Annotated in this window: 54 protein-coding genes, 1 tRNA gene and 1 riboswitch; of the genes, 39 read left to right on the forward strand and 16 right to left on the reverse strand. The window is 73.5% G+C overall.

From position 1 onward, the window contains the following. Positions 1-90 precede the first annotated feature (90 nt). The 5 genes from yajC to ACQZ2A_RS00025 are packed head-to-tail and all read left to right on the forward strand — an operon-like array spanning position 91 to position 6246. A complete protein-coding gene (gene yajC / locus ACQZ2A_RS00005; RefSeq protein ID WP_430206433.1) occupies positions 91-369 on the forward strand; it encodes a preprotein translocase subunit YajC in 279 nt (92 codons plus the stop codon). After that, positions 369-2180 (forward strand): protein translocase subunit SecD, encoded by a 1812-nt coding sequence (gene secD, locus ACQZ2A_RS00010; RefSeq protein WP_430206434.1) that lies wholly within the window; start codon positions 369-371, stop codon positions 2178-2180. The genes yajC and secD overlap by 1 nt, the downstream gene beginning before the upstream one ends. Further along, complete coding sequence (secF, locus tag ACQZ2A_RS00015; RefSeq protein WP_430206435.1) at positions 2177-3349, forward strand: protein translocase subunit SecF; 1173 nt, start codon at positions 2177-2179, stop codon at positions 3347-3349. Before secD ends, secF begins: the two co-directional genes overlap by 4 nt. Before the next feature lie 3 nt (positions 3350-3352). Next, positions 3353-3892, forward strand: coding sequence for an adenine phosphoribosyltransferase (locus ACQZ2A_RS00020; protein ID WP_430206436.1), 540 nt, complete (start codon positions 3353-3355; stop codon positions 3890-3892). A gap of 20 nt (positions 3893-3912) precedes the next feature. Then, the gene (locus ACQZ2A_RS00025; RefSeq protein WP_430206437.1) at positions 3913-6246 is read left to right on the forward strand and encodes a RelA/SpoT family protein; all 2334 of its coding nucleotides are present in this window, start codon (positions 3913-3915) and stop codon (positions 6244-6246) included. A gap of 20 nt (positions 6247-6266) precedes the next feature. Here the strand turns inward: ACQZ2A_RS00025 and ACQZ2A_RS00030 are convergent, their stop codons facing one another. The 3 genes from ACQZ2A_RS00030 to ACQZ2A_RS00040 form a co-directional block, all read right to left on the reverse strand. Next, complete coding sequence (locus tag ACQZ2A_RS00030) at positions 6267-7877, reverse strand: substrate-binding domain-containing protein (protein WP_430206438.1); 1611 nt, start codon at positions 7875-7877, stop codon at positions 6267-6269. A 92-nt stretch (positions 7878-7969) separates the two neighbouring features. After that, positions 7970-9328, reverse strand: coding sequence for a DUF349 domain-containing protein (locus tag ACQZ2A_RS00035; protein ID WP_430206439.1), 1359 nt, complete (start codon positions 9326-9328; stop codon positions 7970-7972). Between the two features lie 2 nt (positions 9329-9330). Continuing rightward, positions 9331-10140, reverse strand: a complete 810-nt coding sequence (locus ACQZ2A_RS00040; protein ID WP_430206440.1) for a peptidylprolyl isomerase — start codon at positions 10138-10140, stop codon at positions 9331-9333. A 77-nt stretch (positions 10141-10217) separates the two neighbouring features. Between ACQZ2A_RS00040 and ACQZ2A_RS00045 the strand changes: the two genes are divergently transcribed. Together ACQZ2A_RS00045 and hisS are read left to right on the forward strand one after the other, a co-directional pair. Then, on the forward strand, positions 10218-10919 hold the full coding sequence (locus ACQZ2A_RS00045) for an MBL fold metallo-hydrolase (protein ID WP_430206441.1): 702 nt from the start codon (positions 10218-10220) through the stop codon (positions 10917-10919). Next, on the forward strand, positions 10916-12265 hold the full coding sequence (hisS, locus tag ACQZ2A_RS00050; protein ID WP_430206442.1) for a histidine--tRNA ligase: 1350 nt from the start codon (positions 10916-10918) through the stop codon (positions 12263-12265). Before ACQZ2A_RS00045 ends, hisS begins: the two co-directional genes overlap by 4 nt. 81 nt (positions 12266-12346) lie before the next feature. Here the strand turns inward: hisS and ACQZ2A_RS00055 are convergent, their stop codons facing one another. Then, positions 12347-12955: a hypothetical protein gene (locus ACQZ2A_RS00055; protein WP_430206443.1), complete on the reverse strand. Its 609-nt coding sequence runs from the start codon at positions 12953-12955 to the stop codon at positions 12347-12349. Positions 12956-13077: 122 nt separating this feature from the next. On the opposite strand from ACQZ2A_RS00055, the gene ald reads away from it, so the two are divergent. The 12 genes from ald to ACQZ2A_RS00115 all read left to right on the forward strand — a co-directional run bounded on the left by ald (position 13078) and on the right by ACQZ2A_RS00115 (position 23904). Next, a complete protein-coding gene (ald, locus tag ACQZ2A_RS00060) occupies positions 13078-14193 on the forward strand; it encodes an alanine dehydrogenase (protein ID WP_430206444.1) in 1116 nt (371 codons plus the stop codon). A 38-nt stretch (positions 14194-14231) separates the two neighbouring features. Beyond that, the gene (gene xerD, locus ACQZ2A_RS00065; protein ID WP_430206445.1) at positions 14232-15143 is read left to right on the forward strand and encodes a site-specific tyrosine recombinase XerD; all 912 of its coding nucleotides are present in this window, start codon (positions 14232-14234) and stop codon (positions 15141-15143) included. 87 nt (positions 15144-15230) lie between these two features. Then, positions 15231-16112, forward strand: a complete 882-nt coding sequence (locus ACQZ2A_RS00070; RefSeq protein ID WP_430206446.1) for a ParA family protein — start codon at positions 15231-15233, stop codon at positions 16110-16112. Between the two features lie 5 nt (positions 16113-16117). After that, on the forward strand, positions 16118-17047 hold the full coding sequence (locus ACQZ2A_RS00075; RefSeq protein WP_430206447.1) for a segregation and condensation protein A: 930 nt from the start codon (positions 16118-16120) through the stop codon (positions 17045-17047). Further along, positions 17040-17675: an SMC-Scp complex subunit ScpB gene (gene scpB / locus ACQZ2A_RS00080; protein WP_430206448.1), complete on the forward strand. Its 636-nt coding sequence runs from the start codon at positions 17040-17042 to the stop codon at positions 17673-17675. Before ACQZ2A_RS00075 ends, scpB begins: the two co-directional genes overlap by 8 nt. Next, the gene (locus ACQZ2A_RS00085; protein ID WP_430206449.1) at positions 17672-18583 is read left to right on the forward strand and encodes a pseudouridine synthase; all 912 of its coding nucleotides are present in this window, start codon (positions 17672-17674) and stop codon (positions 18581-18583) included. The genes scpB and ACQZ2A_RS00085 overlap by 4 nt, the downstream gene beginning before the upstream one ends. Further along, the gene (locus tag ACQZ2A_RS00090) at positions 18583-19665 is read left to right on the forward strand and encodes a prephenate dehydrogenase (RefSeq protein WP_430206450.1); all 1083 of its coding nucleotides are present in this window, start codon (positions 18583-18585) and stop codon (positions 19663-19665) included. Before ACQZ2A_RS00085 ends, ACQZ2A_RS00090 begins: the two co-directional genes overlap by 1 nt. Before the next feature lie 4 nt (positions 19666-19669). Beyond that, on the forward strand, positions 19670-20506 hold the full coding sequence (locus ACQZ2A_RS00095) for a serine hydrolase (protein ID WP_430206451.1): 837 nt from the start codon (positions 19670-19672) through the stop codon (positions 20504-20506). An 11-nt stretch (positions 20507-20517) separates the two neighbouring features. Beyond that, positions 20518-21213 (forward strand): (d)CMP kinase, encoded by a 696-nt coding sequence (gene cmk, locus ACQZ2A_RS00100; RefSeq protein ID WP_430206452.1) that lies wholly within the window; start codon positions 20518-20520, stop codon positions 21211-21213. Positions 21214-21279: 66 nt separating this feature from the next. Continuing rightward, positions 21280-22749: a ribosome biogenesis GTPase Der gene (der, locus tag ACQZ2A_RS00105; protein WP_430206453.1), complete on the forward strand. Its 1470-nt coding sequence runs from the start codon at positions 21280-21282 to the stop codon at positions 22747-22749. 87 nt (positions 22750-22836) lie between these two features. Beyond that, positions 22837-22910: transfer RNA gene (locus ACQZ2A_RS00110), tRNA-Pro, on the forward strand. 310 nt (positions 22911-23220) lie between these two features. After that, positions 23221-23904: a class I SAM-dependent methyltransferase gene (locus tag ACQZ2A_RS00115; protein ID WP_430206454.1), complete on the forward strand. Its 684-nt coding sequence runs from the start codon at positions 23221-23223 to the stop codon at positions 23902-23904. On the opposite strand, the gene ACQZ2A_RS00120 is transcribed toward ACQZ2A_RS00115, so the two are convergent. Beyond that, a complete protein-coding gene (locus ACQZ2A_RS00120) occupies positions 23901-25052 on the reverse strand; it encodes a MalY/PatB family protein (RefSeq protein WP_430206455.1) in 1152 nt (383 codons plus the stop codon). The two genes, ACQZ2A_RS00115 and ACQZ2A_RS00120, sit on opposite strands and share 4 nt — an antisense overlap. A gap of 33 nt (positions 25053-25085) precedes the next feature. Here ACQZ2A_RS00120 and ACQZ2A_RS00125 point away from each other — a divergent pair, with 33 nt between their 5' ends. From ACQZ2A_RS00125 to gcvP, 10 genes are all read left to right on the forward strand, one after another. Then, positions 25086-25682, forward strand: coding sequence for a CDP-alcohol phosphatidyltransferase family protein (locus tag ACQZ2A_RS00125; protein ID WP_430206456.1), 597 nt, complete (start codon positions 25086-25088; stop codon positions 25680-25682). Continuing rightward, positions 25679-26572 carry a DUF881 domain-containing protein gene (locus ACQZ2A_RS00130; protein WP_430206457.1) on the forward strand — a complete coding sequence of 298 codons (894 nt, stop codon included), beginning with the start codon at positions 25679-25681 and terminating at the stop codon, positions 26570-26572. The genes ACQZ2A_RS00125 and ACQZ2A_RS00130 overlap by 4 nt, the downstream gene beginning before the upstream one ends. Next, the gene (locus ACQZ2A_RS00135) at positions 26569-26901 is read left to right on the forward strand and encodes a small basic family protein (protein ID WP_430206458.1); all 333 of its coding nucleotides are present in this window, start codon (positions 26569-26571) and stop codon (positions 26899-26901) included. Before ACQZ2A_RS00130 ends, ACQZ2A_RS00135 begins: the two co-directional genes overlap by 4 nt. Beyond that, a complete protein-coding gene (locus ACQZ2A_RS00140) occupies positions 26898-27662 on the forward strand; it encodes a DUF881 domain-containing protein (protein ID WP_430206459.1) in 765 nt (254 codons plus the stop codon). The genes ACQZ2A_RS00135 and ACQZ2A_RS00140 overlap by 4 nt, the downstream gene beginning before the upstream one ends. Before the next feature lie 29 nt (positions 27663-27691). Continuing rightward, positions 27692-28078, forward strand: a complete 387-nt coding sequence (gene gcvH, locus ACQZ2A_RS00145; RefSeq protein WP_430206460.1) for a glycine cleavage system protein GcvH — start codon at positions 27692-27694, stop codon at positions 28076-28078. A 101-nt stretch (positions 28079-28179) separates the two neighbouring features. Then, a complete protein-coding gene (locus ACQZ2A_RS00150; RefSeq protein ID WP_430206461.1) occupies positions 28180-28641 on the forward strand; it encodes an FHA domain-containing protein in 462 nt (153 codons plus the stop codon). Between the two features lie 10 nt (positions 28642-28651). Then, positions 28652-29332, forward strand: a complete 681-nt coding sequence (locus ACQZ2A_RS00155; protein WP_430206462.1) for a MerR family transcriptional regulator — start codon at positions 28652-28654, stop codon at positions 29330-29332. A 41-nt stretch (positions 29333-29373) separates the two neighbouring features. Next, complete coding sequence (locus tag ACQZ2A_RS00160) at positions 29374-29865, forward strand: bifunctional nuclease family protein (protein WP_430206463.1); 492 nt, start codon at positions 29374-29376, stop codon at positions 29863-29865. A gap of 188 nt (positions 29866-30053) precedes the next feature. After that, on the forward strand, positions 30054-30641 hold the full coding sequence (locus ACQZ2A_RS00165; protein ID WP_430206464.1) for a MerR family transcriptional regulator: 588 nt from the start codon (positions 30054-30056) through the stop codon (positions 30639-30641). Between the two features lie 52 nt (positions 30642-30693). Continuing rightward, a riboswitch (glycine riboswitch) is annotated at positions 30694-30788 on the forward strand. Between the two features lie 68 nt (positions 30789-30856). Continuing rightward, positions 30857-33733 (forward strand): aminomethyl-transferring glycine dehydrogenase, encoded by a 2877-nt coding sequence (gene gcvP / locus ACQZ2A_RS00170; RefSeq protein WP_430206465.1) that lies wholly within the window; start codon positions 30857-30859, stop codon positions 33731-33733. 46 nt (positions 33734-33779) lie between these two features. On the opposite strand, the gene ACQZ2A_RS00175 is transcribed toward gcvP, so the two are convergent. Further along, positions 33780-36806 carry an AAA family ATPase gene (locus ACQZ2A_RS00175; protein WP_430206466.1) on the reverse strand — a complete coding sequence of 1009 codons (3027 nt, stop codon included), beginning with the start codon at positions 36804-36806 and terminating at the stop codon, positions 33780-33782. Beyond that, positions 36803-37975, reverse strand: coding sequence for an exonuclease SbcCD subunit D (locus ACQZ2A_RS00180; protein WP_430206467.1), 1173 nt, complete (start codon positions 37973-37975; stop codon positions 36803-36805). The genes ACQZ2A_RS00175 and ACQZ2A_RS00180 overlap by 4 nt, the downstream gene beginning before the upstream one ends. Positions 37976-38067: 92 nt before the next feature. On the opposite strand from ACQZ2A_RS00180, the gene ACQZ2A_RS00185 reads away from it, so the two are divergent. Then, on the forward strand, positions 38068-39549 hold the full coding sequence (locus ACQZ2A_RS00185; RefSeq protein ID WP_430206468.1) for a glutamate-cysteine ligase family protein: 1482 nt from the start codon (positions 38068-38070) through the stop codon (positions 39547-39549). A gap of 3 nt (positions 39550-39552) precedes the next feature. Here ACQZ2A_RS00185 and ACQZ2A_RS00190 read toward each other — a convergent pair whose 3' ends face one another. Further along, positions 39553-40149, reverse strand: a complete 597-nt coding sequence (locus ACQZ2A_RS00190) for a histidine phosphatase family protein (protein WP_430206469.1) — start codon at positions 40147-40149, stop codon at positions 39553-39555. Between the two features lie 38 nt (positions 40150-40187). Between ACQZ2A_RS00190 and ACQZ2A_RS00195 the strand changes: the two genes are divergently transcribed. The 3 genes from ACQZ2A_RS00195 to ACQZ2A_RS00205 all read left to right on the forward strand — a co-directional run bounded on the left by ACQZ2A_RS00195 (position 40188) and on the right by ACQZ2A_RS00205 (position 42236). Beyond that, complete coding sequence (locus ACQZ2A_RS00195) at positions 40188-40649, forward strand: OsmC family protein (protein ID WP_430206470.1); 462 nt, start codon at positions 40188-40190, stop codon at positions 40647-40649. A 68-nt stretch (positions 40650-40717) separates the two neighbouring features. Next, positions 40718-41569, forward strand: a complete 852-nt coding sequence (locus ACQZ2A_RS00200) for a hypothetical protein (protein WP_430206471.1) — start codon at positions 40718-40720, stop codon at positions 41567-41569. A 46-nt stretch (positions 41570-41615) separates the two neighbouring features. Beyond that, entirely contained in the window at positions 41616-42236 is a 621-nt protein-coding gene (locus tag ACQZ2A_RS00205) for an L-threonylcarbamoyladenylate synthase (protein ID WP_430206472.1), read from the forward strand. Between the two features lie 273 nt (positions 42237-42509). Here ACQZ2A_RS00205 and ACQZ2A_RS00210 read toward each other — a convergent pair whose 3' ends face one another. Beyond that, the gene (locus tag ACQZ2A_RS00210; RefSeq protein WP_430206473.1) at positions 42510-43331 is read right to left on the reverse strand and encodes a DUF1028 domain-containing protein; all 822 of its coding nucleotides are present in this window, start codon (positions 43329-43331) and stop codon (positions 42510-42512) included. A 22-nt stretch (positions 43332-43353) separates the two neighbouring features. Next, positions 43354-44499, reverse strand: a complete 1146-nt coding sequence (locus ACQZ2A_RS00215; RefSeq protein WP_430206474.1) for a methyltransferase domain-containing protein — start codon at positions 44497-44499, stop codon at positions 43354-43356. 106 nt (positions 44500-44605) lie between these two features. Between ACQZ2A_RS00215 and ACQZ2A_RS00220 the strand changes: the two genes are divergently transcribed. The 3 genes from ACQZ2A_RS00220 to ACQZ2A_RS00230 are packed head-to-tail and all read left to right on the forward strand — an operon-like array spanning position 44606 to position 46994. Next, positions 44606-45400: a transporter substrate-binding domain-containing protein gene (locus ACQZ2A_RS00220; RefSeq protein ID WP_430206475.1), complete on the forward strand. Its 795-nt coding sequence runs from the start codon at positions 44606-44608 to the stop codon at positions 45398-45400. 44 nt (positions 45401-45444) lie between these two features. After that, a complete protein-coding gene (locus ACQZ2A_RS00225; RefSeq protein WP_430206476.1) occupies positions 45445-46239 on the forward strand; it encodes an amino acid ABC transporter permease in 795 nt (264 codons plus the stop codon). Beyond that, the gene (locus ACQZ2A_RS00230; protein WP_430206477.1) at positions 46239-46994 is read left to right on the forward strand and encodes an amino acid ABC transporter ATP-binding protein; all 756 of its coding nucleotides are present in this window, start codon (positions 46239-46241) and stop codon (positions 46992-46994) included. The genes ACQZ2A_RS00225 and ACQZ2A_RS00230 overlap by 1 nt, the downstream gene beginning before the upstream one ends. 183 nt (positions 46995-47177) lie before the next feature. Here the strand turns inward: ACQZ2A_RS00230 and ACQZ2A_RS00235 are convergent, their stop codons facing one another. Then, positions 47178-47912 (reverse strand): SGNH/GDSL hydrolase family protein, encoded by a 735-nt coding sequence (locus tag ACQZ2A_RS00235; protein WP_430206478.1) that lies wholly within the window; start codon positions 47910-47912, stop codon positions 47178-47180. A 50-nt stretch (positions 47913-47962) separates the two neighbouring features. Between ACQZ2A_RS00235 and ACQZ2A_RS00240 the strand changes: the two genes are divergently transcribed. Then, a complete protein-coding gene (locus tag ACQZ2A_RS00240) occupies positions 47963-49480 on the forward strand; it encodes an SDR family NAD(P)-dependent oxidoreductase (RefSeq protein ID WP_430206479.1) in 1518 nt (505 codons plus the stop codon). A gap of 485 nt (positions 49481-49965) precedes the next feature. Next, the gene (locus ACQZ2A_RS00245) at positions 49966-50799 is read left to right on the forward strand and encodes a hypothetical protein (protein ID WP_430206480.1); all 834 of its coding nucleotides are present in this window, start codon (positions 49966-49968) and stop codon (positions 50797-50799) included. Between the two features lie 75 nt (positions 50800-50874). Here the strand turns inward: ACQZ2A_RS00245 and ACQZ2A_RS00250 are convergent, their stop codons facing one another. The 4 genes from ACQZ2A_RS00250 to ACQZ2A_RS00265 are packed head-to-tail and all read right to left on the reverse strand — an operon-like array spanning position 50875 to position 54307. Then, complete coding sequence (locus ACQZ2A_RS00250; protein ID WP_430206481.1) at positions 50875-51018, reverse strand: hypothetical protein; 144 nt, start codon at positions 51016-51018, stop codon at positions 50875-50877. A 36-nt stretch (positions 51019-51054) separates the two neighbouring features. Then, positions 51055-53418 carry an ATP-binding cassette domain-containing protein gene (locus ACQZ2A_RS00255; protein ID WP_430206482.1) on the reverse strand — a complete coding sequence of 788 codons (2364 nt, stop codon included), beginning with the start codon at positions 53416-53418 and terminating at the stop codon, positions 51055-51057. Further along, positions 53415-53912 (reverse strand): pyridoxamine 5'-phosphate oxidase family protein, encoded by a 498-nt coding sequence (locus ACQZ2A_RS00260; protein WP_430206483.1) that lies wholly within the window; start codon positions 53910-53912, stop codon positions 53415-53417. Before ACQZ2A_RS00260 ends, ACQZ2A_RS00255 begins: the two co-directional genes overlap by 4 nt. Before the next feature lie 5 nt (positions 53913-53917). Then, positions 53918-54307 carry a single-stranded DNA-binding protein gene (locus tag ACQZ2A_RS00265; RefSeq protein WP_430206484.1) on the reverse strand — a complete coding sequence of 130 codons (390 nt, stop codon included), beginning with the start codon at positions 54305-54307 and terminating at the stop codon, positions 53918-53920. A 299-nt stretch (positions 54308-54606) separates the two neighbouring features. On the opposite strand from ACQZ2A_RS00265, the gene ACQZ2A_RS00270 reads away from it, so the two are divergent. Then, the gene (locus ACQZ2A_RS00270) at positions 54607-56001 is read left to right on the forward strand and encodes a D-alanyl-D-alanine carboxypeptidase family protein (protein WP_430206485.1); all 1395 of its coding nucleotides are present in this window, start codon (positions 54607-54609) and stop codon (positions 55999-56001) included. Positions 56002-56023: 22 nt separating this feature from the next. Here ACQZ2A_RS00270 and ACQZ2A_RS00275 read toward each other — a convergent pair whose 3' ends face one another. After that, positions 56024-56251 (reverse strand): hypothetical protein, encoded by a 228-nt coding sequence (locus ACQZ2A_RS00275; protein WP_430206486.1) that lies wholly within the window; start codon positions 56249-56251, stop codon positions 56024-56026. Between the last annotated feature and the right edge of the window lies 1 nt (position 56252).

Consider the following 56252-nt stretch of genomic DNA (forward strand, 5'->3'; position numbering starts at 1 on the left):
TGACATTTGGGGGGGCCGCGCCCCGCCCGCCCCCGGGCCGATCCACTGTTCACCTGTGCGGGGGACCCCCGCGTCGAAGGACCTACACCGATGTCTTCTGGCTCCGGCTCCGGCCTCGCCTACTTCCTGATCCTGGGACTGCCGTTCCTGCTCCTCCTCTGGATGTTCTTCACCCAGCGGAAGCGGGGGCAGCAGGTGCAGGCCCTCCAGGGCTCGCTCGCCGTCGGTGACGAGGTGGTCACCACCTCGGGTCTCTACGGCACCATCACCGCCCTCGACGAGAAGGTCGCGACCCTCGACGTCGGGAACGGCACGGTCCTGCGCTTCGACCGCCGGGCGATCGGCATGCGCGCGGGAGAGGTCTCCTGATGGCCGCCACCGCACCGCGCACCGCCGCGCGCCGCGCCCTGATCGGCCTGACGGCCCTGTGCGTGGCGCTCGGTGCCGTCCTCACCAGCTCGATCATCTGGAGCACCGGCCAGGCCACCCCGAAGCTCGGCCTCGACCTCGAGGGCGGGACGCAGATCATCCTGCAGCCGCGCAGCACCACCGGGCAGAAGCCCAGCGCCGCGCAGCTCGCGCAGGCCCGCGACATCATCGTCCAGCGCGTCGACTCCAACGGCGTCTCCGGCGCCGAGGTGACCACGCAGGGCGACGAGAACATCGTCGTGAGCATCCCCGAGATCCCGACCCAGGCCGTCCGCGACGCGATCAGCAAGTCCTCGCAGATGCAGTTCCGCCCGGTCCTGGCCGTCGGCCCCGGCAGCCCGCAGGCCGTCCCGACGCCGAGCGCGTCGCCGTCCGGCAGCCCCTCGCCGTCCGCGTCGCCCTCGGCCTCGCCGTCGGCGTCCTCCTCGGCAGGGTCGGCGAGCCCGTCCCCGAGCGCGACCTCCACGAGCAACGGCGCCGTCAACGACGCGCTGACCGCCGTCACCCCGACGCCCACCCCGACCGGGTCCGCCGCCGCCACGCCGAGCCCGAGCCCCAGCCCGAGCGCCTCCGGTGGCACGGGCACCACGCCCACCAAGGCCACCGACCTCGCGTGGATCACGCCCGAGATCCAGAAGGCCTACGACGACCTCAACTGCGCCACCCCCGAGTCGCGCGAGAACATCCAGGACGTCGACACCCAGCCCCTCGTCACGTGCGGTGTCGACGACGGCTTCAAGTACATCCTCGGCCCGGTCGTCGTCTCCGGTGACAAGATCAGCAACGCGACCGCCGGCTACAAGACCAACCAGCAGGGCGTCGCGACCAGCCAGGTCGAGATCGCGCTGTCCTTCAACGGCGAGGGGAGCAGCCAGTACGCGGCGATCAGCCGCGAGATGGTCACGCTGCCCTCGCCGCAGAACCAGCTGGCCGCGACCCTGGACTCCCAGGTCATCGTCGCGCCGCAGTTCAACGAGGCGATCCCCAACGGCCAGGCGAGCATCACCGGCAACTTCACCCTCGAGTCGGCCCGCTCCCTCGCCGACCAGCTGAAGTTCGGTGCGCTGCCGATCTCGTTCCAGGAGGCCTCGAGCGTCGACATCAGCCCGACCCTCGGGAGCGAGCAGCTGCGCTTCGGCTTCCTCGCGGGCCTGGTCGGCCTCGTCCTCGTCGTCGCCTACTCGATGGTCCAGTACCGGATGCTCGGGCTGGTGACGGTCAGCTCGATCGTCGTCGCGGGCCTGCTCACCTACCTGACCATCACGGTGCTCGGCTGGGCGCAGAACTACCGCCTCGACATGGCCGGTGTCACCGGCCTCATCGTGGCCATCGGGTTCACCGCCGACAGCTTCATCGTCTACTTCGAGCGGGTCCGCGACGAGCTGCGCGAGGGCCGGTCCCTCGCCAGCGCGGTCGAGACCGGGTGGAACCGCGCCAAGCGCACGGTCCTCATCGCCGACGGCGTCAACTTCCTCGCCGCGATCGTGCTCTACCTGCTGGCCAGCTCCAGCGTGCGCGGCTTCGCCTTCACCCTGGGCCTGACGACGCTCATCGACCTGCTCGTCGTCTTCTGGTTCACCCACCCGCTGCTCACGCTGCTCACCCGGGTGCCGTTCTTCCGCGACGGGCACCGCCTCTCCGGGCTCGACCCGCAGAAGTTGGGCGCCAAGACACGCACCTACGCGGGCCGGGGCCGGTGGAAGCCCGTCGCCCCGACCGCCACCCCCGAGACCGAAGGGAGCCGGGCATGAGCGTGGACTTCGCCGCCTTCGGCAACGACCTCTACACCGGCAAGCGGTCAGTGCCGGTGATCGCCCGCCGTCGCCGGTTCTACGCCGTCTCGATCGCCCTGATGCTCCTCGCCGGGCTGGCCCTCGCGGTCCAGCAGCTCAACCTGGGACTCGAGTTCCGGGGCGGCTCGGAGTTCCGGGTCGCCACCTCCTCGGCACCCTCGGACTACGAGCGGATCGCCCGCGACGCCGTCGGCGCCGCCGAGGACGAGAGCGGCGTCAACGTCACGCTCGTCGGCAACGGCACGGTGCGCGTGCAGACCGAGCGGCTGTCCGACGCCGAGAGCCAGGACGTCCGCGGCGACCTCGCCCGGGCCTTCGGGGTCCCGGAGCAGGACGTCAGCGGCACGTTCATCGGCCCGTCGTGGGGTGCCTCGGTCAGCGAGCAGGCCCTGCGGGCGCTCGTCATCTTCCTCATCGCCGTCGCGCTCGTGCTGAGCATCTACTTCCGGAACTGGAAGATGGCGCTCTCGGCGCTCATCACCCTCGTCCACGACCTCGTCATCACCATCGGCGTCTACGCGCTGTCCGGCTTCGAGGTCTCACCGGCGACGATGATCGGCTTCCTCACCGTCCTCGGCTACAGCCTCTACGACACCGTCGTCGTGTTCGACAAGGTCCGCGAGAACACCACCGAGGCGTTCGCCAACGGGCGGATGACCTACGGGCAGGCGGCCAACCTCGCCGTCAACCAGACGATGGTCCGCTCGATCAACACGACCGTCATCGGGCTCCTGCCCATCCTGGCCGTGCTCGTCGTCGGTGCGCTCTTCCTCGGCCCCGGCGTCCTGCTCGACCTCTCGCTCGTGCTCTTCGTCGGCATCTTCATCGGGGCCTACTCCTCGATCTTCATCGCGACCCCGCTCCTCGTGTCGCTGCGGAGCAAGGACCCCCGGGTCATCGAGCTCGAGAAGAAGGCCACGCGCCACCAGGCCCGCGTGGCCAAGGACGCCCGCGCCTCCGAGCCGGTGCCGGGCGAGGACGGCGCGGCCCCGGTCCCCGCGGGCTCGGTGCCGGGCGCTGCCGCCGACCGCGAGGAGGGCGCCACGCTCACCGGACGTGCGGTGCACCAGTACGCCCGCTCCGGCCCGCGCAACCAGCCGAAGCGCCCGCCGAAGTCCAAGCGGTAGCCGGTGGCCCCCACGCTCCCGAGCGTCGACCAGGTCGTCGCCGCCTCGCTGCGCGACGTCCCCGACTTCCCGCAGCCGGGTGTCGTCTTCAAGGACATCACCCCGCTGCTCGCCGACCCGGTGGCCTTCGCCCGGGTCGTCGAGGGGCTGGCCGAGGGCCGGCGCGGCGAGGTCGACCTCGTGGCGGGCGTCGAGGCCCGCGGGTTCGTCGTCGGGGCCGCGCTGGCCCACGCGATGGGCGTCGGCTTCGTCCCGGTGCGCAAGGCCGGCAAGCTGCCCGGCGACACCGTGAGCGCCACCTACGACCTCGAGTACGGGAGCGCGACCATCGAGGTCCACGCCGACGCCGTGGCCGCGGGGGAGCGCGTCCTGCTCGTCGACGACGTGCTGGCCACCGGTGGCACCGCGCTGGCCGCGTGGGAGCTGCTCGAGCGGGTCGGCGCCACGGTCGTCGGCTTCGACTGCGTCGTCGAGCTCGCCTTCCTGGGCGGCCGCGACCGCCTCGCGTCCCGCCCCGTGCGGGCGCTGCACGTCGTCCCCTGACGCGCGACTAGACTCCGTGCATGGCGGAGCACACGACGGCCGCCACCCCGGGGAACGCCGCTGCCGGGGTGGGTTCCCGGGCCAGGGCACGAGCGGCCCTCGCGCGGGTCGGGCGCGCGCGCACCCCCGGGCACCCGGTCCTGGAGCCGCTGCTCCAGATCGTCCGGCAGACCCACCCGAAGGCCGACGTCGAGCTCGTCGAGCGCGCCTACGCCGTCGCCGAGCGCGCCCACGAGGGGCAGAAGCGCCGCAGCGGCGACGACTACATCACCCACCCGCTCGCGGTCACCACCATCCTCGCCGAGCTGGGCATGACGCCCACGACCCTCGCCGCCGCGCTGCTGCACGACACCGTCGAGGACACCGCGTACAGCCTCGAGGCGCTGCGCCGTGACTTCGGCGACGAGATCGCCATGCTCGTCGACGGCGTCACCAAGCTCGACAAGGTCACGTACGGGCAGGCCGCGCAGGCCGAGACGGTGCGCAAGATGGTCGTCGCGATGGCCCGCGACATCCGGGTGCTCGTCATCAAGCTCGCCGACCGGCTCCACAACGCCCGCACCTGGCGCTACGTCAGCCAGGAGAGCGCGCAGCGCAAGGCCAAGGAGACCCTCGAGATCTACGCCCCGCTGGCGCACCGGCTGGGCATGAACACCATCAAGTGGGAGCTCGAGGACCTCTCGTTCCAGACCCTCTACCCGAAGGTCTACGACGAGATCGTCCGGCTCGTCGCCGAGCGCGCGCCGGCCCGCGAGGAGTACCTCGCCCAGGTGCGTGACGAGGTCGGCTCGGACCTGCGCGCCGCGAAGATCAAGGCCACGGTCACGGGTCGCCCGAAGCACTACTACTCCGTGTACCAGAAGATGATCGTCGGGGGCCGCGACTTCGAGCAGATCTACGACCTCGTCGCCGTCCGCGTCCTCGTCGACACCGTCCGCGACTGCTACGCCGCACTCGGCGCGCTGCACGCCCGGTGGAACCCGGTGCCGGGGCGGTTCAAGGACTACATCGCGATGCCGAAGTTCAACATGTACCAGTCGCTGCACACGACGGTCATCGGCCCCGAGGGCAAGGCCGTCGAGATCCAGATCCGCACCAACACGATGCACCGCCGCGCCGAGTACGGCGTCGCCGCGCACTGGAAGTACAAGGAGGACCCGGCGGCCAAGGGCGGACCGAAGGTGCCCGGCGCCGAGGCCCGCGACGGCCAGACCGGGCCGGTCAACGACATGGCCTGGCTGCGCCAGCTCCTCGACTGGCAGAAGGAGACCTCCGACCCCGGCGAGTTCCTCGAGTCGCTGCGCTTCGAGATCACCGCCAGCGAGGTCTACGTCTTCACGCCCAAGGGCCAGCTCGTGGGCCTGCCGGCCGGTGCCACGCCCGTCGACTTCGCCTACGCCGTGCACACCGAGGTGGGCCACCACTGCATCGGCGCCCGGGTCAACGGCCGCCTGGTTCCGTTGGAGAGCCGGCTCGACAACGGTGACGTCGTCGACGTGCTCACCTCCAAGGCCGACTCCGCCGGACCCTCGCGCGACTGGCTGAACTTCGTGCGCTCCGCGCGGGCCCGCAACAAGATCAAGCACTGGTTCACCAAGGAACGCCGCGAGGAGATGATCGAGGAGGGCAAGGAGGCGCTGGCCAAGGCCATGCGCAAGCAGGGGCTGCCGCTGCAGCGCCTCACCTCCGTCGAGTCCCTCACCGGTGTCGCCGAGGAGCTGCGCCACCCCGGCATCGACGCGCTCTACGCCGCCGTCGGCGAGGGGCACGTCTCGGCGCAGCACGTCGTCTCCCGGCTCGTCGCCTCGGTGGGGGGCGAGGAGGGTGCCAGCGAGGACATCGCCGAGGCCACCTCGCCGGTGCTCAGCCGCCCCCGCTCGCGCCGCTCCGGCGACCCCGGGGTCGTCGTCAAGGACATGTCCGACGTCTGGGTGAAGCTGGCCCGGTGCTGCACCCCGGTGCCCGGCGACGAGATCCTCGGCTTCGTCACCCGCGGCAACGGGGTCTCGGTCCACCGCCGCGACTGCACCAACGCCGCGTCGCTGCTCGCCCAGCCGGACAAGATCATCGAGGTCGAGTGGGCGCCGACCTCGGCGAGCCTGTTCCTCGTCCAGCTGCAGGTCGAGGCCCTCGACCGCTCGCGCCTGCTCTCCGACGTCACCCGCGTCATCTCCGACCACGGGGTGAACATCCTGTCCGCCTCGGTGCAGACCTCCCGCGACCGCGTGGCCATCCTCCGGTTCACCTTCGAGATGGGCGACCCCGGGCACCTCGGGCACGTCATCCGCGCCGTGCAGAACGTCGACGGCGTCCTCGACGCCGAGCGCGTCACCGGCGGGCGCCGCGACGCCTGAGTGCCAGGGTCCGCCGCGGCTCAGCGCTGCTGGGGCAGGCGGCGCAGCAGCATCGTCACGTAGACGTCGGCGATGTCCTCGGGCCGGTCGACCGTGAAGACCGCCGCTCCGCCCCCGCCGGCCGTGGGCACGGCCCGGGCGACGGGCCCCAGGGTCTTCGCGTCGATGCCACCCAGGCCGATGAGCAGCACCGTGACGGGCCGCTTCGGGTCGGCGACCTTCGCCAGCCGGGACCGCAGCTGCGCCAGGCTCAGGCCGCCCGAGGTGTCGTCGTTGACGCCGTCGGTGAAGAGGACCATGAGGTTGACGGCCTGCGGGTCGTAGCCCTTCACCATCGCGGCGTACCCGGCGTCGACGGTGTCGTAAAGGCCGGTGTCGCCACCCAGGCGCGTCGGCAGGCTGCCCAGCGAGAACGCCAGCCGGGAGCGCTGGTCGGCGGACCCGAGCGGGCGCACCGGCTGCACCTGGGTCCAGTCGATGCGGCCGCGCTGGCGGGTGGAGAAGGTCCACAGGCCGACCGAGTTGTGGTCGGCGAGCAGCTGGTTGGCCCCGGACGAGGCCGCCGCGGCCACCTCGATGCGGGAGGCGCCACCGGCCGCCGCGGCACGCATCGAGCCGCTGGTGTCGATGATGTTGAGCAGCCGCGTGGGCCGCGCGATGGCCGCCCACATCTGCTGCGCGGCCTTGGCCTGGGCGGCGCCGGCGGCACCGGCGAGCGCGGCGGCCGGGGGAGCGCCCTCGACGACGGGAGAGGGGTCGGTGCGTGTCCGGAAGCCGGCGGCGCGCAGGATGCGCTGGCCCTCGGCGGAGCGGGCGGCGGCCACGAGCGCGTCAGCCGCTCCGGGCGCGGTGCGGGCGCTCGTGACGGCGGTGTACTCCAGGGCCGGCGTCGTCGAGGTGGCCCGCCGGACCGTGAGCCCGGCGACCTTGGCGCGGTACACCTGCTGCTCGGTCGTCGGGAAGATCGCGGCGTCGCCCGGGCCGGCGTGGCTGGTGAGCAGCGTGTCCTCGGGCACGACCCGGCTGAGCATCCCGCCCACCCGGGCCAGCGCCCCGCCCCGGCGGTTCGCCGGGAGCGTGTCGATCTCGCCGAAGCCCTCCATGAGGGTGAGGCTGCCGACGGTCGAGGTGGTGGGGTCGGGCATCCGGCTGTCCTCGGCGACGAGGGTCGCCGCCCAGGTGACCGGGTCCGGGGCCGTGAGACCCCGCGGGACGGCGAGCAGGACGGGCGTCGAGGCGAGCACCTCGCCGACGCTCACCCCCTGGCTCGTCGCGGCGACCTCGCGCGCGAGCGGCGCGGAGTCCGCCACCCAGACGTCCGGGGTGTCCGCGGCCGCGGTCTCGAAGCGGCGGGCGGTCGTGGTGGCCGGCTCGGCCGTCACCGTGACCTTCCAGCAGCCGCGGTCGAGGGTGCCGGCGACGGCCTCGAGCGGCTCGCGCATCGCGGTGGTCGTCGTGACCGTGACGTCCGTCGGGTCGACGCAGGAGGCGGCGGCCGCGGCCGGTTCGGCCCCGGGGCCGAGCCGCTCCCACGCCTGCCAGCCCCCGACGCCGGCGACGACGAGCAGCCCGACGGCGACCCCTGCCACCGTGGTGCGGGCGCGGTCGACCGCACCCCCGTGTCGACCCATCAGCCCCTACCTTCCGTGACCGGACGCACAGCGGGCCCCATCCTGCACGAGCGGGGCCCCCGGCGCGAGGGTCTGGCGGAGGGACCTACGTCTCAGCCGCCGAACTCGTCGAGCCCGGCACGGGCCTGGGCCAGCCACTCCTGCTGGGAGGCGAGCCGCTCGCGGGCCGCGGTGGCCTTGACCTCGTTGCCGGCGGCCTCGGCCTTGGCGACCTCGGCCTCGGCCTTGGCGACGGCGGCCTCGAGCTGGTCGACCATGCTCTGCGCGCGGGCCGACAGCTCGGGGTTGGTGGCCTTCCAGCGCTGCTCGTCGGCCTCGCGCACGGCGGTCTCGACGCGGCGCAGCCGCTTCTCGACCCGCTCGAGGTCGGCGCGCGGGACCTTGCCGGCGGCCTCCCAGCGGTCCTGGACACCGCGCAGGGAGGCCTTGGCGGCCTCGATGTCGGTGACCGGGAGGATGGCCTCGGCCTCGACGAGGATCTCCTCCTTGACGGCGAGGTTGGCGCGGAACGCCTCGTCCTCGACCGCGGCCGCGGCGTCCTTGGCGGTGAAGAACGCGTCCTGGGCGGCGCGGAAGCGCTCCCAGAGGGCGTCGTCGTCGGCGCGCGAGGCCCGGCCGGCGCGGCGCCAGCGGTCCATCAGCTGCTTGTAGGCGCGGGCGGTGGGGCCCCAGTCGGTGCTGCCGGCGAGGGCCTCGGCCTCGGCGACGAGCGACTCCTTGGCCGAGCGGGCCTCGCCCCGGGTGGACTCGAGCTCGGCGAACCACGCGCGGCGGGCCTTGTCGAACCCGTTGCGGGCGTGGCTGAAGCGCTGCCAGAGCGCGGTCTCGGTGGGCTTGTCGAGCTTGGCCCCGGCGCGCTGCGCCTGCTTCCACTGGTCGAGGAGCGCGCGCATCCGCTCGCCGCTCTGCTTCCACTGGGTGCTGCCGGGCGGCTGGGCGGCGATGGTCTCGGCCTCGGCGACGATGGCCTCACGGGCGGTCGCGGCCTCGGCCCGAGCGGCCTTGCGGTGCTCGGCCTCCTCGGCGCGCTTGGTGGCCAGGCCCGCCTCGACCCGCTCGACGGTGGCGTGCAGCGCCGCGAGGTCGCCGACCACGTTGGCCTGCTCGACGTGCTCCTTGAGCGTGGTCAGCCCGTCGGCGACCTCCTTGGCGGAGACCTCGGGGTTGGCCAGCCGGGCCTCGAGGAGGTCCGCGGAGGCGGCGAGCTCGTCGTACTTGCGGGCGAAGTACTGGAGCGCCTCGTCCGGGGTGGCGTCGGGGTAGGCGCCGACCTCGCGCTCCTCGTCACCGACCGTGACGAAGACGTGTCCGTTCTCGTCGACCCGGCCGAAGCGGGCCGACTCGGAGTGCGCGACCACGGCGGGCGCGGCGACGGGTCGGGGTGCGACCCGGCCGGCGAGCGCGGCGGGGGAGGGCACGGGCGGGCGGGGCGTGGGCTTGTCCTCGGACACGGTCAGGACTTCTCCTCGGTGACAGCAACGCTGAGGATGCTGATCGGTGCGGCGGGCGGGCCGTCGTCGGGCGATGTGTCGTTCGGCGCCACCCCCTGGGCGGCGACCTTGTCGACGATATCCAACCCGGAGGTCACCGTGCCGAACACCGTGTACCCGTCGGGGTCCGGGAGGCTGGACTTCCCGTAGACGATGAAGAACTGCCCGCCGTTGCCCTTCTTCGGGTCGTTGGTGCGGGCCATCGCCAGGGTGCCGCGCTCGTAGGTGCCGTCCTTCGGGGCGTTCTCGACGCCGAAGCCGTACCCGGGGGTGCCCTGGCCGGTGCCGGTGGGGTCGCCGCACTGGAGCACCTTGAGCGGCGCCGCCGTCGTGAGGCGGTGACAGGGGGAGTCCTTCCAGTACTGCTGCTGGGCCAGCTGGAGGAAGGACGCGACCGCCTGCGGGGCCTTGGTGCCGTCGAGGCGCAGGACGATGTCGCCGCAGTTCGTGCTCAGCGTCGCCTTGTACGTCTTCCCGGCGGCCGTCTTCGCGGACGGGAGGTCGAGCTCGGCGGCCGTGCCGAGGGGCTTCGGCGGCAGCTCGCAGCCGGCGAGGGTGGTGGAGGCGGTCGACGGCGTCGACGACGCGCCGGGGGTCGGCGAGCCGCCCACGGTGACGCCGAGGACGGCCGTGCCGGCGACGACGGCGAGCACGACCCCGACCACGGCGAGCACGCGCAGGCGCCTGGCCCGGTCCTGGCTCCGCTGGGCGGTGCGGGCCTGCTGCTTCTCCCAGCGCCGGCGGGCGCGGGCTCGTTCCTGCTTCCTGGTCACCCCGAGGTCCTTCGTCGTCGTCGTCGAACGCACAGCGGCGCCCAGTGTAGGCATCGCTCCCCGTTAGGCTCGCGCCCGTGCTCGCCGTCGCCTTCCCCGCCGCCGCCTTCGGGACCAACTGCTACGTCCTGGCCACCGGCCCGGGCGAGGAGTGCCTCGTCGTCGACCCGGGCATCGGGGTCGAGGACACGCTGCGCTCGGTCCTCGAGGAGCACCGGCTGCGGCCGGCCGCGGTCCTGCTCACCCACGGACACCTCGACCACGTGTACTCGGTGACGCCGGTCTGCGGCGGGACCACCGCGGCCTACATCCACGCGGACGACGGCTACCGCCTCGCCGACCCGCTGGCCTCGATGGACCCCGGCACCGTCGCGATGCTCGAGGCGCAGTTCGGGCAGAAGGCGACCTGGCGCGAGCCCGAGACCGTGGTCGAGGTGGCCGACCGTGCGCGCCTCGAGCTCGCCGGGCTGACCCTCGACGTCCTGCACGCCCCGGGCCACACCGAGGGGTCGGCGATGTTCGCCCTCGACACCGTTCCCGACGGCCTGCCCGCCGACGAGGGGCTGGACCGCACCGTCGTCTCCGGCGACGTCCTCTTCGCCGGCTCGATCGGGCGCACCGACCTCGCGGGCGGCGACCACGCCGCGATGCAGCGCTCGCTGCGCGACGTCGTCCTGCCGCTGCCCGACTCCACGTTCGTGCTCACCGGCCACGGCCCGGCGACGACCATCGGCCGCGAGCGGGCGAGCAACCCGTACCTGCGAGGATTGGGCGCGTGACGCCCCCCGCCGAGAAGGTGACCCCGATCTCGGGGTTCCCCGAGCTCCTGCCCGCCGAGCGGCTCCTCGAGCTGCACTTCCTCGACACCGTCCGCGAGGTCTTCGAGCTGCACGGGTTCGCGCCCCTGGAGACCCGGGCCGTGGAGCCGGTGGGCCGCCTGCTCGGCAAGGGTGGTGACGCCGACAAGGAGATCTACGGCGTGCACCGGCTGGCCGGCGAGGACAGCGGCCGGGAGTCCGACCTCGGGCTGCACTTCGACCTGACCGTGCCGTTCGCGCGCTACGTGCTCGAGAACGCCGGGAAGCTGTCCTTCCCGTTCCGGCGCTACCAGGTGCAGAAGGTCTGGCGCGGCGAGCGCCCCCAGGAGGGCCGCTTCCGCGAGTTCACCCAGGCCGACATCGACGTGGTCGACGTCGGCACGCTCGCGCCGCACTTCGAGGCCGAGATGCCGCTCGTCATCGCCGAGGCCTTCCGACGGCTCCCGGTGGGGGAGTTCCGCATCCAGGTCAACAACCGGCTCGTGCCCGAGGGGTTCTACCTCGGCATCGGGCTCACGGACGTCGCCGGCACGCTGCGCATCGTCGACAAGCTCGACAAGATCGGTCCCGAGAAGGTCGCCGCGCAGCTCGTCGAGGCGGGCGCCACCGACGAGCAGGCCCGGCTCTGCCTCGCGCTGGCCGACATCCGCTCCGCGGACCTGTCCTTCGTCGACGCGGTGCGGGCGCTCGGGGTGTCGCACCCGACGCTCGACGCGGGGCTCGAGGCGCTGGCAGCGGTCATCCGCACGGGTCTCGAGCGGGCGCCCGGCACGCTCGTCGCCGACCTGCGCATCGCCCGCGGCCTCGACTACTACACCGGCACCGTCTACGAGACCCAGCTCGTCGGCTCCGAGGACTGGGGCTCGGTCTGCTCCGGCGGGCGCTACGACTCGCTCGCCTCCGACGGGCGCACCACCTACCCCGGCGTCGGCATCTCGATCGGGCTGACCCGGCTCGTGCACCTGCTGGTGACCAAGCGGGGGCTCACGGCGTCGCGCTCGACGCCGGCGGCGGTGCTCGTGGCGGTGGTCGACGAGGAGTCGCGCACCCGCTCCGACGCCGTGGCCGCCGCGCTGCGGGCCCGGGGCGTGCCGTGCGAGGTCGCCCCCAGCGCAGCGAAGTTCGGCAAGCAGATCCGGTACGCCGACCGGCGCGGCATCCCGTTCGTCTGGTTCCCGGGGGCGGGGGAGTCCGGCGCCGACCAGGTCAAGGACATCCGCTCCGGCGACCAGGTCGACGCCGACGCCGCGACGTGGGCCTGCCCGCCCGAGGACCTGCGTCCCGGCATCGTCATGCCGCAAGCCTGACGCGGAGGCAGGCCATCATCGGGTCGAGGTGATGTCGGGCCGCCAGAGGTGCCTCTCTCACCTCGAACCGCGGGTGAGTCCTCAGGCCGGCGGAGGGCGCAGGCCGGACTCCTTGAGCTCGAGGATCGCCAGCGCCCGCACCACCTCGGGGTCGCCGCGCCGCCACGCGCCGGCGGGGTCGTCCGAGATGCGCGCCAGCCGGGTCATCGGCTGGTTCGCCATCGCCCGCAGCGCGAAGAGGTCGAGGTCGGGCGCGCCGTCGACGAACCGCTGGGCCGCCGTCGCCCGCCGGGCGAACCGCAGCCGCAGCACGAACCACGTCCCGAGCACGATGACCACCGGCGCCACGACGGTCGCGACCGACAGCACCGTGGCCAGCCGCTCGACGGCGGTCACGAGGTCCCGCCCGGCGGAGGCGAAGTCCTCACCCACCCCCGCCGCCGACCGGAACGGCGTCGCGATGCGGTCGGCGAGCAGGGGCAGGTCGTCGACCGAGTTGCCGGCGTCGGTCATCCGCCCGGTGAACCCGGTGCCGGCCGACTCCAGCTGCCGCCCGGGCGCCGCGAGCTGCAGCGTCGCCTCGTGGACCCACTGCGCCACCCGCACCCAGAGGTAGACCCACCCCACCATCGCGAGGTCGGCGACAACCTGGACGGTCCGCCGGGCGGGCAGGTCGCTGTAGAGCTTCACGGTGGTCTCCTGCGTGGTCGGGGCCGGTCGCGGTCGGCACTAGACTTCCATCGCGCTCCAGCCGGAGGCCGCCCCGCGGGCAGCGACGCCCCGGGACTCGACACGAGACAGGTCTGATATCCGTGAAGGTCGGCATCCCCACCGAGGTCAAGAACAACGAGTTCCGGGTCGGGATCACCCCGGTCGGCGTCCACGAGCTGGTCCGCCGCGGCCACGAGGTCCTCGTGCAGGAGGGCGCCGGGCTCGGCTCCTCCATCACCGACGACGAGTACGTGTCGCAGGGCGCGCGGATGGTCGGCGACGCCGACGAGCTGTGGGGCGCCTCCGACATGGTCATGAAGGTCAAGGAGCCGGTCGCCGAGGAGTACCACCGCCTCCGCGAGGGCCTGACCCTCTTCACCTACCTGCACCTCGCCGCCGACGAGCCGCTCACGAAGGAGCTCGTCGACAAGAAGGTCACCTCCATCGCCTACGAGACCGTCCAGCTGCCCTCGGGCCTGCTGCCCCTGCTCTACCCGATGTCCGAGGTCGCCGGCTGCCTCGCGCCCCAGGTGGGCGCGCACTCGATGATGAAGGCGCAGGGCGGTCGCGGCGTCCTCATGGGCGGCATCGGCGGCGTGGCCAACGCCAAGGTCGTCGTCCTCGGGGCCGGTGTCGCCGGCCAGAACGCGGCCAACATCGCGCTCGGGATGGGCGCCGACGTCACGCTCCTCGACACCGACCTCGACAAGCTGCGGATGAGCTTCTGGCGCTACGACAACCGCGTCGCCCAGATCGCGTCCTCGGCGATGTCGGTGCGCGAGCAGGTGCTCCAGGCCGACCTCGTCATCGGCACCGTCCTCATCCCGGGTGCCAAGGCCCCCAAGCTGGTCACCGACGAGATGGTCGCCCAGATGAAGCCCGGTTCGGTGCTCGTCGACGTCGCCATCGACCAGGGCGGCTGCTTCGAGAACTCGCGCCCGACCACGCACGCCGACCCGACCTTCCAGGTCCACGACTCGATCTACTACTGCGTGGCGAACATGCCCGGCGCGGTGCCCCACACCTCCACGTGGGCGCTGACCAACGCCACCCTGTCCTACGCCACGAAGCTCGCCGACCACGGCTGGCAGGAGGCCTCGCGCGCCGACCGCGCGCTGGCCCTCGGCCTCAACACGCACGCCGGCCACATCACCTACGGCGCCGTCGCCGAGGCCTTCGGCATGGAGAGCATCACCCTCGACGAGGCCCTCTCCTGACCGAGCCCACGAGCACGCCGGCGGCCCGCCCCACCCCCGTGGGGCGGGCCGTCGACGCGTGGCTGACCCACCTCGACGTCGAGCGCGGCGTCTCCCGGAACACGCTCGCCGCCTACCGCCGTGACCTCGCGAGGTGGACCGGGTACCTCGCGGCCGCCGGGGTGACCCGGCCCGAGGACGTCACGGAGGCGCACGTCACCGACTTCCTGGCCCGGCTGCGCGAGGGCGACGACGAGCACCGCCCGCTCGCGGCGAGCTCGGCCGCCCGGACCCTCGTCGCGGTGCGCGGGCTCCACCGCTTCCTCGCCCTCGAGGGGGTGCTCGACGCCGACCCCTCGCGTGACGTCGCGCCGCCGCGCACTCCCGACCGGCTGCCCAAGGCCATCGCGCTGGACGACGTCGAGCGGCTGCTCGCGGCGGCGTCGGTGGGGGACACCCCCGCCTCGCTGCGCGACCGCGCGCTGCTCGAGGTCCTGTACGGCACCGGCGCCCGCATCTCGGAGGCGGTCGGGCTCGACGTCGACGACCTCGACACCGAGGAGGGGGTGGTCCGGCTGCGGGGCAAGGGTGGCAAGGAGCGCATCGTGCCGCTGGGGTCCTACGCCCGCGAGGCGCTCTCGGCGTGGCTGGTCCGCGGCCGTCCGGCCCTTGCCGGCCAGGGCCGCGGCACGCCCGCGGTCTTCCTCGGCGTCCGCGGCGCCCGGCTCTCGCGGCAGAGCGCGTGGGCCGTCCTGCGTGCCGCCGCCGACCGGGCGCACCTCACCGGGCACCTCTCGCCCCACACCCTGCGGCACTCGTTCGCCACCCACCTGCTCGAGGGCGGGGCCGACGTCCGGGTCGTCCAGGAGCTGCTCGGCCACGCCTCGGTGACCACCACGCAGATCTACACGCGCGTCACCGTGCAGCAGCTGCGCGAGGTCTACGCCCAGAGCCACCCCCGGGCGCGGTGAGCGCGGGGACCGGCGGGCTCCGCTGATAGGGTCGGGCCCGATCAGCGAGAGGCTGACCGAGGCACGACCGGTACCGGGAGAGAGACGTTGGGCGAGACCGAGGCGGCGTTCCAGATCCGCATCGAGGGGCAGGTCGGGGCGACGGGTCGACCGTTGCCGGAGTTCCCCCTCCCCGCCCCGCTCGCGAGCCACGGGCCGGCGCGGATCATCGCCATGTGCAACCAGAAGGGCGGCGTCGGCAAGACGACGACCACCATCAACCTCGGGGCCGCCCTCGCCGAGCTGGGCCGGCGCGTCCTCCTCGTCGACTTCGACCCGCAGGGTGCCCTCTCGGTCGGTCTGGGCGTCAACGCCAACGAGCTCGACGTCACCGTCTACAACCTGCTCACCGAGCGCGGCCACGACGTCCGCGACGTCATCCGGCACACCAAGGTCGAGGGCCTGGACGTCCTCCCCGCGAACATCGACCTCTCCGCCGCCGAGGTCCAGCTCGTCGGTGAGGTCGCCCGCGAGCAGATCCTCGCCCGCGTGCTGCGGCCCGTCCTCGACGACTACGACGTCGTGATGGTCGACTGCCAGCCCTCGCTCGGCCTGCTCACCGTCAACGCCCTCACCGCGGCGCACGGCGTGATCATCCCGCTCGAGTGCGAGTTCTTCGCGATGCGCGGCGTCGCCCTGCTCGTCGAGACCATCGAGAAGATCACCGACCGGCTCAACCCCCGTCTGCAGGTCGACGGCATCCTCGCGACGATGTACGACGGGCGCACCCTGCACTCCAAGGAGGTCGTCGCCAGCGTCGTCGACCACTTCGGGGACCAGGTCTTCCACACGGTCATCTCGCGCACGGTGAAGTTCCCGGACGCCTCGCTCGCCGCGGAGCCGCTCACCACGTACGACGGGGCCCACAAGGGCGCGGAGGCCTACCGCCAGCTCGCCCGAGAGCTCATCGCCCGCGGCGGGGCGGCCTGACCCTGATGGCCACGCCCCCCGGGGCCGCGGAGCAGGAGGCGGTCGTCCCCGGCGGGGTGATCACCCGCCGGGCCGCCGCCACGCCCTTCGAGGTGCACCTCGAGAACTTCACCGGTCCCTTCGACCTCCTGCTCGGGCTGATCAGCAAGCACAAGCTCGACATCACCGAGATCGCGCTGGCCGCGGTCACCGACGAGTTCATCGCGTTCATCCGCGCGGCCCGCGACAGCGAGGGCGGGTGGGACCTCTCGCAGGCCACCGAGTTCCTCGTCGTCGCCGCGACCCTGCTCGACCTCAAGGCCGCGCGTCTGCTCCCGCAGTCCGGCCCGGAGGACGAGGAGGACCTCGCCCTCATCGAGGCCCGCGACCTGCTGTTCGCCCGGCTGCTCCAGTACCGCGCGTTCAAGGACATCGCGCACACCTTCGCGGAGCGGATGGCCACCGCCGGCCGCCGCCAGCCGCGCTCGGTGAGCCTCGAGCCGCACCTCGCGGCGCTGCTGCCCGAGCTCGTCATGACGGTCACGCCCGAGCAGCTGGCCATCGTCGCGGCCCGGGCCCTCACGCCCAAGGTCACCCCGACCGTCGGCCTCGGGCACCTGCACGCGCCGCAGGTGAGCGTCCGCGAGCAGGCCGGCGTCATCGGCGCCCGGCTGCGCCGCGAGCGGGTGGCCTCGTTCCGCAGCCTCGTCGCCGACGCCGACAGCACGCTCGTCGTCGTCGCCCGCTTCCTCGCCCTCCTCGAGCTGTTCCGCGAGGCGGCCATCGGCTTCGAGCAGGCCGAGGCCCTCGGCGAGCTCACCGTGCGCTGGACCGGGCCGGAGGAGGGTGACATCGAGGTCACCGACGAGTTCGACGAGCCACCGCCGACCGACGACGACACCGCCCCGACCGACCCCGCCGCCGCGACCGACCCCCAGGAGAGCACCGATGAGTGAGCCGGAGCCCGAGGCCCCTCGCGCACCCGAGGAGGCGGCGCCGGAGGAGCAGCTCGCGTTCGACGTCGCGGAGTTCCCCGGCGGCATCCACGGCGCCCTCGAGGCGGTGCTCATGGTCGTCGACGAGCCGGTCACCACCGCCGCCCTCGCCTCCGCGCTCGAGCAGCCCGTCGCCGACGTCGCCACCGCCCTCGCCGAGCTCGAGGACGGCTACGCCGAGCAGAACCGCGGCTTCACCCTCCGCGAGGTCGGCGGCGGCTGGCGGATGTACAGCCGCCACGAGTACGCCCCGGTCGTGGAGCGGTTCGTCCTCGACGGCCAGCAGGCGCGCCTGACCCAGGCCTCGCTCGAGACCCTCGCCGTCATCGCGTACCGCCAGCCGGTGTCGCGCTCGCGCGTCGCGGCCGTGCGCGGCGTCAACGTCGACGGCGTCGTGCGCACCCTCCTCACCCGCGGCCTCATCGAGGAGGTCGGCCACGACGAGGAGTCCACCGCCACCCTGTACGGCACGACGTCGTACTTCCTCGAGCGCCTCGGGCTGCAGTCCCTCGAGGACCTGCCCGCGCTCGCGCCCTACCTGCCCGAGGTCGACGTGCTCGACGAGATCGCCGAAGGAGGCCGGGGATGACCCCGCCGAAGAACCGTGGAGCCGGCCGCGCCGGAGACCGTCAGCAGCGCCCACGCGGCGGCAAGGGCGGCTCGGCCACGGGCGGGCCCGCCGCGGCCCGCGCCCGGGGCACCGGCACCACCCGGGCCAGCCAGCCCACCCAGACCAAGCGCGAGCCGCAGCGGCCCGTCGTCGACGTCCACGACCCCGACGGCGTGCGCCTCCAGAAGCTGCTCGCCGCGGCCGGGGTCGGCTCGCGCCGGGTGTGCGAGGACCTCATCAGCCAGGGCCGGGTCGAGGTCGACGGCCAGGTCGTCCGCGAGCTCGGCGTGCGCATCAAGGCCACGCAGACCGTGCACGTCGACGGCGAGCGCGTGCAGCTCGACGAGTCCCGCGTGTACCTCGCGTTCAACAAGCCGCTCAACGTCGTCACCTCGATGAGCGACGAGCTCGGCCGCGTCGACATCGGCGACTACTTCGGCGACCGCAAGGAGCGGCTCTTCCACGTCGGCCGGCTCGACGCCGACACCGAGGGCCTGCTGCTGCTCACCAACGACGGCGACCTCGCCCACCGGCTCCAGCACCCCCGCTACGGCGTCCTCAAGACCTACCTCGCGCAGATCCAAGGCCCGGTGCCGCGCGACCTCGGGAAGCGGCTGCGCGAGGGCGTCCAGCTCGAGGACGGGCCGGTCGCCGTCGACTCCTTCCGGGTCGTCGACTCCCAGCCCGGCAAGGCCATCGTCGAGGTCGTGCTCCACGAGGGACGCAAGCACATCGTGCGCCGGATGCTCGCCGAGGTCGGCCACCCCGTGCTCTCGCTCGTGCGCACGCAGGTCGGCCCGATCCGCCTCGCGGACACCAAGCCCGGCAAGTTCCGCTCGCTCTCCAGCGCGGAGGTCGCGGCGCTGTACAAGGCCGCAGGGCTCTGATGCGCGTCCACGTCGTCGGCACCGGGCTCATCGGCACCTCGCTCGGGCTGGCGCTGGCGCGCCACGGCGACGAGGTGACGCTGGAGGACGTCCTGCCCACGCACGCGGCGCTGGCCCGCGACCTCGGCGCCGGGCGGCTGCCGGCCGACGGCGAGGAGCTCGCCCCCGACCTCGTGGTCGTCGCCGCCCCGCCGGACGTCACGGCCGGCTGCGTCGCGGCGGCCCTCGAGCGCTGGCCGTCGGCTGCGGTCACCGACGTCGCCTCCGTCAAGGGCGTCGTCCTGTCGGCCCTCCGGGCCGCGGGCGCCGACCTCTCCCGGTACTGCGGCTCGCACCCGATGGCCGGCCGCGAGCGCTCGGGCGCCGTCGCCGGCCGCCACGACCTCTTCGACGGGCGGGCGTGGGTGCTTACGCCCAGCGACGAGACGCTGCCCGAGGTGGTCGCGCTGGTCACCGACGTCGCCCGGGCCGCGGGCTCGGTGGTGCGCACGCTGCCGGCCGGCGAGCACGACCGCGCGGTGGCCGCCGTCTCGCACCTGCCGCAGCTGGCCGCGAGCCTCGTCGCCGCCCGGCTGGAGGACCTCGACGAGGGCGCGGTCGCGCTCGCCGGGCAGGGGCTGCGCGACGTCACCCGCATCGCGGCCAGCGACCCGAACCTCTGGACACAGATCCTCGCGGGCAACGCCGGCGCGGTCCGTGAGGTCGTGGACGCCCTGGCCGCCGACCTGCAGGCCGTCTCCCGTGCCCTCGCCGCCCTCGAGGCCGGTGCCGATGCCCCGGGCGCGCGCGGAGCCATCGCCACGGCGATCGCCGCAGGGAACGCCGGCCACGCCCGCATCCCGGGCAAGCACGGCGCGGCCCCGACCGCGTACTCGACCGTGCGCGTCCTCATCCCCGACGAGCCGGGCAACCTCGGGCGGCTCTTCGCCCACGTCGCCGAGATCGGCACGAACATCGAGGAGTTCCACCTCGACCACGGGCTCGGGCAGCCGTTCGGCATCGCCGAGGTCGACGTCGTCCCCGCCGCCGCGTCCGGGCTCGCCGAGGGCCTGGCCTCCCGCGGCTGGCAGATCCACGGCTGAGCCCGTGCCGCCCGCCCCCGGACCGTCGCTGCCGTCGACGTCCGGGGCGCGCTGGTCGGTGGCGATGGTCGGCACCCGCGACGGCGCGGTGCTGGTCGAGCACGGCCCCGACCTCCTGCTGCCCTCGGCCAGCGTGGCCAAGGTCTTCCTGCTCGTCGAGGTCGCGGCGCGGCTCGTCGACGGCCGGCTCGACCCCGCGCTGCTGCTCGACCGCCGCGCCGTGGCCCCGGTGGCGGACTCCGGGCTGTGGCGCCACCTGGCCACCGATGCCCTCCCGGTCCTCGACCTCGCGGTCCTCGTCGGGTCGGTCAGCGACAACCTGGCGACCAACGTCCTCCTCGACGCGGTGGGTCTCGAGGCCGTCCGGGCCCGCGCCGCCACCCTCGCCCCCGGCGGCTCGACCCTCCACGACCGGGTGCGCGACGAGCGGGGCGCCGGCGACCCGGCGCTGCTCGGCGAGGCCTGCGCCCGTGACCTCGTCGACCTCTTCGCCGGGCTGGGGGCGGGCCGGGTCGTCGGCCCGCAGGTCTCGGCGCTCGTCCTGCACTGGGTCGCGGCGAACACCGACCACTCGCAGGTGAGCCGGGGCCTGCTGCTCGACCCGCTCGCCCACGACGTGCCCGACCACGGGGTGTCGGTGTGGAGCAAGACCGGCACCGACGCCGGGGTGCGGGCCGAGGCCGGGCTGGCGCGCGGGCCGCGCGGCTCGGTGGCCTTCGCGGCCCTGTGCGCGTGGGAGCCGGGCGTGGACGACGCCGCCCGCGGCGAGGTGCTCGGTGCCATGGCCGGGCTGGGGACGCTGCTCCGGGGCGCGGTGGGGACGCGTCCGGCGCGCCGATAGGCTCTCGCGCCATGACCGCACCGCTGACGATCGCCATCGACGGTCCCTCCGGTTCCGGGAAGAGCAGCGTCGCCAGGGCCGTCGCCCGCCGCCTCGGCATCGGCTACCTCGACACCGGGGCCATGTACCGGGCGCTGACCTGGTGGTGCCTGGAGCGCGGGCTCGACCTCACCGACACCTCCGCGGTGGCCGAGGCCGCCCGCACCCTGCCGCTCGAGGTCGGCACCGACCCCGACGCCCCCACGGTCACCGTCGACGGCACCGACGTCAGCGCCGCCATCCGCACCTCCGAGGTGAGCACCGCGGTGTCGGCGGTCGCGACCAACCGTGAGGTCCGGCCGGTGCTCCAGCAGCTCCAGCGCGACCTCATGGCGCGGATCGCCGAGGAGACCGGGGGAGTGGTCGCCGAGGGGCGCGACATCACCACGGTCGTCGCGCCCGACGCCACGGTGCGCCTGCTCGTCACCGCCTCCGAGGAGGCCCGGCTGCGCCGGCGCTCCACCGAGCTGCACGGGAGCGCCGACGCCGCGGCCGTCGAGGCCACCCGCGACCAGGTGGTCCGCCGGGACCGCGACGACTCCACGGTCTCGACCTTCACCGAGGCCGCCGAGGGCGTGCACCTCGTCGACACCTCCGACCTGGACCTCGAGGCGAGCATCGAGGCCGTCCTCGACGTCGTCGCGGGGGAGACGCAGGGCGAGGACTGACCCCCGGCTCCCGCCCCGGGCCGGCCGCGGTCACGGGCACCCCTCGCGGTGCGGGAGAATGGGGGGATGAGCACGGACGACCCCACCCAGACCGCGGACCCCGAAGCCGTCGAGCGGGCCCTGCGCGCCGGGCTCGAGGACTTCGAGCTCGACGACGAGGACCGCGCCCTCCTCGACGCCGAGGGCCTCCTCGACGACGACGGCGAGCCCTACGCGCCCGCACCGGTCGTGGCGATCATCGGCCGGCCGAACGTCGGCAAGTCCACGCTCGTCAACCGCATCCTCGGCCGCCGCGAGGCCGTCGTCGAGGACGTCCCCGGCGTCACCCGCGACCGCGTCGCCTACGACGGCGAGTGGACCGGTCGGCGCTTCACCCTCGTCGACACCGGCGGCTGGGAGATCGACGCCACGGGCATCCACCTGCGGGTGGCCGAGCAGGCCGAGATCGCCGTCGAGCTCGCCGACGCCGTGATGTTCGTCGTCGACGCCACGGTGGGGGCGACCGATGCCGACGAGGCGGTCGTCAAGATGCTGCGCCGCTCGGGCAAGCCCGTTGTCCTCGTGGCCAACAAGGTCGACGACCAGCGCACGGAGGCCGACGCCGCCGCGCTCTGGAACCTCGGGCTGGGCCAGCCGTGGCCGGTCTCGGCGCTGCACGGCCGGGGGAGCGGCGACGTCCTCGACGCCCTCCTCGAGGTGCTGCCCGAGAAGTCCGCCGTCGACGCCTACGCCCGGGGCGGGCCGCGGCGGGTCGCGCTGCTCGGCCGCCCGAACGTCGGCAAGTCCTCGATGCTCAACAAGCTCACCGGCACCGACCGCGTCGTCGTCGACGACGTCGCCGGCACGACGCGTGACCCGGTGGACGAGGTCGTCGAGCTCGCCGGGCGCACGTGGCGCTTCGTCGACACCGCGGGCATCCGCCGCCGAGTGCACCAGACGCGCGGCGCCGACTTCTACGCGTCGCTGCGCACCCAGACCGCGCTCGAGAAGGCGGAGGTCGCTGTCGTCCTCGTCGACGCCAGCGACCGCATCGCCGAGCAGGACGTCCGGGTCATCCAGCAGGTCATCGACACCGGCCGCTCGCTCGTCATCGCCTACAACAAGTGGGACCTCACCGACGAGGAGCGTCGCCACTTCCTCGAGCGCGAGATCGAGCGCGACCTCGTCCAGGTGCCGTGGGCGCCGCGGGTCAACGTGTCCGCGCGCACGGGCCGCCACCTCGAGAAGCTCGTGCCGGCCCTGGACCGCGCGCTGGAGTCGTGGGAGACCCGCATCTCCACCGGACGGCTCAACGCCTTCCTCGGTGAGATCGTCGCCGCGCACCCGCACCCGGTGCGGGGCGGCAAGCAGCCGCGCATCCTCTTCGCGACCCAGGCCGGCACGCGCCCGCCGCGGTTCGTCCTCTTCGCGTCGGGGTTCATCGAGGCCGGGTACCGCCGCTTCGTCGAGCGCCGGCTGCGCGAGGAGTTCGGCTTCGAGGGCACGCCGATCGAGATCTCGGTGCGCGTCCGCGAGAAGCGCCGCAACCGCCGCTGACGGGCCCCACCGCCCGCGGCCGGACCGATTGGGTCGGGCGGCGGGCGGTGGGATAAGGTTTCGACCGCTCCCGAGAGGGAGCAGCCACGGGCTGTGGCGCAGCTTGGTAGCGCACTTGACTGGGGGTCAAGGGGTCGCAGGTTCAAATCCTGTCAGCCCGACGCGAGCGAGGGCCGCTGCGAATCGACGGAGTCGATCGCAGCGGCCCTCGCCGCATGTCGGGGCTGACCGGATGCCGGCGGGTCCCACGCTCTGCGTGGGCGGCGGAGCGTGCGGCGAGGCACGAGCCGACCGCGACGGCAGCGTCCTGTCAGCCCGACTCGCTGGAGCCGACGCCCCGACACCCCGGCTCCAGCGACGAGGCGGAGGACCGACGGACGACACGATGTGGACCCTCGAGCCTCATCGCCGCACGGGTGAGGGGGTGGGCGGCCCAGCGTGTCGTCGGTCGGACCCGGCTAGCGTGCGGGGATGAGCACCGGTGAGCAGGACAGGGACTGGGACCGCCGCGCCGACCAGCTGGCGGCCGCGGCCCTCGCCGACGAGCAGCCGACGCGGTGGTTCGACGAGCTGTGGTCGGCCGCGGCGGCCGACGAGGTCGACACGCCGTGGGCCCGCACCGCGCCCTACCCTCCGGTGCTCGCGCACGTCGAGGCCGCCGGGCCGGGGGAGGGCCGCCACGCGGTCGTCGTCGGGGCCGGTCTCGGGGCGGATGCCGAGCTGCTCGCCGAGCGCGGCTGGCGCACCACGGCCTTCGACGTCTCACCGAGCGCCGTCGAGCTGGCCCGCGGCCGGCACCCGGGCACCGACGTCGACTACCGCGTCGCCGACCTGCTCGCCCTGCCGGACGACCTCGTGGCCGCCGCCGACCTCGTCGTCGAGGTGTTCACCGTGCAGGCCCTCCCGCCGGCCCTGCGCGCCGAGGCCGTGGCCGCCGTCCGCTCGCTCGTCGCTCCCGGCGGCACGCTGCTCGTCGTCCAGTTCGTGCGCGGCGCCGCCGCCGCCGACGACGGCCCGCCGTGGCTGCTGGACGAGGACGAGGTGCGCTCCTTCGCCGCGGACGACGTCGCCCTCGAGGACCTCGCCCGTCGGCCCCATCCGCTCAACCCGGCCGGGCCCGACCTCTGGGTCGCCACCCTGCGGCGCGGCGCCTAGAGGACCGAGGCCATCCGGCGCACGGCCTCCTCGATGATGGCCGGCGACGTCGCGAGGTTCAGCCGCACGAACCCCGCGCCCTGCTCGGGGTCGTACCAGGTCCCGGACCCCAGCGCCACGCGCCCCCGCTCGCGGAACACCGCCGCGACGTCGTCGCCGAGCCCGAGCGCGCGGCAGTCCAGCCACGCCAGGTAGGTCGCCTCCGGCGGGGTCCACCGCACGCCCGGTAGGTGCTCGGCGAGCAGCCGGCCCAGCAGCTCGCGGTTCGCGGTCAGCTCGCCGACCAGCGCCCGCTGCCACTCCCGCCCGTCCCGCAGTGCGGCGACGTGGGCGATCTCACCGAGGTGCGAGGAGCCGTGCGTGTGCATCGGGTGGAGCCGCCGCAGGTCCGCGAGCGCCTCGGCCCCCGCGACGACGGCCGCGGACTTCAGCCCGGCGAGGTTCCAGCCCTTCGACGGCGAGAACACCGCGAACCCGTCCTCGGCGCCCGGGACCGTCAGCCACGGCGTGAACGACGGCCCGCCCGCGTGCACGAGCGGGGCGTGGATCTCGTCGGACACCACCCGCACCCCGTACCGACGGGCCAGCGCGGCCAGGCCCGCGAGCTCGTCGGGGGAGTGCACCGTGCCCGTGGGGTTCTGCGGGTTGCAGAGGAGGTAGGCCACCCGCTCCCCACCGGCCGTCGCTGCGACGAACGCGCGCTCCACCGCCTCGAGGTCGAGCCGCCCCTCGGGCATCAGCCGGGCGTCGACCCGCCGCCGCCCGATGGCCTCGACGAAGCCGAAGAACGAGTCGTAGACCGGCGGCGACACGACCACCGGTCCGCCCTCGTCGGTGAGCAGCCGGAGCACCTCGCTCGCGCCGATCATCACGTCGGCGACGACGACCATCGCCGACGGGTCGGCCGACCACCCCCACGTGTCCCCGAGGTACCGGGCCACCTCCTCCGCGTACCGCGGGCCCCAGCCGTAGCCGGTGTCGCCGCGCCCGACGGCCGCGGTCACCGCGTCGACCACGGCCGGGCAGGGGGAGGCGTCCATCTCGGCGACCCAGAGCGGCAGCACGTCCGGCGGGTAGGCCACCCACTTGACGCTCGTCCGGTCACGCCGCAGGTCGGACTCGCTCGCGCCGAGGATGGGGGTGCTCACCCGGCCACCCTATGACCGCCTACAGTGGCGCCCATGTCGGTCGAGGGGTCGAAGGCACCCGTGAGCACGCGCGTCCTCACCGTCCCCAACGTCCTCAGCGCCCTACGCCTCGTCGGCGTCCCGGTCTTCCTCTGGGCCATCGTCACCGAGCACGACGTCCTCGCGCTCGTGCTGCTCATGGCCTCGGGCCTCACCGACTACCTCGACGGCAAGATCGCCCGGATGTACGGCCTCGAGTCGCGCCTCGGCCAGCTCCTCGACCCCGTCGCCGACCGCCTGTACATCGCCTCGACGCTCCTCGGGCTGGCCTGGCGCGACATCCTGCCCTGGTGGGTCGTCGTCGTGCTGTTCGCGCGCGAAGCGTTCATGGGGGTCGTCGTGCTCATCGCCAAGCGGCACGGCTGGCTCGGGCTGCCGGTGCACTTCGCCGGCAAGGCCGCCACCTTCAACCTGCTCTACGCCTTCCCGCTGCTGCTCCTCGCCGACGGCGACTCCACGTTCGCGCGCGTCGCCGAGCCCGTCGGCTGGGGCTTCGCGTGGTGGGGCATCGTCCTGTACTGGTTCTCCGGCCTGCTCTACGCGGTCCAGCTGCGCCGGCTGCTGGCGCACGAGCGGGCGGTCGCGGCGTGAGCACCGGCGCCCCGCGCCGCCCGGACGCGTCGATGACGCTCATCCGGACGATGATGGAGCGCCCCCTCGACCCCGGTTACCAGGCCGCCGCGGACCGCCGCGAGGCCGCCGGGCAGCCGCGCTCGACCTCGCTGCGGGCCCCCCGCCTGCTCGTCGCCGCGCTGGCCATGGGGCTGGTCGTCGGCGTCGCCGCGGCCAACCTGCGAGCCGACGACACGCCGCGCAGCGCCGCCCGCGCCGACCTCGTCGGCCAGATCGAGACCCGCCGCGCCGAGGTCGAGCGGCTCTCGACCGAGGCGCAGCGCCTCCAGGGCGAGGTGGGCGCCCTCGAGGCCTCCCAGCTCGGCGCGTCCGGGGGGAACCTCGCCCGCAGCCGCGAGCTCTCCCGCGCGGTCGGTGGTGTGGCCCTCACGGGGCCGGGGCTCGTCCTCACCCTCGACGACGCCGCGGACGCCGACGCCGAGGACCCCTCGGGCGACGGCGCCGACCAGAAGCGGATCCTCGCCCGCGACCTCCAGTACGTCACCAACGCGCTGTGGCGGGCGGGGGCCGAGGCGGTGAGCATCAACGGCAACCGGCTGACGTCGGTCTCCGCGATCCGCTTCGCCGGGTCCGCGCTCGTCGTCGACTTCCGCCCGCTCACCCGCCCCTACGTCGTCACCGCGATCGGGAACCCGAAGGAGATGCCGGGAGCGTTCGCCGACGGCGAGGGCGGCAGCTACCTCTCGGTGCTGCACGACAACTTCGGCATCCGCACCGACACCGACGTGCGCAGCGGGCTCACCGTCCCGGCCGCGACGGGCCTGGTCACGCGGTTCGCGACGACGATGGATACTGGGGCGTCCCCGACGAGCGGGACGCCCAGCGACCCGGAGGACTCCTCGTCGTGATCCCTGCCATCGGACTGGCCATCGGCGTCGTCGTCGGGCTGCTGCTGCAGCCCACGGTGCCGGTGTGGCTCCAGCCGTACCTGCCGATCGCGGTCATCGCCGCCCTCGACGCGGTCTTCGGTGCCGTGCGGGCCATCCTCGACGGCATCTTCAGCGACAAGGTCTTCGTCGTCTCGTTCCTCTCCAACGTCGTCGTCGCCGCGTTCATCGTCTTCCTCGGCGACAAGCTCGGGGTCGGCAGCCAGCTCTCCACCGGGGTCGTCGTCGTCCTCGGGGTGCGGATCTTCTCCAACGTGGCCTCGATCCGGCGCCACCTCTTCGACGCATGAGCGGCACGGACCGCACCCCGAGGCCCCCGGACGACGCGCGCCACGCGTGGTCGCGGCTGCGGCGCGCCGGCACCCCGCGCCCGAGCCGCTCCAACGTCCTGGTGATGCTCCTGGCCGCCTCGCTCGGCTTCGCGATCATCGCCCAGGTCCGCCAGACCTCGATCCAGGGCCTGGAGAACCTGCGCGAGGACGAGCTGGTGCGCATCTTCGCCGACGTCGACCAGGACGGCGACCGGCTCTCCAGCGAGGTCCGCGACCTCCAGTCCTCCCTCGAGCTGCTGAAGAGCCGCGGCACGAGCGAGGAGGAGGCCCAGCGGGCGGCGCGCGAGCGCGTCGACGCCCTCGGCATCCTCGCCGGCACGGCCCCGGCCACCGGCCCCGGCATCGTCCTGCGCATCGACGACCCCGAGGGCAAGATCACCCAGACGATCCTCCTCGACGCCATCCAGGAGCTGCGCGCCGCCGGCGCCGAGGCCCTCCAGGTCGGTGACGTGCGGGTGGTGGCCTCGACGTGGTTCGCCGACGCCGATGGCGGGATCTCGGTCTCCGGCGCGCTCGTCCGCCCGCCGTACGTCGTGCGCGCCATCGGCGACGCCAACTCCCTCGCCGGTGCCATGCAGATCCCCGGCGGGGTCACCGCCACCGTCAAGCGCGCCGGCGGGACCGCCTCGGTCGACATCCGTGACGAGGTCGAGGTCGACGCGTTGCTGAGCGTCACCACGCCTCAGTACGCTCGCCCGGTACCGACGACCACACCCTGACGCGTCCGCGCGCCCGAGACAGGAGAACCATGAGCGACCTCGAGTACCCCGCAGGCCTGCGCTACACCGCCGAGCACGAGTGGGTCCGCGAGGAGGGCGAGACGGTGCGCATCGGCATCACCGCCTTCGCCCAGGAGGCCCTCGGCGACGTCGTCTACGTCAGCCTGCCCACCGTCGGTGACACCGTGGCGGCCGGCGACACCTGCGGCGAGGTCGAGTCCACGAAGTCGGTCAGCGACCTGTACGCCCCGATCGCCGGCGAGGTCACCGCGGTCAACCCGGCCCTGGACGCCACGCCCGAGCTGGTCAACACCGACCCCTACGGCGAGGGCTGGATGTACGAGCTGCGCCCGGCCGACGCCGCAGACGTCGCCGCGCTGCTCGACGTCGACGGGTACACCGCGCAGCTGTCCTGAGCCGCGGCCGCGGTCGAGCCGACGAGGGGGACATCCGCCTCGCCGTGATCTAGGGTGGCAGTTCCGCGAGGGAGTGCCGAGGGAAGGGTGGACTGGTCGACATGAGTGCTGACGAGCGCGGCGACGAGCAGGGGCAGGCCGCGCCCGAGCCCACGACGATGCGCCTCCAGGCGGTCGAGGGCGCCGGGCGGGTCGAGCCGCAGGGAGAGGCCGAGCACGTCCTCACGAAGGCCGACCTCGCCACCGTCGAGGCGCTGCGCACCGGCACGGCGCTGCTCGTGGTGCTGCGGGGCCCGAACACCGGCGCCCGCTTCCTCCTCGACGACGACGAGGTGATGTCGGGGCGCCACCCCGACAGCGACATCTTCCTCGACGACGTCACGGTCTCGCGCAAGCACGCCGTCTTCCGGCGCTCCGCGACCGGCTTCTCGGTCCACGACGTCGGCTCGCTCAACGGTACCTACGTCAACCGCGACCTCGTCGACGAGGCCGAGCTGAGCACCGGCGACGAGGTCCAGATCGGCAAGTTCCGCCTCGTCTTCTACGCGGCCGCGCGCGACTGACCGCGGGTCCGTGCGCCCCCTGACGATCGGGGCCGTCGTCGCGGCCCTCGCCGAGGAGCACCCGGACGTCACGATCTCCAAGATCCGCTTCCTCGAGGCCGAGGGGCTGGTCACCCCGGAGCGCTCCGCGGCGGGCTACCGGCGCTACACCGAGGCCGACGTCGAGCGGCTCCGCTACGTCCTGCGCGCCCAGCGTGAGCTCTTCTGGCCGCTGAAGGTGATCCGCGAGGCCCTCGAGGCCATCGACCGCGGCCTGGTGCCCACGGGTCCCGACGCGCGCCCGGTCGTCCCCGACCCCGGCCCGGACCCCGACGTCCCCGATGCCGGGCCGCTCCTCGACGGTCGGCCCGTGCGCCTCACCGCCGTCGAGGTGGGCGTCGCGAGCGGCCTGGACCCCGCGGCGGTGGCGGCGCTGGTCGACCACGGGCTGCTGCGGCCGGGGGCCGACGGCTTCCACGGTCCCGAGGACCTGCGGGCGGCGCGGGCCGCCGCCGGGCTGGCCCGCTACGGCGTCGAGGCGCGCCACCTGCGGGCCTTCCGGGCCGCCGCCGACCGCGAGGTCGGGCTCGTCGAGCAGGTCACCGGCACCCTGCGCGGCGCCGCCGCGGACCGGGCCGTCGACGAGGTCGGTCGGCACGTCCTGGCCCTGCACGCGGCCCTCGTCCGGGGTGGTCTCGAGCGTCGCGGCTGACCACCTCCCGGCCCGTGCCGGAGCCGGGGTACGGTGACGGTGTGAAGGTGATGGACGTGCTCGGGGTGCGGGTCGAGATGCCCAACAACCAGCCGATCGTCCTCCTGCGGGAGCGCGACGGCGACCGCTACCTGCCCATCTGGATCGGGGCCGCGGAGGCCACGGCCATCGCCTACGCGCAGCAGGGGGTCGTGCCGCCGCGGCCGCTCACCCACGACCTGCTGCGTACCGTCATCGAGGACCTCGGGCACACCCTGACCCGGGTCCGCATCGTCGCCCTGCGCGACGGCGCCTTCCACGCCGTCCTCGCCCTCGACGGCGGGGCCGCCGGCGGCGGCACCGACGTCGACTCGCGCTCCTCGGACGCCATCGCCCTGGCCCTGCGGGCCGGCGCCGAGATCGTCGCCGAGGACGCCCTGCTCGACGAGGCCGGCGTCGAGATGGCCGAGACCGAGGACGACGAGGTCGAGAAGTTCAAGGAGTTCCTCGACCACGTCTCGGCCGACGACTTCGACACCGAGGCCGACTCCTAGGACCGGGCCGGACACCTGCCCGACACGCCGCCGCGACACGCCGGTGAGCGGGGTGGGTGCGCGGTCGTTGCTTTCGGTCACATCCGCCCCTACCGTCACACCAGTCACAGAAGTGACGCGGAGAGTGACGCCCATGTCATTCACCGGCGTACAGTCGCCCTGACAGGTGACGGCATCAGGAGGTAGGCGTGGGCTCCACCGGAGAGGCGCGCACGACGGGGTCCGTCCCCGTCCCCGCCCAGGGCGTGCTGTTCGCCGACGACCTGCCCGAGCTCGACGACGAGGTCGGCTACCGCGGCCCCACGGCGTGCAAGGCGGCCGGCATCACCTACCGCCAGCTCGACTACTGGGCCCGCACCGGGCTCGTCGAGCCCTCGGTCCGCGCGGCCGGTGGCTCCGGCACGCAGCGGCTGTACGGCTTCCGCGACATCCTGGTCCTCAAGGTCGTCAAGCGCCTCCTCGACACCGGGGTCTCGCTCCAGCAGATCCGCGGCGCGATCACCGTGCTGCGGGCCCGCGGGGTCGAGGACCTCGCCGGCATCACGCTGATGAGCGACGGCGCGTCCGTCTACGAGTGCACCTCCGCCGACGAGGTCATCGACCTCCTCCAGGGCGGCCAGGGCGTCTTCGGCATCGCCGTCGGCAAGGTCTGGCGCGAGGTCGAGGGCGAGCTCGCCTCCCTGCCGAGCGAGCGCTCCGAGCACGAGGGCGGCGCCGAGGCCCTCACGGCGGCCGGCGACGAGCTGTCGCTGCGCCGCGCGGCCCGTCTGGCCTGAGCCGCGCCACCCCACCCGGGCCCACGCCCGATGGTAGGTTGGGGCCTGCCGCTCACACCGTGCGGGAGAGTCCACGGCCACCCGGCCGCGGCGCCGAAGGGGCAACACTCCCCGGAACCTCTCAGGCCCAAGGACCGCACGGGACAGGCACCTCTGGAGGCCCACCGGCCGACAGAGGGGGAGGACGACACCGTCTGTTCCCCTCCGGAGGTCCCGTGAGCACGCCCACCCTTCCCGAGTTCGCCGGCCGGCACATCGGCCCCCGCGAGGACGACCTCGCCGGGATGCTCAAGGTCGTCGGCCGCACGTCGCTCGAGGACCTCGTCGACACCGCGGTGCCCGGCGGCATCCGCTTCGAGGGCGACCTCGACGTGCAGCCCGCCGAGTCCGAGGCCGCCGTCGTCGCCGAGCTGCGCGAGGTCGCCGCCCGCAACCGGGTGCTCACCTCGATGATCGGGCTCGGGTACTACGGCACCCGCACGCCGGCGGTCATCCAGCGCAACGTCCTCGAGAACCCCGCCTGGTACACCGCGTACACGCCGTACCAGCCGGAGATCTCCCAGGGCCGCCTCGAGGCCCTGCTCAACTTCCAGACCGTCGTCGGCGACCTCACCGGGCTCGCCACGGCCGGCGCCTCCCTCCTCGACGAGGCCACCGCGGCCGCCGAGGCGATGACACTGATGCGCCGCAGCTCCAAGGCCGCCGCGGATGCCGTGCTCCTCGTCGACGAGGGTGTCTTCCCGCAGACCCTCGCGGTCGTGCGGACCCGGGCCGTGCCGCTCGACCTGCCGGTGGTCGTCGCCGACCTCTCCGGGGTCGACTCGGTCGACGCGCTGCGCGCCGCGGCCGGTGGGGCCGACGTCTTCGGCGTCCTCGTCCAGTACCCGGCCCGTGACGGCCGCCTCCACGACCACCGGGCCCTGGCCGAGGCCGCGCACGAGGCCGGTGCGCTGGTCACCGCCGCCGCCGACCTCCTCGCCCTCACCCTCGCCACCCCGCCGGGGGAGTGGGGCGCCGACGTCGCCGTCGGCACCACCCAGCGCTTCGGCGTGCCGATGGGCTTCGGCGGCCCGCACGCCGGCTACATGTCGGTTCGCGCCGGGCTCGAGCGCACGCTGCCCGGGCGGCTCGTCGGGGTGTCCGTCGACGCCGACGGCGCGCCCGCCTACCGCCTCGCGCTGCAGACCCGCGAGCAGCACATCCGCCGCGAGAAGGCGACCTCCAACATCTGCACCGCGCAGGTCCTGCTGGCCGTGATGGCGAGCATGTACGCGGTCTACCACGGGCCGGACGGGTTGCGCGGCATCGCTCTTCGCGTGCACGGGCACGCCCGGGCCCTCGCCGACGCGCTGCGCGCAGGTGGGGTCGAGGTCGCCGACGGCGCGTTCTTCGACACCCTCGCCCTGCGTGTACCGGGCGAGGCCGACGGCGTCGTCGCCGCCGCGCTGGCCGAGGGCGTCAACCTCTGGCGCCAGGACGACGACACGGTCCTGCTGAGCGTCGACGAGACGACCGACGCGACGGTCCTCGGGAAGGTCTGCCGGGCGCTGCGCGTCGCCGAGCCCGAGCGGGTCGAGGTCGCCGCGCCGGAGTGGCCCGAGGCGCTCACCCGCAGCTCCGAGTACCTCACCCACCCGGTCTTCTCGGCGCACCGCTCGGAGACCGCGATGCTGCGCTACCTGCGCCGCCTCGCCGACCGCGACTTCGCGCTCGACCGGGGGATGATCCCGCTCGGCTCCTGCACGATGAAGCTCAACGCCACGACCGAGATGGTCGCCGTCACCTGGCCCGAGTTCGCGAACCTGCACCCGTTCGCCCCGCTCGAGCAGACCCGCGGCATCCGCGGCCTCGTCGACGAACTGTCGCAGTGGCTCTGCGAGATCACCGGCTACGACGCCGTCTCGCTCCAGCCCAACGCCGGCAGCCAGGGCGAGCTGGCCGGGCTGCTCGCCATCGCGGCCTACCACCGCGCGAACGGCGACACCGATCGCCGGGTCTGCCTCATCCCGTCCAGCGCCCACGGCACGAACGCCGCGAGCGCGGTGATGGCCGGGATGCGCGTGGTCGTCGTCAAGACCGACGCCGTGACCGGCAACGTCGACATGGACGACCTCACCGCCAAGGTCGAGCAGCACCGTGACACCCTCGCGGCGATCATGGTCACCTACCCCTCGACGCACGGCGTCTTCGAGGACACCATCACCGACCTCTGCGCGATGGTCCACGACGCAGGCGGGCAGGTGTACGTCGACGGCGCCAACCTCAACGCCCTCGTCGGCGTGGCCCGCCCCGGGAAGTTCGGCGCCGACGTCTCGCACCTCAACCTGCACAAGACCTTCTGCATCCCGCACGGCGGCGGTGGGCCCGGTGTGGGTCCGGTCGGCGTCCGCGAGCACCTCGCGCCGTTCCTGCCGAACCACCCGCTCGACGCCGAGGCCGGCCCGGAGGGTGGGGTCGGCCCGGTGTCGGCCGCGCCCTACGGCTCGGCGAGCATCCTGCCCATCTCGTGGGCCTACGTCCGGCTCATGGGCGGGGCCGGGCTCCGGCGCGCTACGGAGGTCGCGGTGCTCAACGCGAACTACGTGGCGACCCGGCTGCGCGAGCACTACCCGGTGCTCTACTCCGGCCACGACGGGCTCGTCGCGCACGAGTGCATCCTCGACCTGCGCGGCATCACCAAGGAGACCGGCGTGACCGTCGACGACGTCGCCAAGCGGCTCGTCGACCACGGCTTCCACGCCCCGACGATGTCCTTCCCGGTCGCGGGCACGCTGATGGTCGAGCCGACCGAGAGCGAGGACCTCGGTGAGCTGGACCGGTTCTGCGACGCGATGATCGCCATCCGCGCCGAGATCGACGAGGTCGGCTCGGGTGCGGTGGCCGCGGCCGACAGCGTGCTTCGGCACGCGCCGCACACCGCCGCCGCGCTGGTGGGGGAGTGGGACCACCCGTACGACCGCCGGACCGCCGCCTACCCCGAGGGAGTGGACGCCACGGCCAAGTACTGGCCGCCGGTGCGCCGCATCGACGGCGCGTACGGCGACCGCCACCTGGTGTGCTCGTGCCCCTCGCCGGAGGCGTTCGAGGACTGAGCCGGGAGGCCCTCCCGCAGAACCCGGCCCGGTGCCCGTCGCCTGCTCAGGCGGCGGGCACCGCCGTGTCGGTGCGCACCGTGACGCCGCTGCCGGCGGCGCCCTTGGTCACGACGACCTGGTGGGGGATGCGGGCCCGGAGGTCCGCGACGTGGCTCACCACACCGACCGCACGCCCGCCCTCGCGCAGGCCGTCGAGGACGGTGAGGACCTGCTCGAGGCTGTCGTCGTCGAGGCTGCCGAAGCCCTCGTCGATGAAGAGGGTGCCGAGGTCGAGCCCGCCGGCCTCCTCGCGGACGGCGTCGGCGAGGCCGAGGGCCAGGGCGAGGGAGGCCATGAAGGACTCGCCGCCGGAGAGCGAGGCGGTGTCGCGGGCCCGGCCGGTCCACTGGTCGAGGACCCGCAGGCCGAGGCCGGACCGCGCGTTCCGGGCCGCCCGGTCGTCGGTGTGCTCGAGCAGGTAGCGCCCGCCGCCCATGACCGCGAGCCGCTCGTTGGCCAGCGTCGCGACCTTCTCGAGGCGGGCGGCGAGGACGAACGAGCTGAGCCGCATCCGGAGCGTGTTGTCGGCGCCGGTGCCCCCGACGGTGTCGGCGAGCTCACGGACCCGCTCGTGCCGGTGGGCCCGCTCCGCCACGGCCGCGCAGGCCTCCTCGAGGGCGGGGCGCACGCGCTCGAGGGTGCGCGAGGCGCGGCCGAGGGCGTCGTGCTCGGACCCCGCGGCCAGGACGGCGCGGCGGGCGCGGCCGAAGGCCTCCTCGAGGGCGTCGAGGGCGGGCGGCTCGGCCGCGAGGGCGGCGACCACCTCGGGCTCGGCGAGGGCCGCGGCGGCCGCCACCCGGTCGCGCTCGTGGCCCAGGACGGCATCGCGCAGGCGGTCCGCCTCGGGCACCGGCAGGACGGCGGCCCGCGCCTCGTCGGCCGTGTCGAAGCCGGCCTCGGCGAGCGCGGCGTCGAGGTCGGCGGTGGCCTCCGCGAGCCGCTCGAGGGCGGCCTCCCGGGTGGATCGCGCGGCGGCCAGGCGGGCGAGTGCATCGCGGACCTCGGTGTGCCGCAGCGGGTCCGCGCCACCTCCGCACGGGCACCCGGTGTGCTCCGCGAGGTCCGCGGCCAGTCGGGTCGCCACCGTCTCGGCCTCCGTGGCCACCTCGGCGAGCCGCTCGTCGAGGGAGGCCAGCGTGGCCCCGAGGGTCTCGTGCTCGGTGCCGAGGCGCTCGGCCGCCTCTCGGGCGCGCCGGAGCCCGGCAGCGGCCTCGCCGAGCGCCCGCCCGGCCTCGCGGGCCTCGCGGTGCGCGGCGCGGGCGGCCGCGAGCGCGGTCTCGACCTCGGCCCGGGAGGAGCCCCCGAGGAGGTCCTCGCGGGTGCGGACCGCGGCGGTGAGCTCGGCGACCTCGGCCTCGACGGCGCCGACGGCGGTGCGGGCCAGGGCGACGACGCCCTCGGCGTGGGTGAGCTGCTGCGGGGTGACCGGGTCGACGGCCACGGCCGGCGCCGGGTGCTCGGCCGATCCGCACACCGGGCACGGGCTGCCGTCGGCGAGCGACCCGGCCAGCTCGGCGGCCATCTCGTCGAGGCGGCGCTGCTGGAGCGCGATGAGGTCGGCGAGGCGGGCCGAGAGGGTCTCGCGGGCGGCGAGCACCTCGGGGTCGAGCACCGTGAGCCGGGTGCGGTCGCGCTCGAGGGCGTCGAGGACGGCCAGCCGCTTCTCGGCCTCGACGACGGCGGCCGCGAGGTCGTCGGCGCGGGCGCCACCGGCCGACAGCCGCTCGACGTCACGCGAGGCCGCCTCGAGGGCCGCGCGCACCCCGGGCAGCTCGGCGGCCACCTCCTCGCGCCGCGTCGCGAGGCCGGCGCGCTGCGCCTCCCCCCGCTCGAGTCCGGCCGCGAGGTCACGCGCGGTCGCGGTGTCGCGGTGCAGGGCGGCGGCGACGTCGTCGAGAGCGGCGGTGCGAGAGGCCAGCTCGGCGACGGGTGCAGCGTCGAGGTCGACCCCGAGCGCCGCCACGACGTCGTGGAGCCGGTCGCCGTCGCGGGTCAGGGCGTCGGCCTCTGTGCGCAGGCGGGTGAGCGCCCCGAGGTGCCCGCGCACCCCGGCGGCACGGTCGGCCGCCTCCAGCGTGGCGACGCGGGCACCGTGCTCACCGGCCTCGGCGTCCAGCCGGGCGAGGCGGGCCTGCGCCTCCGCTCCCCGGCGGCGCCGCTCGAGGAGGGCTCGGGCCTCGGTGAGGGCCCGGGTGGCGTGGCCCTCCGCGGTCTCGGCGGCGTCGAGGGTCGCGAGGGAGGTGGTGACCCGTCCGGCCAGTGACGTGGCGACCTCGGCGAGCCGTGCGGGCAGGTCGGCGAGCGAGGTCTCGGCGAGGGTCGGGCCGCTCTCCTCGGCCGGGCCGCCGTCGCCGGCGGGCGCCACCGCTCCGAGGACGTCGTCGAGCCGGACGAGGTCGGCCTCGAGCCCGGCCCGGGCGGCATCGAGCCCGGCGGCGCCGTCACGCCGCGCGTCGGCGAGCCACTGCTCGACGTCGGCGTAGACGCCGATGTCGAAGAGCCGCTCGAGGATCTCGCGGCGGTCCTCGGGCGTGGCGCGCAGGAAGGCCGCGAAGTCGCCCTGGGGGAGCATCACGACCGAGGCGAACTGCTTCAGGCCCATCCCGAGGACGTCGAGGACGACGTCGGCGACCTCGTCGTGGCGCGTGCTCACCGGGTCCCAGGCGCCGTCCCGGAGCTCCTCGAGGACGACCGAGGGCTGCACGCGCGTCGTGCCCGTGCCGCGCTTCTTCGGCCGGAACCACTCGGGGGAGCGGGTGATCCGCAGCCGTCGCCCGCCGACGGTGGCCTCGAGGACGACCTGGGGCACGGCGTCGGGGGCGGCGTGGTCGCTGCGCAGGGCCTGCTTGCGGCGCGCCCCGGGCACGTCGGCGTAGAGCGCGAAGCAGACGGCGTCGAGGAGGCTGGTCTTGCCGGACCCGGTGGGGCCGTGGACGAGGAAGAGGCCGCCGGCGGAGACGTCGTCGACGTCGACGACGACCCGCTCGGCGAACGGCCCGAAGGCCTGCACCTCGAGCCGGTGGATCCTCATGCGGCACCCACCCGGCCAGGGCGGGCCACGCCCTCGTCGTCGGCGAGCCCGCGCTCCACGCGCGAGGCCTCGACGGCCTCCTCGAGCAGCGCCCGCTCGTCGGTGTCGGCGCCCTGCCCGGCGCGAACGTGGTCGAGGAAGTCGCAGCAGACGTCGACGGGCGACTCGGCGCGCACCCGCGCGGAGTACGGCCGCAGCTCGCGGACCGGGCCCTCGGGCTCGAACCGCAGCTCGAGGGTGTGCGGGAAGCGGCGGCGCAGGCGCTCCATCGCCCCGAGCGGGCGCGAGGGGTCGGTGAGGGTGACCTGGCACCAGGCGTCCTCGGCCGCCGCGTGGCGCGGGTCGGCCAGCAGGTCCTCGAGGTGGCCCCGCAGGACCGCCAGCGGCCGCTGCACCGGGGCGTCGACCTCCTCGACGACGACGTCGGCGCCGCCGAGGTCGACGAGCAGCCCGCCCTTGCGGTGACTCCACTCGCTGAACGACATCGCGACGGGGGAGCCGCTGTAGCGCACCGACTCCGAGACCCGCTGCCGGCCGTGCAGGTGCCCGAGGGCGGTGTAGTCGACGCCGTCGAACACCTCGACCGGGACGGCGGAGACCCCGCCGACCGAGATGTCGCGCTCGGAGTCGCTGGCGAGGCCCCCGGAGACGAACGCGTGCGCCATGACGACCGTGCGACCGCCCCGACCCGCGGCGTCGGCCCGTACCCGGTCCATCGCCGCCCGCAGCACGGCGGCGTGCGTGCGCTCGGTGGCCCCGAGGGCGTCGGCGACGAGGGCGGGCTCGAGGTAGGGGAGGGGGTGCACCGCGACGTCGCCGAGCAGCACCGGCCGCCCGACGTCGGCGACGGAGGTGCGCAGGTGCACCCCCGAGCGCTCGAGCAGGCCGGAGGCGAACCCCAGTCGGGTCGCGGAGTCGTGGTTGCCGCTGGAGACGACGACCTGCGCGCCGGCGTCGACGACCCGCTCGAGGGTCTGCGAGAGCAGGGCGACGGTGTCGGGGGCGGGCATCGCCCGGTCGTAGACGTCGCCGCTGACGAGCACGGCGTCGACCTGCTCGGCGCGGACGACCTCGACGAGGTGGTCGAGGTGGGCGGCCTGGGCACCGAGCAGCCCGACACCGTGGAACGAACGTCCCAGGTGCCAGTCGGAGGTGTGCAGCAACCGCATGGGGACCACGCTAGGAGAGCGGTCCGACAGAGTCCGGGACCGAAACGCGTCTCCGCTACCGCGCCGACCCCGCGATGTGGTTGGTTGTCGTCATGGGAGCCGAGGTCAGCGCGCAGAGCTACACCCGGGAGCAGCGCCAGCGCTACCGCGAGAAGGTCCGGCAGAACCTCGACGTCTTCGAGCGGATGCTCACGCAGAGCAGCTTCGAGTTCGACCGGCCGATGACCGGCCTCGAGATCGAGCTCAACCTCATCGACGAGCACCAGCAGCCGCACTTCCACAACGCCCAGGTTCTCGAGGCGATCGCCGACCCCGGCTACCAGACCGAGCTCGCGCAGTACAACATCGAGCTCAACGTGCCGCCGCGGCCGCTCCCGGGCGACTCCGCCCTCGAGCTCGAGCGCGACCTGCGCGAGAGCCTCAACGCCGCCGACGCCGCAGCACGGCGGGTGGGCTCGACCATCGTGGCCATCGGCATCCTCCCGACGATCATGCCCGAGCACTACGAGGGCGACTGGATCAGCCGGAACAACCGGTACACGGCGCTCAACGACTCGATCTTCCTGGCCCGCGGCGAGGACGTCTACCTCGACATCGAGGGCCCCACGGGGGAGCGGGTCGCCACCTACTGCGACTCCATCGCGCCCGAGTCGGCCTGCACCAGCGTCCAGCTGCACCTCCAGGTCGCGCCGCACGACTTCGCCAACCACTGGAACGCCGCGCAGGCGATCAGCTCGGTCCAGCTGGCGCTGGCCGCCAACAGCCCGTACTTCTTCGGCAAGCGCCTGCACGCCGAGACCCGCATCGAGCTCTTCACCCAGGCCACCGACACCCGCCCCGTCGAGCTCGTCAACCAGGGCGTGCGGCCCCGGGTCTTCTTCGGCGAGCGGTGGATCACCTCGATCTTCGACCTCTTCGAGGAGAACGTCCGCTACTTCCCGACGCTCCTCGCCGAGGTCACCGACGAGGACCCGATGGCCAAGCTCGAGGCCGGCATCGCCCCCGAGCTCGCCGAGCTGCGGCTGCACAACGGCACCGTCTACCGGTGGAACCGGCCGATCTACGACATCGTCGGCGGCACCCCGCACCTGCGCGTCGAGAACCGCGTCCTGCCGGCCGGCCCGACCATCGCCGACGTGCTCGCCAACGCCGCGTTCTACTACGGGGCCATCCGCGTGCTCGCCTCCGCCGACCGCCCGGTCTGGACGAAGATGAGCTTCGCGGCCTGCGAGGAGAACTTCCGCCGCACCGCCCGCGACGGCATCGAGGCGCGGGTCTACTGGCCGGGCTTCGGCGAGGTCTCGGCCGACGAGCTCGTCCTGCGCCACCTCCTGCCGATGGCGCACGAGGGCCTGAAGGCCTGGGGTGTGTCCGACGCCGTCCGCGAGCGCTACCTCGGCATCATCGAGGGTCGCGCCACCACCGGTCAGAACGGCGCCGACTGGCAGACGCGCACGGTCGAGCACTTCGAGGCCGAGGGGCACGACCGCCGCGAGGCGCTGCGCCTCATGGTCGAGCGCTACGCCGAGCACATGTCCGGCAACGAGCCGGTGCACACCTGGCCGGTGCCCTAGCCCTCAGTCGCGGGGTGGCTCGATGTTCCAGCCCCGCACCACGGGCAGGCCGTGCTCCTCGTCGAGGAGGCAGAGCGTGGCCGGCTCGAGCAGGAGGTGCGCGGCGAACCGCGGCTCCTGGCGCAGCCGCGTCGCGGCGAGGATGCGCAGCAGGTGGCCGTGTGCGACGAGCACGACGTCGCCCTCGGCCAGCGACGGCTCGACCCGGGCCAGCACGCGCGAGGCCCGCGCCGACACCTCCTCGACCGTCTCGCCGGGCGTGGCGCCGGGGACGACGCCGTCCCGGAAGACGGTCCAGGCGGCGTCGCCGGTGCGCTCCCGGATCTCCGGGGTGGTCAGTCCCTCCCAGCCGCCGTAGTCCCACTCGAGCAGGTCGGCGTCCGGCTCGGGCGTCAGCCCGGCGAGCTCGGCGGTGCGCCGGGCGCGGGCCAGCGGGGAGCACCAGGACCCGGCCACGGTCATCTGCTCGAGGGCCGGACGCAGCGAACGGGCCTGGGCCTCACCGCGGTCGGTGAGCGGGACGTCGGTGCGTCCGGTGTGGCGGCCGGTGGCGGACCACTCGGTCTCGCCGTGGCGCACGAGGACGAGGCGGCCGGGCATGCCGGCCATCCTCGCAGGGCGGTGACAGGATGTGGCGCGTGACCAGCGACCCCAGCACCCCGCCCGCCACCGGTGGCACCGGCCTCGGCCACCGCAGCGTGACGATGACCCGCCTCGAGAAGGGCGTCTACGAGGTCCACAACACCCGCGGCGGCACGATGCGCGTCGGCGGGGGAGGGGACACCGAGGACTTCACGCCCGTCGAGCTGTTCCTCACCGCGATGGCCGCGTGCAGCGCCACGGACGTCGACTTCATCACGAGCCGCATCGCCGAGCCGGTCGCCTTCGACGTCGACGCCGCCGGCGAGAAGGCCCGCGACGACGACGGCAACTTCATGGAGGGCATCGAGATCACCTTCCGCGTCCGCTTCCCCGACGGCGAGGAGGGCGAGCGCGCCCGCGGACGCCTGCCGAAGGCGATCGCCCAGAGCGGGGACCGGCTGTGCACCGTGTCGCGCACGGTGCAGCGCGGCGCCGAGGTCGCCTACCGGGAGGCCTGAGCAGGTATCGCCGCGGGCCCCGGCGCCTCCTGAGGGGGGAGCGGTCCCGCCCGACGACAGGAGCAGCCATGCAGCCGGACCCGGCCCTCGGTGCCGTCAAGACCTACCGCTACCTGCGCCTCGCGCTCGTGGCGATCGTCGTCCTGCTCTTCGCGGCCGTCGCGCTCGAGTGGTGGGACACCGGCCGCCGCTGCCTCCAGGGCTCCATCAGCGCCTACTTCCACACCCCCGTGCAGTCGGTCTTCGTCGGCGTGCTGGTGACGATGGGGGTCTGCCTCGTCGCGCTCAAGGGCAACTCCGAGGCCGAGGACGTGCTCCTCAACGTCGCCGGGATGCTCGCGCCCGGCGTGGCCTTCGTCCCGACCGCGGAGGAGGGCACGTGCACGTCGGTGCCGATGACCTCCGGCGTGCTGACCGGGCGGGTCGAGAACAACATGCAGGCGCTCTTCGTCACCGGGGCGCTGGTCGGGCTCGCGGTGTTCGTCATCGCGCGCCGCGAGGCCGGGGGCGCGGGCCTGGGCCGTTGGGACCGGCTGGGCATCACCGGGACGGTCCTGCTGCTCGGTGGGGGAGCGGTGTGGTTCTACGTCGCCCGCGACTCCTTCGTCGCGCACGCCCACGGCGCCGCGGCCATCCCGATGTTCGCCTGCATCGTGGCCGTCGTCTGGCTCAACGGGCGCGACGTCCGCTCCTCGATGGGGACCGCCGCCGAGCCGCGCGCCGCCGCGCGGTACGTCGCGACCTACCGGACCATCTCGATGCTGATGTTCGCCTCGCTCGTCGTCACGGTCGGGATCAGCCTGCTCGCGCGCTCCTCCGTGCTCGTGCTGTCGGTCGAGGTCGTCCTCATCACCCTCTTCGCCGTCTTCTGGCTCGTCCAGACCACGGAGCTCTGGACGCGGGGTCTGCGTCGCTCCTGAGGTCAGCACCTCGCCGCGCGGCGCATCGCGGTCCTAGGCTGGCGCGGTGGCCCGCTACCTCGACGTGCACCCGGTCGACCCCCAGCCGCGCGCGATCGCGCAGACCGTCGCCGTGCTGCGCGAGGGCGGGCTCGTCGCCTACCCCACCGACTCCGGGTACGCGCTCGGTGCGCTGATGGGCGACCAGGCCGCCAAGGACCGCATCCGCACCATCCGCCGCCTGGACGACCGGCACCACTACACGCTGGTCTGCCGCGACTTCGCCCAGCTCGGGCAGCTCGTGCACGTCGACAACCACGTCTTCCGGGCGGTGCGGGCCTCGACGCCCGGCCCCTACACGTTCATCCTCCCGGCCACGCACGAGGTGCCGCGCCGGCTGCTCCACGCCAAGAAGCGCACCGTCGGCGTGCGCATCCCCGAGCACCCCGTCGTGCGGGTCCTGCTGGCCGAGCTGGGGGAGCCGCTGCTGTCCTCGACGCTCATCCTCCCGGGCGAGAGCGAGCCGATGACCGACGGCTGGCAGGTGAAGGAGGAGCTCGACCACGTCGTCGACGTCGTCATCGACTCCGGCGAGTGCGGCACCGAGCCCACGACGGTCGTCGACTTCACGACCGACCCGGCGGGCGAGGTGGTCCGTCAGGGCGCCGGCTCCTGGCCCGCGCGCTGAGGCTTCGCACCGCAGGCCCCCGGACGTGTGTGCGCCTCGGCGTCGGTGAGCCGGCCGACGCCGAGGCGCAGTCGGTGACGTCGCCGTCCCGTCGAGCCGGAGGGGGAGGACGGGCGACACATTCAGGGTGTGTCGACCAGGCCGGCGGGGGCGTCTGTCACCAGTGACCACGCTACGAGCCCTCCGGTCACGACGGAACAAACCCCAGGTCAGGACTGGGTAAGTGTTCGGTCAGGGCTCCTCCGTCGCGAGGTGGGCGACGGGACCGGCAGGTCAGGGGAGCCCGGTCCGGAGGGCGTCGAGGACGCGGGTGTCGATGCCGTTCCGGGAGAGCCGGTTCTCGAGGTTCACCTCGCCGGCCCACGCCTCGAGTGCCTCCTCCACCGGCCCGTCGTGGCCGGCCTCCGCGAGCAGCCGCCCGACCTCCTCCCGCAGCTCTCCGGCGAGGGGGAGGACCTCCTCGGCCGTGCCGAAGTACAGCGTCGAGAGGCCGTGCAACCGGGACAGCTCGAGAGGGGCGTCGGGGTGGTCGTCGACGCGCAGGTCGGCCAGCACGCCGCCCGCGTCGTAGCCGGCGCCGGGTGCCCGGACGAGCAGGGCCGCGCTCTGCCGGCCCCGGGAGTCGCCCCCGGCCGCGTCGCCGGCGAGCAGGACGGCGAGCAGCCGGACGTCCAGGGGCGCACCGGCGTGCGCGCGCCACGCGGACTCCATCGCCTCGACCACCTCGGGCCCGGTGAGGATGTTGCCCTGGATCGCGTACGCCGAGGTGTCGTCCGACCCGCTCACCCCGCCGGCCCAGTGCAGGCAGGTGGCTCCGGTGAAGGTGGCCGCACCGGTGGCCCCGACCACGCCGACCTGGCGGTCCTCGCGTCCGTCGTCGGCGGCCGTGGCGGCGGCGAGGGCGTCGGCGGCGTCCGCGCCGCCGGCCAGCGCCCGCTCCAGCTCGTCGAGGTAGGCCACCCGGGCCATCGCCTGGGTCGCGACGGCGACGACGCCCGGGACCACCCGCGGCACCACGGACCCGACGGCGAGGAACTTGCTGGCGACGGCGACGCCCCAGGCGTCACCGTCCCGGGCGGCGATCGAGAAGGTCATGCCGCGAGCGTAGGCGCGGGGGTCAGCCCGCGGCAGATGCGGTGCGGCGCAACAGCACCGCCACCTCCACGTGCCGGGTCTGCGGGAACATGTCGACGACGCGCCCCTCGACCGGCCGCAGGGACGGCATCGCGGCCAGGTCCCTCGCGAGCGTGTCGACGTTGCAGCTGGAGTACACGACGTGCGCGGCCGCCGAGGTCTCGAGCCGCGCCGCGAGGTCCGGGCCGATGCCCCGCCGGGGCGGGTTGACGACCACGAGCTCGGGGTCGCCGGGCACACCGGTGGTGGCGTCGCCGGCGGTGAACGTCACCTCCGGGTCGCCGGTGCGGGCGGCCTGCTCGGCGGCCGAGACCCGGGCCGCCGCGACCGCCTCCTCCGACGTCTCGACGCCGGTCACCCGACGCGCGGACGCCGCGAGGTGCAGCGCGAACCCGCCGACGCCGCAGTAGAGGTCGGTCACCGACGCCGGCTCCACCGCGTCGGTCCACCGTCGGGCCTGGCCGTAGAGCTCGCGGGCGACGGCGGTGTTGGTCTGGAAGAAGGCCCGCGGCCCGACGTTGAGCGTGACCTCGCCGAGCCGCATCGGCAGCAGCGACTCGTCGGTGAGGACCACCTCGGTCTCGCCCTCGAGGACGGCCTTGTGCTCCGGGTGGAGGTTGACGGTCACGACGCGCGCCGAGGGGAGGGCCGCCCGCAGCCGCGGGAGGGCACCGCGCACGGCGGCGAGCCCGGCATCGCTCCGCACGACGAACCGGACCAGGTGCTCGCCGTCGGGGGAGTGGGTGACGAGGACGTACTTCAGCTCGCCGCGGCGGGCGGGGACGTCGTACGGCTCGATGCCGAGGTCGGCGACCAACCGGTGCAGGGGGTCGAAGGTGGCCGAGAGCCCCGGTTCGTAGAGGCCGCAGCGGCGCAGGTCGACCCCGCGACCGCGCTCGTCGAGGATGCCGAGCGTCGGGCGGCCCGCCCGCCCGCCCACGACGAGCTTGGCCTTGTTGCGGAAGTGCGAGGGCGGCGAGGTCACCGGCGCGAGCCATCGCGTGCCGGACGCGTGCGGCGCGAGCACGTCGCGGACGTGCCGCTCCTTGTCGGCCAGCTGCTCGCCGTAGGGGGTGCCCATGAGGGTGCACGACCGGCAGCGGCCGGCATCGAAGTAGTCGCACTGCATCGCCGCACAGCGTACGGCGAGGGCGCGTGGGGCCCGGCACGGATGTTTCCCAGATGAAACACGGATGTGCGTGACGGAAACCGTCGGTCCCCCTAGGGTGCAGGTCATGAACACGCGCCTCATGACCTCCGCCATCGCCGCGGGCACTCTCGCTCTGGGCCTCTCCGCCTGCGCCACCGAGACCACGACCACCGAGAGCGGGGCCAACGTCGTCGCCGACGGCAAGCTCACGGTCTGCACCTCCCTGCCGTACGAGCCCTTCGAGTTCAAGAAGGGCAGCGAGATCGTCGGCTTCGACATGGACCTCATGAAGAAGGTCGCCGAGGCCAACAAGCTCGAGCTCGCGGTCACCGTCACCGGCTTCGAGGGCATCCAGTCGGGCCAGGCGCTCAACAGCGGTACCTGCGACGTCGCGGCCGCCGGCATGACGATCACCGACGAGCGCAAGAAGGCCATCGACTTCTCCGACCCGTACTTCGACGCCACCCAGGCGCTGCTCACCAAGGACAAGTCGATCGACTCGCTCGCCAAGCTCGACGGCAAGTCCCTCGCCGTGATGTCCGGCACCACCGGCGAGATCTACGCCAAGGAGAACGCCCCCAAGGGCGTCACGCAGAAGTCCTTCGAGGACCTCGGCCTCCAGACCACCGCGCTCACCACCGGCCAGGTCGACGCCGTCATCCAGGACAACGGGCCGCTCCTCGACTTCGCGAAGAAGAACCCCACGACGTTCGTCACCGCCGAGTTCCAGACCGGCGAGCAGTACGGCTTCGCGGTGAAGAAGGGCGGCAACGCCGAGCTCCTCGCCTCGATCAACAAGGTCATCACGGACTCCAAGGCCGACGGCAGCTACAACGCCACCTACAAGACGTGGTTCGGCACCGAGCCCAAGACCAGCTGACCGGTGCCGTCGCCCCCCGACCCGTCTGAGCCCAGGAGCCACGAATGGCGATGACCCCGCGCAAGCGCGCCCAGGTGAGTCGGGGGGTGCAGTACGCGGTGCTCGTGGTCCTCGTGGCCGCGCTCGTCCTCACCGCTGACTGGGCGACCCTCAAGGACGCGTTCCTCGACCCGGCGCTGGTGGCCAAGCAGTTCCCCGAGGTCATCACGACCGCGCTGAAGAACACGATCCTCTACACGCTGGGGGCCTTCCTCTTCGGCCTCGTCCTCGGCCTCGTGCTCGCGCTGATGAGGCTGTCGTCGGTCGGGCCCTACCGGTGGCTGGCCACCGGGTTCATCGAGTTCTTCCGCGGCGTCCCGGCCCTGATCGTCTTCATCGGCCTGTACTTCGGTCTGCCGACGGCCTTCCCGGGGCGCCAGCTCCCGGGCGGGACGTTCGGCACGGTGACCATCGCGCTCGGCCTGGTCGGCGCGGCGTACATGGCCGAGACGATCCGGGCCGGCATCCAGGCGGTGCCCAAGGGGCAGGTCGAGGCGGCCCGCTCGCTCGGCATGACCCAGTCGCGGGCGATGGTCTCGATCGTCATCCCGCAGGCGTTCCGGATCATCCTGCCGCCGCTCACCAACGAGCTGATCCTGCTCACCAAGGACTCCTCGCTGGTCTACGTCCTCGGCCTGTCGGTCTCCGCGTACGAGCTGACCAAGTTCGGCCGCGAGGGCCTGAACGACGAGGCCAACCTCACCCCGCTGACCGTGGCGGCGCTCTGCTACCTGATCATCACCGTCCCGCTGTCCATCGTCGTCCGGCGCATGGAGGCCCGAGCCGAGAGGGCGCGCTGATGGCCGAGATCACCGTCGACGAGACCGCACCTGCCATCGACGTGCAGGACCTGCACAAGTACTTCGGCGACAACCAGGTGCTCAAGGGCATCGACTTCCGCGTCGCGCGCGGGTCGGTGGCCTGCGTCATCGGGCCGTCGGGGTCGGGCAAGTCCACCCTGCTGCGCTGCGTCAACCGGCTCGAGGAGCCGACCTCGGGGAAGATCTTCGTCGAGGGGGTCGAGGTCACCGACCCCGACGTGCACCTCGACGCCCTGCGCAGCCGGATCGGGATGGTCTTCCAGCAGTTCAACCTCTTCCCGCACCTCAAGGTGCTCGACAACCTGACCATCGCGCAGCTCCGCGTCAAGAAGCGCAGCAAGGGCGAGGCCGTCGAGATCGCCCGCAAGAACCTCGAGAAGGTCGGGCTGGCGCACCGCGAGGACGCCTACCCGGCGCACCTCTCCGGCGGCCAGCAGCAGCGCATCGCCATCGCGCGGGCGCTGTCGATGTCCCCGGACCTGATGCTCTTCGACGAGCCCACCTCGGCGCTGGACCCCGAGCTCGTCGGCGACGTGCTCGGCGTCATGAAGGACCTCGCGGCCGAGGGCATGACGATGATGGTCGTGACCCACGAGATGGGCTTCGCCCGCGAGGTCGGCGACAACCTCGTCTTCATGGACGGCGGCGTCATCGTCGAGGAGGGCGACCCCACCGAGGTGCTCGCCAACCCGCGCGAGGAGCGCACGCAGGCCTTCCTCTCCAAGGTGCTCTGACCCGCCCGCTGTCGGCGCCCCGGCCTGGGCGTGCCCGTGGTCTGGGTGCAGCACAACGCCGTCGGAGAGTTCGAGGCCGGCAGCGAGGCGTGGCAGGTCGTCCCCGAGCTGGTGCCGGGGGAGGGGTCGGCACGGTCGACGCGGCCGACGTCGACCTCGGCTGACGGCGAGGTCGGCCCCTCGTCAGGGGCGCCGCTCGAGGGCGCGCAGGACGACGGGGAGGAACGGTGCGGCCATCTCGGCGTAGCCGGCGTCGTTGGGGTGGAAGAAGTCCGAGGCGAGCTTCCCGCGCCAGCTGGTGGGGCCGTCGGTGCGCAGGTCCACGATGGTCAGGTCGCCACGCTCGACGGCGTCCTCGAGGTGCCGGTTGGCCAGCCGCGCCGCCTGCCGGGGCTGGGGGAGGGTGGCCACCACCGCGCCGCGGGGGAGGGCCGCGACCATCGCGGCGAAGGCGTCCGGCAGGCCGCGGCGTGAGGCACCGCCGGCGAACAGGTCGTTGGAGCCGATGAGCACCGTCACGAGGTCGGGCTCGTCGGTGCCGACCGCCGGAGGGAGGGCCTGCAGCACCGGCAGCTGCTGCTCGAGCAGGTCGGGCGTGCGGGCCCCGGTGGCCGAGAGGTTCACGACGACCAGCGGATGGCCCCGCTCCGCGAGGAGGCCGGCCAGCTGGTCCACCCAGCCGGCGTTCCATGCCGAGGCGCCGACGCCCTGGGACATCGAGTCGCCGAGGACCACCCAGCGCCGGCCCGGTGTGCCCAAGGCGGTGGCGTTGTGGGCGGTCCAGGCGCGGGCGTACGGCTCCACCTGGTCGTTGACGCGCCGCACGCCGGGCAGGACGCTCCCGAGCGCCCGGGTCAGCACGCCGCGGCCGCGTCCGGTGCGGTTCTCGTACCCGAGCGGCAGGGGAGTGGCGGTCACCCGGCCAGCCTATGGTCAGGGGGCACGGGCGCTGCCCCTAGGCTCTTCCGGTGACGACGCCCGCCCCCACGAGCCCGAGCGCCCCCGCCGGCATCGCCCCGGACGACCTCGCGGTCGTCCTGCGCGTCCTGGGCTCGCTGCACGAGCTGCCCGCCGACCACCCGGACATCCAGACCGTCAAGCGGGCCACCGGGAAGATGTACAAGGCCGTCCGCAAGGACCGCAAGGCCGCGGCCCGGGCGGCCGAGGTGGCCCACGACCGGGCGGTCACGGAGGCGACCGCGACCGGCTCGCGCCAGCGCATCGACGACGAGACCCGGGGGATCCCGCTGGTCTCGAGCGTCCGCGGCGCCGTCGCCGGGACCCTGCGCAACCCGCGCGGCTGCTACATCTGCAAGACCGACTACGTGCAGGTCGACGCGTTCTACCACTGGCTCTGCCCGTCGTGCGCGGCGATGTCGCACGCCAAGCGCGACCAGCGCACCGACCTCACCGGCAAGCGAGCGCTGCTCACCGGGGGACGGGCCAAGATCGGGATGTACATCGCCCTGCGGCTGCTGCGCGACGGTGCGCACACGACCATCACGACGCGCTTCCCGCACGATGCAGTGCGGCGGTTCGCGGCGCTCGAGGACGCCCCCGACTGGATCGACCGGCTCAAGGTGGTCGGCATCGACCTGCGCGACCCCACCCAGGTGCTGTCGCTGGCCGACGAGGTCGCGGCCGCCGGCCCGCTCGACATCCTCGTGAACAACGCCTGCCAGACCGTGCGGCGCAGCCCCGGCGCGTACTCGCGGCTGGTCGAGCTCGAGTCGGCCCCGCTGCCCACCGACGTCGCGCTGCCGGACATGGTGACCTTCGACCGGGTCAGCGAGGCCCACCCGGCCGCCATCGCTGGGGCCTTGCGCGAGCACGAGGTCGCGCACCACGACGGGGAGAGCAGCGCCCACGCGCTGGCGGCCCGGACGGCGGCGCAGCTGAGCGCCATCGCCCTGTCGGCGGGCAGCGCGTCGCTCGAGCGCCACCGCGCGGGGACGGCCGTCGACGCCGGGGGACTGCTGCCCGACCTCCAGCGGACCAACTCCTGGACCCAGCACGTCGACGAGGTCGACCCGCTGGAGCTGCTCGAGGTCCAGCTGTGCAACCAGACCGCTCCCTTCCTCCTCGTGTCGCGGCTGCGGCCGTCGATGCGGGCCGCGGTGCGCGCCGGCGCGCGGCGGGCCTACGTGGTCAACGTCAGCGCGATGGAGGGCCAGTTCTCGCGCCGCTACAAGGGCCCGGGGCACCCGCACACGAACATGAGCAAGGCCGCCCTCAACATGCTGACGCGCACGTCGTCGGCCGAGATGTTCGAGACCGACCGGATCCTCATGACGGCCGTCGACACGGGGTGGATCACCGACGAGCGGCCGCACGACGAGAAGCTGCGGCTGGCCGACGAGGGCTGGCACGCGCCGCTCGACCTGGTCGACGGCGCGGCGCGCGTCTACGACCCGGTGGTGCGCGGCGAGGCCGGGGAGGACCTGTACGGCTGCTTCCTCAAGGACTTCCGGCCCAGTCCCTGGTGAGCGGAGGAGTGCCTCCGGCTCCAGCGTAATGACATAATGTCGATTATCGGCGTTACGGCCACTCCCAACACACCAGCAACAGCGGCTGGTGTGCCGGGAGCGTGGACAGGCTGCCTGCGGCACGCTCATTTCTACAGAAGGAGCACCCTCAGTGCGGTTCCTAGGTACCTCAACCACGCGTTACCTCACGGTGGAGACAGCGGCCCGACTGTTGCGCGTGAATCCAGGAGCGCTCCATCGAACCTTGATGACGTGCCACATGAGCGTGCAGGTGACTTCATCCGCATCCCCAGTGAATGGCTGTTTCTAGAGCCACCACCTTGTCGCAGTGAGTGCCCACAAGACTGTTCCTGCGCCACGTTGGTATGAGCAGCTCATGCGTCCCTTCGACGTGAAGCTTGACAGGCGTTGGCGCAGCGGCAAGCGTTTAGTGGTGCTTGACCACTTCCGTGACGTCCCTGACAACGTGTACGTAGACTCCAAACATGGACCCCATGCAGGCTCTGGAAGGCGCTGAGAACGCGCTTCGGTTAGCGATCCAGACCGTGCTGGGTAACGACTGGATGAGCAGTCCCGGGGCGCCGCCTCAGACGTCCTTACAAGGCGTTCGGAAGAACGAACAGACCAAGCGTCCGTCTGTGGCCGTGTCCTCAAACCTGCTGGACTACACGTACACCAAGGACTTGGTCAATATAGTCGACAGTAACCGGCAGGCCTTTGAGCCGGTCTTTCCGAAGTGGGAAATCCACATGGCCCTGCTGTCTTACTTGGTGGACGTGCGAAACACCATTGCACACAGCCGGGCACTGGTTCCCCATGAGCGTGACCTTGTGTCTGGCATAGCCGGCGAGGTGCGGAACTGCGTATCCATGTACTTGGGTAGCACTAACCCCGCCACCAAGTTGTTCTACCCGTCCATTGTGTCAGGCGTCGATTCACTGGGACAAGTCGGAGATTGGAGATCCAATACGGAGGGGACCTTTGTGTTGGAGGTTGGTCAAGAAGTCACCATCACATGCTCAGCCTCCGACCCATTTGACCGCGATCTTGAGTGGATGGTCGCGCGTGGCGACTTTTTCGGCGGGTCTCCTGAGTGGAAGCCCCGACACACCGGGACCGAGTTCTCCTTTGTCTGGGTACCGCAGGAGGAGCACGTCTCTGTAGGCACTACATTGACGGTATTCATGCGAAGCATCGACCGATTTCACCGATACTCCGACCCGCCTTATGACAGTGTCGACGACTTCATCAAGTTCACGTACTTCGTCGCTCCCCCGGTCGCACGCATGAGTCGTACACGCGGCATTGACGTGCCTTAGCGTGCAGCATTGAATTATCAAGTTCGGTTGTAGACGACCAGTCCAGCTTGCAATTGCACATGTGGATTGTCGGCGTTATGTATCGTTCCGGGGTCCCTGACGGTCGGGGTGCTTCCCACGCGTCTCCGGGCGCACCTCGAACCAGTAGTAGGCGGCGAACGCACCGCCACCCCCGACGAGGACGGTGAGGATGATGACGACCCACCAGATGGCATCCATGTCCCAGTCGACCACGCGGTGTGCGCGCCGGCACGCTCAGGCGCCGGTGCCCGCCCCGACGTAGGCCGCGAGGTGGCGCCCGGTGAGCGTCGACCCGTCGGCGACCAGGTCGGCCGGGGGGCCCTCGAAGACGACCCGGCCGCCGTCGTGGCCGGCGCCCGGCCCGAGGTCGATGATCCAGTCGGCGTGCGCCATGACGGCCTGGTGGTGCTCGATGACCACCACCGAGGTCCCGGAGTCCACGAGCCGGTCCAGCAGCCCGAGCAGCTGCTCGACGTCGGCGAGGTGCAGCCCGGTGGTCGGTTCGTCGAGGACGTAGACGTCGCAGGACTCGCCCATCCGGGTGGCCAGCTTGAGGCGCTGGCGCTCCCCACCGGACAGCGTCGTCAACGGCTGGCCGAGAGTGACATAACCGAGCCCGACGTCGGCCAGCCGCTCGAGGACGGTCTGTGCGGCCGGTGTGCGGGCCTCGCCGGTGCCGAAGAAGGTGCGGGCGTCGTCGACGGACAGGTCGAGGACGTCGGCGATGCTCAGCCCGGCGAGCCGCAGCTCGAGCACGTCGGCGCGGAACCGTCGGCCCCCACACTCCTCGCACGGCGTCTCGACGGTGGCCATCACCCCGAGCTCGGTGACGATGACGCCGGCGCCGTTGCACGACGGGCAGGCGCCTTCGGAGTTCGAGGAGAACAGCGACGCCTTGGCGCCGGTGGCCTTGGCGAAGGCCTTGCGGACCGGGTCCAGCAGACCGGTGTAGGTGGCCGGGCTGCTGCGCCGGGAGCCCTTGATGGCCCCCTGGTCGACGACCACGACGCCATCACGCCCGGCGAGCGAGCCGTGCACGAGCGAGCTCTTGCCCGACCCCGCGACACCGGTGACGACGCACAGCACCCCGAGCGGCACGTCGACGTCGACCCCGACGAGGTTGTGCCGCATCGCCCCGCGGATCTCGAGGGCACCGGTGGCACCACGCACCGTCTCCTTGAGGGCGACCCGGGTGTCGAGGTGGCGGCCGGTGGGCCCGGCACTCCCCCGCAGCCCGTCGGCCGGCCCCTCGTAGACGATCTCGCCGCCGTGCGTGCCGGCGCCGGGGCCGAGGTCGACGACGTGGTCGGCGATGGCGATGGTCTCCGGCTTGTGCTCGACCACGAGCACCGTGTTGCCCTTGTCCCGCAGCTGGAGCAGCAGGCCGTTCATGCGCTCGATGTCGTGCGGGTGCAGGCCGATGGTCGGCTCGTCGAACACGTAGGTGACGTCGGTGAGCGCGGAGCCCAGGTGCCGGATCATCTTGGTCCGCTGCGCCTCTCCCCCGCTCAGGGTGCCCGCCGGTCGGTCGAGGGACAGGTACCCGAGGCCGATCTGCTCGAACGAGTCGAGCAGGTGCTGCAGCCCCGCGAGAAGCGGTGCGACAGAGGGCTCCTCGAGCGCACGGACCCACTCCGCCAGGTCGGTGATCTGGAGCGCGCAGAGGTCGGCGATGTTCTTGCCGGCGATGCGGCAGGCGAGGACGTCGGCGGTGAGCCGGGTGCCGGCGCACTCGGGGCAGGTCTGGAAGGTGACCGCGCGCTCGACGAACCGGCGCACGTGCGGCTGCATCGCCTCGGGGTCCTTGGAGAGCATCGACTTCTGGATCTTCGGGATGATCCCCTCGAAGGTCAGGTTGACGCCCTCGACCTTGATCTTGGTGGGCGGCGCGAAGAGCATCGTGTCGAGCTGCTTGTCGGTGAAGGTGGCGATCGGGGCGTCCATCGGCAGCCCCATCCCCTCGAACAGCCGCCCGTACCAGCCGTCCATCGAGTACCCGGGCACGGTCAGCGCGCCCTCGCGCAACGTCTTCGTCTCGTCGTAGAGCGCGCTCCGGTCGATGTCGCTGACCTGGCCCATGCCCTCGCACCGAGGGCACATGCCGCCGAGGTAGACCGCGCCCTTGACGACCGACTTCTCGGTGCGGCCGGCCCTCTCGGTGCTCATGACGCCGCTGGCCCGGCGGGTCGGGATGTTGAACGAGAAGGCGGGCGGCGGGCCCACGAACGGCTCGCCGAGTCGGCTGAACAGGATGCGCAGCATCGCGTTGGCGTCGGTGGCCGTGCCGACGGTCGAACGCGGGTTGGCGCCCATCCGCTCCTGGTCGACGATGATCGCCGTCGTCAGCCCCTCGAGGCGATCGACCTCGGGACGGGCCAGGCTCGGCATGAAGCCCTGGACGAACGCGCTGTAGGTCTCGTTGATCAGCCGCTGGGACTCGGCGGCGACGGTGCCGAAGACGAGCGAGCTCTTGCCCGAGCCGGAGACACCGGTGACCACCGTCAGCCGGCGCTTCGGCAGCTCGACGCTGACGTCCTTGAGGTTGTTCTCGCGGGCGCCCTGGACCCGGATGACGTCGTGCCCGTCGGCGCCGGTCATCGCCCCTCCCCCGCGGTCGCGGCGTCGACGAGCCACCGGCCTTCACGCATGAGCTCGCGCCCGGCGAGCTCGTTCGCCTCCCGCCAGGCCTGCACCCGGACCGGGCGGACGCGGAACCAGGCGTACCCGGGCCCCTCGGCGCGCGGGTCGAACCCGGTGCGCGCGGCGAACCGGTCCCCGACGGCGTCGGGCAGCGCGTCGAGCGGGACGACCTCGACGCTCCCCTCCACCGTCGTGACGTCGCGCGTGCCCCCGAGCGCCAGCCGTACGTCGCCGGAGCCCGCGAGGTTGCGCCCCGTGGGGCTGTCGGCCGGCGTGGCGAGCAGCACGTGCTCGCCGTCCCAGTCGAAGGACAACGGAACGAGGTGCGGCACACCGCCCCTCGACGCCGTGCCGACCCACAGGTCGACGTCGTCGGCGAGCCGCCGCTCGGTGTCGCGGCGGCGCACCGCGCGGCTGCGGGGTCCGTCGGGAGGGGTCGCCTCGTCGCTCATGGGCCTCAGGCTAGGGGGGCCGACGCGCGCGGCGCTTCTCGGTTCCTCACCACCTCGGCGTCCGACGCCTCGTCGGGCAACCGCCGCACCCGGACGGCCTCGACCTCGTAGCGGCTGGCGGCGCCCGCCCCGGCCCGGAAGAACCGGCGCCGCAGCGATCCGTCGACCTCGACCCGCTCGCCGACCACGAGCCGGCCCGCGATCCGGCGGGTGCCGGCGCTCCAGCAGGCGACGTCGAGGGTGTCGACCCCGGGCCGGTCGCGTCCCCGGACGCGGGGCCGCGGCACGGTGACGCGCAGCGAGTGGACGACGTCGCCACTCGGCAGCTCACGGGGCGGGTCGAGGGAGGTCACCCTCCCGACCAGGTGGACGGTGTTCTCGTCGGTCCCGCTCATCGGGTCCTCCTCACGTCGGCGTGGCCCCAGCCCACTGCGTCGCCCCGGTGTCCGGCAAGGCCGGTCGGCGATCTGTGGACGAGCGGGCTCCCGGACCCGCCCTGTGGACGAGCGACGTGCCGGGTGGGGCGGCTGGGACGGGTGGGCCCGTTCGGCCGGGACCCGCCGCCGATCGGTCGACCTTTTTCTCCGGTCCCCACCTGCTTCCAAGGTCGAGTGCCTATGGTGGAGGGCGCGCACGATGCAGGGCGTGCGCGGACCCCGCTCGTCGGGGTTCTCCGGCATGGAAACGAGTGGTCGTGCGTCAGTCAGTGGTGGGGGCGGTGCTCCGCCGGTCCGCTCTCGTCGTGGCGTGCGCCACGCTCGGAGCCGGCCTCGTCGCACCGGCCGCCTCGGCCGTCGTCGGCACCGCCGACCCGCTGCCGCTCCCCTCCCCCACGCCCACCTCGTCACCGCGACCCACGCCGTCGCCCTCGACCTCGCCGTCCCCGACGCCCTCGCCGAGCCCCAGTCCGTCCGCCACGCCGCGTCCGCCGACCGCCGGGGGCGGGCACGAGGAGCCCGTCGAGCCGCCGCCCGTCTCGGCCGCCGCGCTCGCCGCGCAGGTCGCCGAGGCGCAGCGGGTCGCCGCGCTCATCGAGGGCTCCACCTCGGCCGTCGCCGCCGAGATGCGCCGCATGGACGAGCTCTCCGACCGCTCCAACGCCGTGCTCGAGGAGCTGGCCGCGGCCACCGACGCCCAGACCGCCGCCGTCCAGGAGGCCTCCGCCGCCCGCGCCGACCTCGCCCGGCTCGAGAGCCGGCTGGCCACGGCCCGGGCGCTGGTCAAGGACTGGGTCTTCGACGTCTACTCCGGTGGGGGCGGCAACTCCGACATCACGGGCATGTTCGACGCGATGCAGGCCGACGACGAGCGTGTGGGTGACCCGCTCGGCGACCTCTCCTACATCACCGACCAGCGCACCCGGGCCCTCCAGGAGGTGCGCGTCCTCACCGCCGAGCAGGTGCGGCTCACCGCCACGGCCGAGCAGGCCGAGCGCGAGGCCGTCGCCGCCCGCACGAAGATCTCCACGGCCAAGGCCAAGCTCGACGGCGCGATGGCCGCCCAGCGCGCGAAGGTCCGCAGCCTGCGCACGCTCCAGATGGCCGAGGTCGACAAGGCCGGCCCGATCGCCGGCGCACTCGTCGGCGCCCGGACCCCCGAGGCGCGAGCCGCCGCCGAGCGGCTGCGCACCGCCCTCAGCCTCGCCGTCGTCGAGACCGCCCACGTGGGCAAGCCCTGCTCCGACGACTCCGGCCTGCACCCGAACGGCATGTTCCCGGCCAGCGCCCTCTGCCCGGTGTGGGGCGCCCCCGGCGAGCGCCTCGCGCCCCGCCCGGCGGCCGCGTTCGACGCGATGAGCAAGGCCTACGCCGCCCAGACCGGCACCCCGCTGTGCATCACCGACTCCTACCGCTCCTACTCCGAGCAGGTGGCGGTCAAGGGCACCCGCGGCCGGTTCGCCGCCACGCCCGGCACCAGCCGGCACGGCCTCGGGAGGGCCCTGGACCTGTGCGGCGGCGTCGACGACTTCGGCAGCGCGGCGCACCGCTGGATGCGGCAGAACGCCCCCCTCTACGGCTGGTTCCACCCCGCCTGGGCCGAGGCCGGCGGCTCGCTCCCCGAGCCGTGGCACTGGGAGTTCGCGGGCTGACCGTCGCCGCGGGCTGCGGTCCTCAGACCTCCGGTCGAACGACGGCGGCGAGCACCAGGGCCACCGCCGAGGCCGTGTCGGTGGCATCGACCAGCAGTCGAGGGCCGTCACGGACCTCGTCCCAGGCGCTCCACTCGCCGTTCTGCACGTCCTCCCACGTCGGAACCACGTGATCGGGGATGTCAGCGACGCGGTGCTCGACCCGTCGTCGGTGCTCCCCCCGGTCGGGCAGGACCGTCTCCAGGCTCACC

It is taken from the genome of Phycicoccus avicenniae (genome assembly GCF_050496545.1).
Lineage (GTDB): Bacteria > Actinomycetota > Actinomycetes > Actinomycetales > Dermatophilaceae > Phycicoccus > Phycicoccus avicenniae_A.

Coding starts and splice junctions, on each gene's coding strand:
- yajC (WP_430206433.1), top strand. CDS start 91: ATGTCTTCTGGCTCCGGCTCCGGCCTCGCCTACTTCCTGATCCTGGGA.
- secD (WP_430206434.1), top strand. CDS start 369: ATGGCCGCCACCGCACCGCGCACCGCCGCGCGCCGCGCCCTGATCGGC.
- secF (WP_430206435.1), top strand. CDS start 2,177: ATGAGCGTGGACTTCGCCGCCTTCGGCAACGACCTCTACACCGGCAAG.
- ACQZ2A_RS00025 (WP_430206437.1), top strand. CDS start 3,913: ATGGCGGAGCACACGACGGCCGCCACCCCGGGGAACGCCGCTGCCGGG.
- ACQZ2A_RS00030 (WP_430206438.1), bottom strand. CDS start 7,877: ATGGGTCGACACGGGGGTGCGGTCGACCGCGCCCGCACCACGGTGGCA.
- ACQZ2A_RS00075 (WP_430206447.1), top strand. CDS start 16,118: ATGGCCACGCCCCCCGGGGCCGCGGAGCAGGAGGCGGTCGTCCCCGGC.
- scpB (WP_430206448.1), top strand. CDS start 17,040: ATGAGTGAGCCGGAGCCCGAGGCCCCTCGCGCACCCGAGGAGGCGGCG.
- ACQZ2A_RS00085 (WP_430206449.1), top strand. CDS start 17,672: ATGACCCCGCCGAAGAACCGTGGAGCCGGCCGCGCCGGAGACCGTCAG.
- ACQZ2A_RS00090 (WP_430206450.1), top strand. CDS start 18,583: ATGCGCGTCCACGTCGTCGGCACCGGGCTCATCGGCACCTCGCTCGGG.
- cmk (WP_430206452.1), top strand. CDS start 20,518: ATGACCGCACCGCTGACGATCGCCATCGACGGTCCCTCCGGTTCCGGG.
- der (WP_430206453.1), top strand. CDS start 21,280: ATGAGCACGGACGACCCCACCCAGACCGCGGACCCCGAAGCCGTCGAG.
- ACQZ2A_RS00115 (WP_430206454.1), top strand. CDS start 23,221: ATGAGCACCGGTGAGCAGGACAGGGACTGGGACCGCCGCGCCGACCAG.
- ACQZ2A_RS00125 (WP_430206456.1), top strand. CDS start 25,086: ATGTCGGTCGAGGGGTCGAAGGCACCCGTGAGCACGCGCGTCCTCACC.
- ACQZ2A_RS00140 (WP_430206459.1), top strand. CDS start 26,898: ATGAGCGGCACGGACCGCACCCCGAGGCCCCCGGACGACGCGCGCCAC.
- gcvH (WP_430206460.1), top strand. CDS start 27,692: ATGAGCGACCTCGAGTACCCCGCAGGCCTGCGCTACACCGCCGAGCAC.
- ACQZ2A_RS00150 (WP_430206461.1), top strand. CDS start 28,180: ATGAGTGCTGACGAGCGCGGCGACGAGCAGGGGCAGGCCGCGCCCGAG.
- ACQZ2A_RS00175 (WP_430206466.1), bottom strand. CDS start 36,806: ATGAGGATCCACCGGCTCGAGGTGCAGGCCTTCGGGCCGTTCGCCGAG.
- ACQZ2A_RS00180 (WP_430206467.1), bottom strand. CDS start 37,975: ATGCGGTTGCTGCACACCTCCGACTGGCACCTGGGACGTTCGTTCCAC.
- ACQZ2A_RS00185 (WP_430206468.1), top strand. CDS start 38,068: ATGGGAGCCGAGGTCAGCGCGCAGAGCTACACCCGGGAGCAGCGCCAG.
- ACQZ2A_RS00190 (WP_430206469.1), bottom strand. CDS start 40,149: ATGCCCGGCCGCCTCGTCCTCGTGCGCCACGGCGAGACCGAGTGGTCC.
- ACQZ2A_RS00200 (WP_430206471.1), top strand. CDS start 40,718: ATGCAGCCGGACCCGGCCCTCGGTGCCGTCAAGACCTACCGCTACCTG.
- ACQZ2A_RS00210 (WP_430206473.1), bottom strand. CDS start 43,331: ATGACCTTCTCGATCGCCGCCCGGGACGGTGACGCCTGGGGCGTCGCC.
- ACQZ2A_RS00215 (WP_430206474.1), bottom strand. CDS start 44,499: ATGCAGTGCGACTACTTCGATGCCGGCCGCTGCCGGTCGTGCACCCTC.
- ACQZ2A_RS00220 (WP_430206475.1), top strand. CDS start 44,606: ATGAACACGCGCCTCATGACCTCCGCCATCGCCGCGGGCACTCTCGCT.
- ACQZ2A_RS00225 (WP_430206476.1), top strand. CDS start 45,445: ATGGCGATGACCCCGCGCAAGCGCGCCCAGGTGAGTCGGGGGGTGCAG.
- ACQZ2A_RS00230 (WP_430206477.1), top strand. CDS start 46,239: ATGGCCGAGATCACCGTCGACGAGACCGCACCTGCCATCGACGTGCAG.
- ACQZ2A_RS00245 (WP_430206480.1), top strand. CDS start 49,966: ATGGACCCCATGCAGGCTCTGGAAGGCGCTGAGAACGCGCTTCGGTTA.
- ACQZ2A_RS00250 (WP_430206481.1), bottom strand. CDS start 51,018: ATGGATGCCATCTGGTGGGTCGTCATCATCCTCACCGTCCTCGTCGGG.
- ACQZ2A_RS00255 (WP_430206482.1), bottom strand. CDS start 53,418: ATGACCGGCGCCGACGGGCACGACGTCATCCGGGTCCAGGGCGCCCGC.
- ACQZ2A_RS00260 (WP_430206483.1), bottom strand. CDS start 53,912: ATGAGCGACGAGGCGACCCCTCCCGACGGACCCCGCAGCCGCGCGGTG.
- ACQZ2A_RS00265 (WP_430206484.1), bottom strand. CDS start 54,307: ATGAGCGGGACCGACGAGAACACCGTCCACCTGGTCGGGAGGGTGACC.